General features: G+C 36.5%; 43 protein-coding genes and 1 riboswitch (1 of these 44 only partly in view). Of the genes, 8 read left to right on the forward strand and 35 right to left on the reverse strand.

Translation table 11 applies throughout. The features are described from left to right. The first annotated feature begins 117 nt into the window (after positions 1–117). Positions 118–225, forward strand: a riboswitch (SAM riboswitch). Between the two features lie 119 nt (positions 226–344). Both ssuE and LD272_RS15530 read left to right on the forward strand, forming a co-directional pair. Further along, a complete protein-coding gene (gene ssuE / locus LD272_RS15525) occupies positions 345–890 on the forward strand; it encodes an NADPH-dependent FMN reductase (RefSeq protein WP_226037539.1) in 546 nt (181 codons plus the stop codon). Between the two features lie 27 nt (positions 891–917). Continuing rightward, positions 918–2300, forward strand: a complete 1383-nt coding sequence (locus tag LD272_RS15530) for an LLM class flavin-dependent oxidoreductase (RefSeq protein WP_226037540.1) — start codon at positions 918–920, stop codon at positions 2298–2300. A gap of 312 nt (positions 2301–2612) precedes the next feature. Here the strand turns inward: LD272_RS15530 and LD272_RS15535 are convergent, their stop codons facing one another. The 3 genes from LD272_RS15535 to LD272_RS15545 form a co-directional block, all read right to left on the reverse strand. Next, positions 2613–2795 (reverse strand): hypothetical protein, encoded by a 183-nt coding sequence (locus LD272_RS15535; protein ID WP_226037541.1) that lies wholly within the window; start codon positions 2793–2795, stop codon positions 2613–2615. An 87-nt stretch (positions 2796–2882) separates the two neighbouring features. Next, entirely contained in the window at positions 2883–4838 is a 1956-nt protein-coding gene (locus LD272_RS15540) for a GTP-binding protein (protein WP_226037542.1), read from the reverse strand. A 12-nt stretch (positions 4839–4850) separates the two neighbouring features. After that, complete coding sequence (locus LD272_RS15545) at positions 4851–6197, reverse strand: ADP-ribosylglycohydrolase family protein (RefSeq protein WP_226037543.1); 1347 nt, start codon at positions 6195–6197, stop codon at positions 4851–4853. Between the two features lie 330 nt (positions 6198–6527). On the opposite strand from LD272_RS15545, the gene LD272_RS15550 reads away from it, so the two are divergent. Next, complete coding sequence (locus tag LD272_RS15550; RefSeq protein ID WP_226037544.1) at positions 6528–6674, forward strand: BH0509 family protein; 147 nt, start codon at positions 6528–6530, stop codon at positions 6672–6674. Positions 6675–6831: 157 nt separating this feature from the next. On the opposite strand, the gene LD272_RS15555 is transcribed toward LD272_RS15550, so the two are convergent. The 6 genes from LD272_RS15555 to LD272_RS15580 all read right to left on the reverse strand — a co-directional run bounded on the left by LD272_RS15555 (position 6832) and on the right by LD272_RS15580 (position 13464). After that, positions 6832–7218: a DoxX family protein gene (locus LD272_RS15555; RefSeq protein WP_226037545.1), complete on the reverse strand. Its 387-nt coding sequence runs from the start codon at positions 7216–7218 to the stop codon at positions 6832–6834. Between the two features lie 160 nt (positions 7219–7378). Continuing rightward, positions 7379–7999 carry an acetate uptake transporter gene (locus tag LD272_RS15560; protein WP_226037546.1) on the reverse strand — a complete coding sequence of 207 codons (621 nt, stop codon included), beginning with the start codon at positions 7997–7999 and terminating at the stop codon, positions 7379–7381. Between the two features lie 413 nt (positions 8000–8412). Next, the gene (locus LD272_RS15565) at positions 8413–10998 is read right to left on the reverse strand and encodes an ABC transporter permease (RefSeq protein WP_226037547.1); all 2586 of its coding nucleotides are present in this window, start codon (positions 10996–10998) and stop codon (positions 8413–8415) included. Then, the gene (locus LD272_RS15570; protein ID WP_226037548.1) at positions 10995–11678 is read right to left on the reverse strand and encodes an ABC transporter ATP-binding protein; all 684 of its coding nucleotides are present in this window, start codon (positions 11676–11678) and stop codon (positions 10995–10997) included. Before LD272_RS15570 ends, LD272_RS15565 begins: the two co-directional genes overlap by 4 nt. Before the next feature lie 96 nt (positions 11679–11774). Continuing rightward, on the reverse strand, positions 11775–12779 hold the full coding sequence (locus LD272_RS15575; RefSeq protein ID WP_226037586.1) for a sensor histidine kinase: 1005 nt from the start codon (positions 12777–12779) through the stop codon (positions 11775–11777). Between the two features lies 1 nt (position 12780). Further along, entirely contained in the window at positions 12781–13464 is a 684-nt protein-coding gene (locus LD272_RS15580) for a response regulator transcription factor (RefSeq protein WP_226037549.1), read from the reverse strand. A 301-nt stretch (positions 13465–13765) separates the two neighbouring features. On the opposite strand from LD272_RS15580, the gene LD272_RS15585 reads away from it, so the two are divergent. Beyond that, positions 13766–15166, forward strand: a complete 1401-nt coding sequence (locus LD272_RS15585; protein WP_226037550.1) for a DUF2254 domain-containing protein — start codon at positions 13766–13768, stop codon at positions 15164–15166. Positions 15167–15382: 216 nt separating this feature from the next. Here LD272_RS15585 and LD272_RS15590 read toward each other — a convergent pair whose 3' ends face one another. From LD272_RS15590 to LD272_RS15640, 11 genes are all read right to left on the reverse strand, one after another. Further along, positions 15383–17632: a sensor domain-containing protein gene (locus tag LD272_RS15590; protein ID WP_226037551.1), complete on the reverse strand. Its 2250-nt coding sequence runs from the start codon at positions 17630–17632 to the stop codon at positions 15383–15385. Positions 17633–17955: 323 nt separating this feature from the next. Continuing rightward, positions 17956–20778 (reverse strand): VWA domain-containing protein, encoded by a 2823-nt coding sequence (locus LD272_RS15595; RefSeq protein WP_226037552.1) that lies wholly within the window; start codon positions 20776–20778, stop codon positions 17956–17958. Beyond that, positions 20759–22588: a vWA domain-containing protein gene (locus LD272_RS15600; RefSeq protein WP_226037553.1), complete on the reverse strand. Its 1830-nt coding sequence runs from the start codon at positions 22586–22588 to the stop codon at positions 20759–20761. The genes LD272_RS15595 and LD272_RS15600 overlap by 20 nt, the downstream gene beginning before the upstream one ends. A gap of 4 nt (positions 22589–22592) precedes the next feature. After that, positions 22593–23468 carry a DUF58 domain-containing protein gene (locus LD272_RS15605; RefSeq protein ID WP_226037554.1) on the reverse strand — a complete coding sequence of 292 codons (876 nt, stop codon included), beginning with the start codon at positions 23466–23468 and terminating at the stop codon, positions 22593–22595. 11 nt (positions 23469–23479) lie between these two features. Beyond that, positions 23480–24478 (reverse strand): AAA family ATPase, encoded by a 999-nt coding sequence (locus LD272_RS15610; RefSeq protein ID WP_439647404.1) that lies wholly within the window; start codon positions 24476–24478, stop codon positions 23480–23482. Further along, a complete protein-coding gene (locus LD272_RS15615; RefSeq protein ID WP_226037556.1) occupies positions 24474–26108 on the reverse strand; it encodes a DUF8809 domain-containing protein in 1635 nt (544 codons plus the stop codon). The genes LD272_RS15610 and LD272_RS15615 overlap by 5 nt, the downstream gene beginning before the upstream one ends. A gap of 3 nt (positions 26109–26111) precedes the next feature. After that, positions 26112–26993 (reverse strand): ABC transporter permease, encoded by an 882-nt coding sequence (locus LD272_RS15620; protein ID WP_226037557.1) that lies wholly within the window; start codon positions 26991–26993, stop codon positions 26112–26114. Next, positions 26994–27926: an ABC transporter ATP-binding protein gene (locus LD272_RS15625; protein WP_226037558.1), complete on the reverse strand. Its 933-nt coding sequence runs from the start codon at positions 27924–27926 to the stop codon at positions 26994–26996. It abuts the gene before it with no gap. After that, positions 27923–30328: a DUF8725 domain-containing protein gene (locus LD272_RS15630; protein ID WP_226037559.1), complete on the reverse strand. Its 2406-nt coding sequence runs from the start codon at positions 30326–30328 to the stop codon at positions 27923–27925. The genes LD272_RS15625 and LD272_RS15630 overlap by 4 nt, the downstream gene beginning before the upstream one ends. A 674-nt stretch (positions 30329–31002) precedes the next feature. Beyond that, complete coding sequence (locus LD272_RS15635) at positions 31003–32199, reverse strand: class I SAM-dependent rRNA methyltransferase (protein ID WP_226037560.1); 1197 nt, start codon at positions 32197–32199, stop codon at positions 31003–31005. A 55-nt stretch (positions 32200–32254) separates the two neighbouring features. Beyond that, the gene (locus LD272_RS15640; protein ID WP_226037561.1) at positions 32255–35440 is read right to left on the reverse strand and encodes a DEAD/DEAH box helicase; all 3186 of its coding nucleotides are present in this window, start codon (positions 35438–35440) and stop codon (positions 32255–32257) included. A gap of 254 nt (positions 35441–35694) precedes the next feature. Between LD272_RS15640 and LD272_RS15645 the strand changes: the two genes are divergently transcribed. Next, positions 35695–36021, forward strand: a complete 327-nt coding sequence (locus LD272_RS15645; RefSeq protein WP_226037562.1) for an SCP2 sterol-binding domain-containing protein — start codon at positions 35695–35697, stop codon at positions 36019–36021. 77 nt (positions 36022–36098) lie between these two features. On the opposite strand, the gene htpX is transcribed toward LD272_RS15645, so the two are convergent. Further along, on the reverse strand, positions 36099–37013 hold the full coding sequence (gene htpX / locus LD272_RS15650; protein ID WP_226037563.1) for a protease HtpX: 915 nt from the start codon (positions 37011–37013) through the stop codon (positions 36099–36101). 355 nt (positions 37014–37368) lie between these two features. Here htpX and LD272_RS15655 point away from each other — a divergent pair, with 355 nt between their 5' ends. Further along, complete coding sequence (locus LD272_RS15655) at positions 37369–38352, forward strand: NAD(P)H-quinone oxidoreductase (protein ID WP_226037564.1); 984 nt, start codon at positions 37369–37371, stop codon at positions 38350–38352. A gap of 140 nt (positions 38353–38492) precedes the next feature. Here the strand turns inward: LD272_RS15655 and LD272_RS15660 are convergent, their stop codons facing one another. From LD272_RS15660 to LD272_RS15710, 11 genes are all read right to left on the reverse strand, one after another. Then, complete coding sequence (locus LD272_RS15660) at positions 38493–39254, reverse strand: IucA/IucC family C-terminal-domain containing protein (protein WP_226037565.1); 762 nt, start codon at positions 39252–39254, stop codon at positions 38493–38495. Positions 39255–39323: 69 nt separating this feature from the next. Beyond that, positions 39324–40358 carry a FecCD family ABC transporter permease gene (locus LD272_RS15665; protein WP_226037566.1) on the reverse strand — a complete coding sequence of 345 codons (1035 nt, stop codon included), beginning with the start codon at positions 40356–40358 and terminating at the stop codon, positions 39324–39326. After that, positions 40351–41367, reverse strand: coding sequence for a FecCD family ABC transporter permease (locus LD272_RS15670; RefSeq protein WP_226037567.1), 1017 nt, complete (start codon positions 41365–41367; stop codon positions 40351–40353). Before LD272_RS15670 ends, LD272_RS15665 begins: the two co-directional genes overlap by 8 nt. Positions 41368–41659: 292 nt before the next feature. Next, complete coding sequence (locus tag LD272_RS15675; RefSeq protein WP_226037568.1) at positions 41660–42679, reverse strand: ABC transporter substrate-binding protein; 1020 nt, start codon at positions 42677–42679, stop codon at positions 41660–41662. Positions 42680–42794: 115 nt separating this feature from the next. After that, positions 42795–43475, reverse strand: a complete 681-nt coding sequence (locus tag LD272_RS15680) for a class I SAM-dependent methyltransferase (RefSeq protein WP_226037569.1) — start codon at positions 43473–43475, stop codon at positions 42795–42797. A 244-nt stretch (positions 43476–43719) separates the two neighbouring features. Beyond that, positions 43720–46932, reverse strand: a complete 3213-nt coding sequence (locus LD272_RS15685; protein WP_226037570.1) for a UvrD-helicase domain-containing protein — start codon at positions 46930–46932, stop codon at positions 43720–43722. Next, positions 46925–49921, reverse strand: coding sequence for a PD-(D/E)XK nuclease family protein (locus LD272_RS21675; RefSeq protein ID WP_226037571.1), 2997 nt, complete (start codon positions 49919–49921; stop codon positions 46925–46927). The genes LD272_RS15685 and LD272_RS21675 overlap by 8 nt, the downstream gene beginning before the upstream one ends. Positions 49922–50187: 266 nt before the next feature. Beyond that, complete coding sequence (locus LD272_RS15695; RefSeq protein ID WP_226037572.1) at positions 50188–50805, reverse strand: NUDIX hydrolase; 618 nt, start codon at positions 50803–50805, stop codon at positions 50188–50190. A gap of 146 nt (positions 50806–50951) precedes the next feature. Further along, a complete protein-coding gene (locus LD272_RS15700) occupies positions 50952–51968 on the reverse strand; it encodes a DUF3231 family protein (protein ID WP_226037573.1) in 1017 nt (338 codons plus the stop codon). 187 nt (positions 51969–52155) lie between these two features. Then, positions 52156–52707 carry a hypothetical protein gene (locus LD272_RS15705; RefSeq protein ID WP_226037574.1) on the reverse strand — a complete coding sequence of 184 codons (552 nt, stop codon included), beginning with the start codon at positions 52705–52707 and terminating at the stop codon, positions 52156–52158. Positions 52708–52730: 23 nt separating this feature from the next. Further along, positions 52731–54146 carry a hypothetical protein gene (locus LD272_RS15710; protein WP_226037575.1) on the reverse strand — a complete coding sequence of 472 codons (1416 nt, stop codon included), beginning with the start codon at positions 54144–54146 and terminating at the stop codon, positions 52731–52733. Positions 54147–54286: 140 nt separating this feature from the next. On the opposite strand from LD272_RS15710, the gene LD272_RS15715 reads away from it, so the two are divergent. Next, entirely contained in the window at positions 54287–54451 is a 165-nt protein-coding gene (locus LD272_RS15715) for a hypothetical protein (protein ID WP_226037576.1), read from the forward strand. A gap of 133 nt (positions 54452–54584) precedes the next feature. Continuing rightward, the gene (locus LD272_RS15720; RefSeq protein ID WP_226037577.1) at positions 54585–54827 is read left to right on the forward strand and encodes a Parvovirus coat protein VP1-like protein; all 243 of its coding nucleotides are present in this window, start codon (positions 54585–54587) and stop codon (positions 54825–54827) included. A gap of 126 nt (positions 54828–54953) precedes the next feature. Here LD272_RS15720 and LD272_RS15725 read toward each other — a convergent pair whose 3' ends face one another. The 3 genes from LD272_RS15725 to LD272_RS15735 form a co-directional block, all read right to left on the reverse strand. Beyond that, a complete protein-coding gene (locus LD272_RS15725; RefSeq protein ID WP_226037578.1) occupies positions 54954–55910 on the reverse strand; it encodes a calcium/sodium antiporter in 957 nt (318 codons plus the stop codon). A gap of 195 nt (positions 55911–56105) precedes the next feature. Further along, positions 56106–56990, reverse strand: a complete 885-nt coding sequence (locus LD272_RS15730; protein WP_226037579.1) for an ROK family protein — start codon at positions 56988–56990, stop codon at positions 56106–56108. A gap of 103 nt (positions 56991–57093) precedes the next feature. Beyond that, positions 57094–57671: the final stretch of a glycoside hydrolase family 1 protein gene (locus LD272_RS15735; RefSeq protein ID WP_226037580.1), read on the reverse strand. It continues 862 nt past the right edge of the window; only the last 578 of its 1440 coding nucleotides appear in the window; its start codon lies off the right edge, out of view — the gene reads right to left on this strand; the stop codon is at positions 57094–57096.

The raw sequence follows: 57671 nt of genomic DNA on the forward strand, positions 1-57671 counted from the left end.
AATGCACTAAAATATGGAATAGCTATTTAATTTTATTTATTAACTTTAATCACAACTATTTTTTAAATAGGTTGACTTTTCTAAAAATTGGCATTAATATAAGAGTCAAATTTAATATTCTTATCAAGAGAAGCTGAGGGAACTGGCCCGTTGAAGCTTCAGCAACCTCTGACATAGTCAGAAAGGTGCTAACTCCAGCAAGGATTTTTTCTTGAGAGATAAGAGCGGAATTTATTAGAGCTACCCTCTTTTCTCGTGCCTTGAGAATTGGGGGTTTTTTGTATTTATACCATACCGCTTTTAACGTAGTTGTCCTAACATAAAAATTAGAAAGGGTGATCTTCATGAGTGAAATAGTTATTTTGTCCGGAAGTCCTTCTGAGTTTTCCAGATCAGATTTGGTCTTAAATTATCTTGGATCCATTTTAAAAGATGAGGGCTTTTCAGTAACGCATCTATCGATTAGAAATGTTCCACAGGAGGCATTGTTTTATGGCCAGTTTGACAATCCTGAAGTTAAGGAGATTGCTTCACTTATCCATGGCGCTAAAGGAGTTATAGTTGGATCGCCAGTATATAAGGCTGCTTATTCTGGTGTGCTAAAAGCACTTCTAGATATACTTCCACAAGATGTGTTGCAGGGCACACCGGTACTACCCTTAATGACAGGTGGAAGCCCTTCTCATTTACTGGCAATTGAATACACACTTAAACCCTTACTTGCTACGCTTAAGGGGCAAAACCTAAAGGGTGTTTACTTGCTTGATAGTCAAATAGATAAAACACAACTCGACAATCCAATTATTCATGAAGAATGTTTAGAACGATTGAAGAAGCAACTTGATTACTTTATAGAGACGGTTAATAGACAAAAGGCTACTGTTTTATAAATTTTTAAATAAAGGGAGTGAATCTTGATGACAAAGAAAAGAATTTATTTAAATGCATTTGATATGAACTGTTCCGGGCACCAGTCTCCGGGGTTGTGGACACACCCAGAAGATGAATCTCATCGCTATAAGGATAGCGAATACTGGATAGAACTTGCACAAATTTTAGAAAAAGCAAAATTCGACGCTGTCTTCATTGCGGATGTTTTAGGAACTTATGATGTTTATCAAGGGTCTCGAGATGCCGCTATTCGTCAAGGTGCACAATCACCGGTTAACGATCCATCACTTGTTGTTCCGTTAATGTCCGCAGTCACAAAACATTTAGGATTTGGCGTGACTGCTTCTGTTACACATGAACATCCATATACATTTGCTCGTCGCATGTCTACCCTAGACCATTTAACAAAAGGACGTATTGGTTGGAATATTGTTACTTCTTATTTAAAAAGTGCAGCGGTTAATATGGGCATGGAAGATCAGATTAAACATGATGAACGCTATGACATAGCGGCTGAATATTTAGAGGTTTGCTACAAATTGTGGGAAGGAAGCTGGGAGGACGATGCTGTTCTACTAGACAAAGAGAATGGTATTTATACAGACCCTAGAAAAGTTCATGATATTAATCACAAAGGAAACTATTATAAAGTACCTGGAGCCCATTTAAGTGAACCTTCACCACAGCGAACTCCAGTACTTTATCAAGCAGGAGCATCTACAAAAGGGCGTGCATTTGCTGGCAAGAATGCTGAATGTATATTTATCGGAGCACCAACGATAAACGCGGCGAAACAATCAGTCACAAAATTACGAAGAGAGGCTGAAGTGGCTGGGAGATCACCAGAACAAATTAAAATTCTTACCATGATCACACCAGTTGTTGGTAAAACGGAAGAAGAAGCATTTGAAAAATATAATGAGTACAAAAAACACATTAGCTATGAAGGTGCCCTCGCCTTATTCGGAGGCTGGACTGGTGTTGATTTATCCAGTTATGCTCCTGACGAGAATCTTCGCTATGTAGAAAACGATGCAATTCAGTCCACGCTGGAAAATTTCACAAAAATTGACCCGGATATAGAATGGACAGTTGATAAAATTAAAGAGCACGTCGGAATAGGTGGCATGGGTACAAAAATGGTCGGAAGTGCTGAACAAGTTGCAGACGAGATGGAACGTTGGGTCAACGAAGCCGGTGTTGATGGTTTTAATATTGCCTACGCAATCACTCCTGGAACGTTTAAAGATTTCGCCAAATTAGTTGTTCCTATTTTACAAGAACGAGGTCTAGTCAAAACTGAATATGATGGCGAAACATTAAGAGATAATTTGTTTGGAAAAGGTAGTCAGTTACCAGCCCACCATGTTGGGAAAAACTATTCGTTTACTAATACCATTACAAGTTAATAATTTCAAACTGAATCTTTTTAAGCTTTTGTAAGTAAGGACTGTTTAACTAATAATTAAGTTAAACAGTCCTCTCCAGCTCTAGTAAGTGGTGTTATAATGCCAATTTCGCTTATTGGCATTGGCTATTTCATCATTAGTCTCATACTGAATAATATGCTCCTTACAGTCTGTAGCCAAAGTGTGGCCTGTTGTAATACGACTTTGAGCTGTTCTTCAATTGCTACTTTTTTAACTGTATCTACAAATTATTGTTTATATGTATATTAATCACTACCATATAATAAGAAAGGATATTAGTTCTGTCTTAAACTAATCGTTTCTCTCTTGTTCAGCACTAAATGTACCATTTTCAGCTTTTTTAAGCTCTAAATCTAACCTTTTTCCTTCCAACTCTATTTTTTTCATTTTTAACTCGTAGCTTTTTTTCTTATCGTATCCATAGTAGATAAGTGACAGAGCTACAATTATGGTTATATAAAAGAATAAATCCACACCTCTCACCCCCATATATTTTTAACTCACTTAGGATTTGCAGTCATCATAGATAACCTAAAACTGTCGAAGAAGATCAATTTACTATTACAAGCGATGCATTTCTTTTTCTGCTTGATCCCAAGGCACCTTATACCCCTGACCTTTAGCGCAGAAGATTGAAGTAGAGGTGTATTTTGGATCTGCATCTTTATTATACGCAATCCGTTCCATTACCTCGTCCGGGTTATGACAGCGGTCATAGCCGGCAAACTTCAAGTTGAGTGTACCTTTCCCTTGTGTAATCGAAGCAAATTCTGTGCTGTAATTCATAAATGTCGCAACTGGTACCTTCCCAGTTATAATCGTTTTATCCTCCATCATTTCTGGTGGTGTAAATGTGCCGGATGCCTGCTGAATATCTGATAACACCCTTCCCATATAGTCTATTTCAACCTTAATTTTAAAATGATAGTATGGTTCCAGTAAAACATTCTTTGCTTTTTCTAGTCCTTGTCGCAGTGCTCGGAAGGTTGCTTCTCTAAAATCACCGCCTGAGGTATGTTCGTTGTGTGCTTTTCCTGTAAGTAATGTCACTTTTATATCCGTAACGGCAGACCCTGTCAACAGCCCATGATGGCTACGTTCAAAAAGGTGGTGGTGAATTAAATTCTGATTTCCTATTGTTAAATCGTTAGCATGGCATTCATTTAAAAACGTGATACCACTATTTTTTTCGGCAGGTTCTAACTTTAGATGTACTTCCGCATAATGCTTTAACGGTTCAAAGTGACCATAACCTACTATCTTTGTCTCGATTGTTTCTTTATATATTATTTTCGGATCACCAAAAGATACGTCAAAACCAAATCGTTCTTTTACGATCTTTTCTAAAACCTCTAGTTGGATGAGGCCCATCACATGTATATGTATCTCTTGCAACTGTTCATCCCACTTGATTTGCAAGGAAGGGTCTTCTTGATCCAAAACTTGAAAGGACTTCAAAATGTCTTTAATACGAACAGATGCAGTGTTATAGATTACTTTCGATTTTAACGTTGGCACCATATCAAAAGCGGCTTTTTCATCTAAGGAACCAACACCATCCCCGGTGGCAGCCTTAGATAATCCTGAAACGGCAAAAAGTTCTCCAGCCTCAACTTGATCAACTGTTTCAAATTTTTGCCCGTTATAAACTCTAAGTTGTGTCACCTTTTCTGAAACCTTGTTGTCTTTTTCACCATACGATATTTGATCACGAACCTTGATCGTTCCTTGTAGGGCCTTAATAAACGTAATTCGATTGCCATTTTCGTCATAACGTATTTTATAAACCCGACCAGCAAAATCTTCTTCTACTTTGTACGTCGTCTCTGTTAGTAGATCAAAAGCTTCAAAGAATTCAATAATACCTTCATCTTTTAAGGCAGACCCACTATAACAAGGAAAAATTTTGTTGTCTTTAATCATCGTTTTTAATGTATCCAACCATAACTTTTTGTCAAATCCAGCTTCCATATAATGCTCTAAAAGTGTTTCATTTCGTTCCGCGATAAATTCAACTAGGTTTTCATTCATTTCCCTTTGTTTAAAAGTCGCTGTAAAATCGCAGACATCCTCTGTTAGATTTTCGTTTAGCTCTTTGATAACACGATCTGAACTGGCACCTATCCGGTCCATTTTATTAATAAAGAAAAAGGTAGGCACACCATGTTTTTGTAGTAATCGCCAAACGGTTTCGGTATGACCTTCAATTCCTTCAACTGCACTAACAATGACAACGCAATAATCCATCACTTGAATAGCACGTTCCATTTCCAGAGAGAAGTCGACATGCCCTGGAGTATCAATTACATAATAGGTAGAATTGTTATAATTTATCCTCGCCTGATCAGCAAATACAGTTATTCCCCTATCTCTTTCTATTTGATGGCTATCCAAAAAAGCATCCTTATGATCAACTCGGCCAAGATGCCGAATACTTTTTGTATGATAAAGTAGTTGCTCGGAGAAAGTGGTCTTGCCAGCATCAACGTGTGCGAGTAATCCAATTGTTTTATACATTTATTGTCCCCTCTAACCTAAAGACTTTACTTGCTGCAGTCTTTGAAGTATTTTAAAGAATACTTTGTCCTCAACTGCAGATGCCCAGGCCCCATCACTGAAGCGTTCCTGACGAACATAACGAGTCAGGATTGCTCTTAAAAGATCAAAGTCTGCTGTAGCAATGGTGCTGTTTACTTGTTCTTTATTGGCAAACTCTAGTTTATCTGTCACGAGTGTGTACTGATGAAGTAAAAGATTAGTTTCATTAATTTGTTGGATAAATTCTTTAAAGGTCTGATCATATTCGGGGTAAGGCATTGAAAAATGTTTTTCACCCAGTTTTTCGCCACCTTTCCACTGGCAGACACTTTCTCTAGTAGCGAACTCAAAATAAGGGATATAGCTTATCAGGTTTTCAATATCCAGTTTGTAAAAGGAGAGTCCGAGTTTATTACAAAGACCTTCAATATAATCGCGCCTAACTAATGTAGCGACCCATTCTTTTGGAATGCTTTGATAGCCATAATGAAGTCCAGCAAGTCCTCCGGCAACAGCCGCGACAGTATCTGTATCCTCACCTAAATTCACGGCTTTTAAAACACAATCCTGATAGCTTCCTGTTGTCAAAAGACACCAGATTGCAGCTTCAAGAGTATCGACCACATAACCACTACTTTTTATTTGTTTTTCAAGCAGACTACCAATCTCTTTTGTGCTTAGCTTTTGAAAATGGTGTAGTTCATCAATATAATCCGGTTGGTGTTTGTAATAGTCGATTGCTTTATCAATGCCATGGTTGACAGCTTCCTCAAGATCAGAACTTCCGATAATGCTTCTGGCTATAGAAACATAAACCCCACAGGCAAGCTGACTTCGTTTATGGGCATGCGTTAATGCGGAAATGTTATGTATAATGGTAAACGCCTTCTCATCGTTCTTCTTTTCATCCCGATCGATGAACTGCAAGTAAAATGCAGCCGGAAGAATTCTCATTAAAGAGCCGTTTCCATTATCAAACTCGCTCATACCACCGCAGTTTAAAGGAGCTGTACCATCAGAAAACCTCTTCAAAGCTTTTCTAGTTGCAATTCCAATATCAAAAACTTCACCATGTGGGCTATACTCACCTTGTTCGAACCAATTGTTGAAGTTATTCATAATATCTGTATAATCTAGCCCTTCAGACAAGCTTTCTACAAGACAAAGCGTCATGCTTGTATCGTCAGACCATGTTCCTGCTGGTTGGTTGTATGTACCATGTGAGCGCATATCGATCACCGGATTACTTTTTAATGTTTGTCTGTCAACAAATTCAACTGGAACACCTAATGCATCAGCAACAGCTAGACCTATAACTCCACCCATAATATCGTCCATCAATTTAACCCCTCCTCTAATGCTTGGTTATTCCAACCCTTAGCTCTAAAAAGTAACTAATTAATCTACATTTATTATAACTGACTTAGCCTTTAATTTCTTTTAGAGTTTATAACGTAGCCCATTTTAGAGTTTTCACCTCTAGAAATAAGCGCTTGATTGCTGTTAATTCAGGATAAATAACAGATAAGGATAGCTTCATGCCAAACTCATCTCGAAATGATATTTGTTTAATCTCATAGCGAGATGTATAATGAAATTAAGCAAAAAAGAAGGCGATTACAATATATAAACACTTCTTATATGGAAGGTTTATTAGGAGGATTTATTATGAGCCAAACAGAAAGAGACTACAGAGTGGAGCACTTATTAGACAATCACAAGTTCAATGAAAAAGAAATTGTTTCTATGTCAGATGAGCAAATTGAATATTTCCACTGGCTCTATTTCGAAGAATCTGTTTACGACTTAATGTAAGTTAAATTTAAAATTATAATTCTAAAGCTCTCGTACTTAGTACAAGAGCTTTATTTGTTTCATCCAATCAGATAAAAGGCTAGGCACCGTAACAGGACGAGCGTCCTCTTGTGGTACCTAGCCTTTTTGTTTAAAAAATAGCAATTAAATAAGTTCATTAAAATCCAATACTATACGCTCCTGGTCCAATTAATGCAATACCAATCGCAATTACAATAAGCACAAATGGATATTCAAATCCACCTTTATCTGCCCAAAAGCCATTTTGTCCGTGTACTTTAAAGATAGCTACAAGCATTGTTACAGTTATTAAAATTGCCCCAAGCCATGCAAATCCAGCTGCAAATAATAGTCCGCCAATAAATTCACCTAATCCAGCAAGTGTTGCCATCAGGATTCCAGGTTTAATTCCAATCGAATCGAAAAATCCGCCTGTACCTTTAATCCCGTGTCCACCAAACCATCCGAACAGCTTTTGCGCACCATGACCTGCAAAGCTAATACCTATCACTAAACGAATAATAAGTAATCCAAAATCTAACATAAAAAAATCCCCCTGTTACTTTTTAATATTCGCTTACTTTTTGTAAGCGAATATTAAATTTAACATAGAGAGGACATGATGTCTAATAATTAAACTTCGCTAAACAATTTCGTTCAATATAAGAAAAATATCCAATTTAATAGAGCATTTCCTGAGTGATTTATTTTTTGAAAATCCCAAATGGTTTTCCAATCGGTAGCACAACATGTCCGAAGTGTGTGTTTAACACTATTGCACCTGAACCATAAAAAGATAGTAAAGCAATGCACATCTCTGCTACTCCAGCTAACATGTGGGTCAGTTCATACATAATACCAAAAGAACTTAACGATAAACCAATAAAAAGAAAATCAATAAAGACAAATATAAAAAACAATACTTTATGTGTTTCCATCGCACCAATCGTCATGAAAATACAAAAAATTAAATAACCAACAAATGCAAAACCAAGTTGCTTTTGATCCCCATTTACAGCAAGAGTTTCACCGAAAAATCCTAATTGAATTAACCATGTTGTTCCGACACCAAACCAAAATAATCCAAATGCTCCAAATGCCGTTGTTCCGAAGATATTATTGTGCTTTGCATCTAGAACCGCTGCAAATAGTTGTGCTAGGCCGCCTAAGAAAAAGGCCCATGGTAAAATATAAGAAAGTCCTTCTGTTAAGCCTAGTTTTTGTGATGATGCTACAAATGTGACCATCGCTAAACCAAACAAGCCAAGCGCGGATGGATCTGCTGTTGTTATTTTTATCTGTGTTGATGATTCTGTAGTTTCCATTATTTCCTCCCAAAATCGACATAAGTCTTGTCCTAAAATAAACATACTTGAATCAATTTCATAATTACCTTATGAAGCAATTGTCATCCGCATATAGTTTGGAACGGTCTATCCCAACTATATGCGGATGACAATTGCGAAAAATAAGTATTATGAAATTGACTAACTTATATACTTTATCGGATAAGAAAAAAGGTGTCAATATTCATTTTGATAATTACTTTTTATTTAAAATCCGTATGGCGAACATGTGTCTAAAAGGATTAAGAAAAGCGCAGGGCACCTTATTTGGCGTTGGAGCTAGGCATCAAAGCGCAAAATTTTATACTTTCTTACCTTTTAAAAAAGATGAATTACTACAAAGTCGTAGTAATTCATCTTTTAAATTGGACTTTGGAAGTCTCGTTCATCATCTATATGTTTTCCTGCTTTAGTGCATCAATAATGTTTTCCTTTTTAATCTTTTGTATTGAATATAACATTGCTGATCCCACAATGATAAAAATTGCGACAATCACGTAGATAATATTAAGCCATGGCAGCGTGAAATCATACTCAAAACTGTTCATCATCGACCTGTATATCAAATACATCACTGCTACACTAAGCGGTAGTCCGTAAAAAAGCGATTTTATCCCATAAAATGCACTTTCATAATTCATCATTTTGTTAAACCCTTTTGGGGTCATTCCAACTGATTTAAGCATCGCGAATTCACGTTTTCTAAGCGATATACTCGTTGAAATTGTATTAAATATATTTGCAATTGATATTGCTGTAATTAACACAATAAATCCGTAAGTAAAAACGGACATTAATAGAATTAGTTGTTCTTCCTGCTGTCGACGTTGAAAGACATTATACACATGTAAATTATTTCCTTGTAGACTTTCAATTTCTTGTTGTGTTGCCAGTGGATCATCACTTTTCAGATAAAGAAATGAGCTAACCTCTGAACTATAGTCATCTAGGACGAAACGATCAAGGGTTTTTTCAGAAACGATGACAGTTAAGTCACTCGGTCCGCTACCTGCGCTAATTCCCATCGGAGCAGCATCTGTAAGTGCAGCAATTGTGACTTCGTTGATATACGTTTCTTCCCCTGTTTGCCAATCCCTGCGGAACATAGTAATACTTTGACCTATTTCAGCATTGATTGATTTTGTTTCGACAAATTTCCTTGTCTCATCTTGATATGAAACTGTATCAATCATAATTGCCGATGGATTGTCTGGATCTTGTAGTTGTTCTATGTCCGTACCAATTGCTTCAGCATAAGCAGTTAACCTCTCATTATTCAATCCATATACAGTTAGATAATAAGAATATTTTCCATCTTCAAGTAGGCTTCTATCCTCTTCCACAATCTCTTGTGCTTTATCACCGATTGCTGCTTCCTCAATCCAGGTATTAAGGTTTATCTGTTTGTTAGAACTGTACTCTGTGACATTATCTAGACTAGATATTGTTTTTATCACATCTTCTTCTAGATTCTCACCCATTACTTGAATATCGTAATCTATCTTGTTTTGTGTAAGCTCTAGTGATTTTTGTAAATTGTCAGTAAAAAAGGCTACTACTAAGAAAAGAACAATGCTGATCACTAGAGAAAACACAGTCACTTGGTACCTTCGTTTATTTCTTTTCAAATTTTTCAAACCTATCTCGCCTTCAATTCCATAGACTTTGCGGATAAGCTTGGATGTTTTTACTGCTTTACCGGTTAGCTTCACATCTTCTGTTTGGCGAATAGCATCAATTGCTGAAATCCTTGATGCCTTTCTCGCTGGTACATAGGTTGAAATGAAAATGGTTATTATTGCAACACCACAAGTTAAAACGATAGAAAGCGGTGTAACAGTCAGCATTAATTTCTCACTTAGTCCTAATGCGCCTTCGAGTAATGTATTAATAAACCAGAAGGTAGTACCAATTCCAACAAGTCCAAAAATAATTCCGAGTGGGATACTGATTAATCCGATTACCATTCCCTCAAAAAACACTGAGTTCCTCTTTTGTCTTTTCGTCGCGCCTACACTTGAGAGCATACCTAAATGACGCGAACGTTCCGATACACTAATTGCGAATGCATTGTAAATTAATGAAACAGAACCAATAATAATGACCGCCATAATAATTGCCGTTAAAGAAAACAACGTAGCTTGTAATTGATCATCATCTGTAACACCATAGTATCGTAGTAAGTCATTATTAAAGGAAACTGACTTTATTTGGTTTTGTTCTTTTATTTCTTCTGCATGATCAAATAAAGAACCATTTACCTTTTCTAATACTACCGATGCATTTACTCGATTGTCTGCACCAATCATACTTTCGTCCAAATAAGAAATTGCCGTGTATCCTGGTGCCCATGTCGGTTCAAACGTTGGCCTTTCAATAAAACCAACAACCGTGTAATTAACAGTTGTTTGATTATCTAATGTTTCAATAACTTTCTCTTTTTCCATTTGTAACGAATCGTTCTGACCAAAAGGATCGGTGTTACCTTCCTTCAAGACACGTTCACCAATATCAAGAGTAAGTTGATCACCAATCTGATACTCCACATTGGCACCTGTTTCAACATGCTCAGAAACAACAATTTCTGTGTTTGATTGAGGAAGTCGCCCCTCAGTCAATTTTATTGGAAACTGTAAAAATCCTTGTACATTATACTCTTTAATAAATAAATATGGCTTATTTTCGTTTTCAGCACCTTCCAAATGAGCATAGCCACGATTTCTTGAAATAACTACACTCTCAGTTGCTTCGTCACTTTCAATTTCTTCAAGCTGCTCTTTGTTGACATCCTTGTACAGAACATGCCATTCTCCTTCATCTGCAATTGTTTGCCTTTGCAATAAATCCATAAAAGATACAGAAAGCGTTGCAACTGCTGTTAGCATAGCAACCGAAATAATGACACCAATAATTGTAACAATTGTTCGTTTTTTATTTTGTTTCAAATGCCTTATCGTAAGTTTATTTATGATATTCACGGACGGACCACCTCATCCTTAGCAATCCCTCCGTCTTCAATTGAAATAACACGATCCGCCTGCAGTGCAATTCGCTCATCATGAGTAATCACTACTAAGGTTTGATTAAACGTTTTGTTAAACATTTTTAATAAGTCCATAATTTCGTTACTGTTCTTACTATCTAAATTACCCGTTGGCTCATCCGCTAGCATAATCGCAGGATTACTAATTAATGCTCTACCAATTGAAACTCGTTGCTGTTGTCCACCAGATAATTGATTGGGAAGGTGACTTAAGCGATTTTGTAGATTTAAAGTAGTTACGATCTCATTTAACTGCTGTTTATCCACCTTGTGTTCATCAAGTAACATTGGTAGGGTGATGTTTTCTTCCACCGTTAAGATAGGAATTAGGTTATAAAATTGATAAATCAAGCCAATTTGTCTACGTCTAAAAATTGCCAACTGTGTTTCATTAAGCTTATATATGTCCGTGTTATCAACGAGAACTTTTCCACTAGATGGTTTATCAACACCACCAAGCATATGAAGAAGTGTTGATTTACCTGAACCAGATGGACCGATAATGGCGACAAACTCACCTTTTTTAACGGAAAAAGATACATCATCTAATGCTTTTACTGCTGTTTCACCTTTTCCATACACTTTAGACAGATTTTCTATTTTTAAAATATCCATGGTATAAAAACCTCCTGAATTTGATTCTGAGTTCAGTATAGCTGCCTAAAATGACTTCCTGGTGACTCTAAAATGACAATTTAGTCACTTAGAGATTTAAATAGTGTGTTTGTAGAACTTAATCCGAAATTGTGTGCCTTTACCTTCAACACTTTCTACTTGGATATCTCCATTTTGACTGGTGATAATACTATAAGCCATCGCAAGCCCAATCCCGATACTCTCCTCGCCGGCATTCTTGCCTTTATAAAAACGTTTAAATATATAAGGAATATCTTCTTTAAGGATTCCTGTTCCATCATCTTTAATGACAATTTCTGTGAATAACGTATTTTCTGAAAAAGTAAGGCTGATTACTCCGCCTTCCTGCGTGTGCTCGACGCAGTTTTTTAGAATATTAACCATTGCCTCAACAGTCCAATTGAAATCACCATAAAAAGATACCGTATCATGTCCTTTTATCTCAACTGTTTGTTGCTTTATATCAATTGGAATGGAAATAGGCTCTATCGATTTTCGGATCATGTCTTTGACAACAACTGTATCTTGTTTGAATTGGATAGTTCCAGCGTCAATTTTCGACAGTTTTAATAATGAAGAAACTAGCCAATCAATCCGTTCCAATTGAATCCTTATGTTTTTTGTGAATTCGGTTCTCTTTGTTTCATTTAGTTTGGCATCACTCAGTAAATCAGCCATCACCACCATCGAAGTGAGCGGTGTTTTAAGCTGATGAGATATATCAGAAATTGCATCAGTAAGCTGAATCTTATCTTGTTGTAAATTTACTCCTTGCTCTGACAACATTAATGTCACTTTGTAAATATCATTTTTCAAAATACTAAGCTCACCTTCGTGATTGTCACGAACATCAAGCGAAAAATCACCGCTACTAATTTTTCTCAGATAGCTCGAAAGTTTTTCAATTTCTTTGTATCTCCAGCGCGTAAATAATATGCTTGTACCTATCAACAAAACAGCAGTAATAAAAATAAATAGTGCAGACATGAATGAGAAATAAAACCATACTAATCCAATCGAAACTAGACTGATTGAGCACATCACAAGTAATAAATACTGGACTTCCCGGTTACGTAACAGATTAATCACCCACCTTATAGCCAAAACCACGAACAGTTTTGATGATCACTGGTTGTTGTGGATCATCCTCTAATTTTTCTCGTAACCTTTTTATGTAAACAGTGAGTGTATTATCATTAACGAAGTCCCCTGCCACATCCCAAATCCTCTCTAGAAGCTGGTTTCTCGTTAAAACTTGACCAATATGATTAGCAAAAATCAACAATAATCGGTACTCTAATGCAGTTAGTAATACTTCTTCACCGTATTTGTAAACTTTACCTTCTAATGTATTAACTCGAATACTTTCAATGTCAATTACAGTTTTTGTGACAGCTTGTTTATGATATCTGCGCAAGACAGATTTAATCCTTGAAAGTAGTTCGCGAATTCGAAAAGGCTTTGTTATATAATCATCAGCTCCCATGTCTAGCCCCATCACGACATTGACCTCATCATCAAATGCCGTTAAAAAAATAACAGGAATGTCGCTGCCATCTTTTACGAAACGGCACAGGTCATATCCACTTCCATCAGGCAGTGATAAATCAAATAAACAGATGTCAATTTGATCTAATTGCTCAGAAAGTACCTTTTTTGCTGATTCAACATTGTAACAGACAATCGTAGAAAATTGATCTTGCTGCAGTGAATAGTCAAGGCCTGATGCAATCGTTTTATCATCTTCCACTAGTAAAATTTTCATGCTATCCTCACTCCTAATTTAAAACAGTGTACGAAATAATTTATATCATTTTAATAAAGTGCATTGACATCTCTTATTATTTATCGAGTCGAATGTATTAAGTTAAATCTAACATTAAAACCCCATTTTTCACACTTATATTTCATTACGAAAATTTAGTAAGAATCAAATAACTCTGCACAGCTAATCACACAAGTTAGCCACAAATAACTAGTAAATACGCTATTTAGTACTAGATGTTAGATAATTTGAAAATGAGGGAATGGAAGGACACAGAAAACTTAAGATAGGATGTGATTGAATGAACACTATAAAGAGATTTCCTTCAACGATTAAAAAATTTAAGAATATGTCAAAAAGAGAAAGAACACATCTAATTTATTCAAACATTTTAGTAAGACCCACTCTTTATGCATTATCATCTTTTCTTTTATTTTTTGTAACAATATGGGCAGACTTAAAAATGGAACTTGGCAGCGAAATATTACCTGTATTCACATCAGATTACCAATTAACAAAAACCATTTTAAGTACACTTACAGGAGGACTATTGTCTTTAACTTCCTTTACCTTTTATGGAGTCTTGACAGCCTTAACTACTTTTTCGGGTCAATATTCACCAAGAATACTGAAAAATTTCATGATGACCAAGGTTACACAGCGCACATTAAGTATTTTTAATGGAAGCTTTATTTATGTACTACTATGCTTGTTATTTCTAAACAACGAAGAAACCTTATCCTATTTTTTTATTCCTACAACTGCTACTTTACTTGCAGCTTTATCGCTTGCTTCATTCGCCATATTCATCAATCATATTGTTACATGGCTTCAAGTCGCACATATGACAGGTGATATGAAATGGGAATCAATAAGAATCATCGAAAAGTCAATGCTTACTGAACTAGATCCTTACAAAGTAGAAAACGAGGAATCAGTCAAAAACCAAGTTCCAGAAAATCAGGGCCATCAAGTTATGAGTAATAATTCTGGTTATTTACAAACGATTAATTTTGATAAATTGATGGAAGAGGCATTAGAAGATGATCTCATTATTAAATTAGAGTACAAGGTCGGAAATTTTGTTTTTGGCTCAACACCTCTAATAACTTACTGGAAAAATAATAACATTGCGATTGATGAAAATAAATATAAAGATATGCTTCACATTGGAAAAAGTCAAACAGAAATTCAAGACATTGAATTTAGTATAAATAAATTCGTTGAGATTACCATTCGATCATTGGGAAATCATGATCCTAAAACTGCTTCTGGGACACTTTATGAAATTGGTGACTTACTTATAAATATATCTAAAAAGGTAAAATTCACACCATATTTAACAGATGAAAGTTATAATCTACGACTTATTATACAAAACTATACGTTTGAAGATTATTTGTATATTGGATTTGCTTCTATTCGGCACTATGCAAGAGATAATGTAATCGTTACTGTTGAACTCTTAAAAGTTCTGGATGCGATAGCACAAGGAATACATAGCCGGGATCACCAGCCAGTTTGGGACTTTGTAGAATATGTGGCCAGTGGATTCGAATATGAATATATGCATGATTTGGATAGAAAAAGATATTATAAAGCACTTAATAATATCGCCGAAACTACCGGAAATAATCAAGCCTATCACAAACTAATAAAACGGTATCATAATGAGCTGAATAATAATTCAGTACTAAAATAAGATATTTAGCCAAGTCTAAATTCAACATTTCTATTTCAACTTACCTTGACTTCATAATTACCTTGTCCAAAAAAATTGTCATCCACATATAGTTCGGGAACCATGTACCCAACTATATGTGAATGATAACTTTCAAAAATTAGTAATATGAAATTGACTTACCTTACTTAAACATAACGACTGCCACTTCAAGGCAATCGTTGGTAGAAACTATTTTTATAACCGATTATTGTTTACTAACTTTTCTAATTCATTTGGCGGAAGGGGTGGACTATAATAATATCCCTGGCCAAACTGACAACCAATGTTAATTAAAAAATCAGCTTGTTGCTTTTCCTCTATTCCTTCGGCAATCAATTCAAATCGAAGGCTTTCACCCATCTCGAGCATTGTTTTAACCAAAGATGCAGTATTTGCATTGCTAATAATGTCATTGACAAAGGATTTATCAATTTTGACAAAATCAATAGGGAGCTTGCTTAAAACACTTAATGATGAATAACCGATACCAAAGTCATCAATTGATATCTTTACTCCTAGTAGATTCAACTCATCAATGATAACAGAGGATTGGTTGATGTTTTGCATAACACTTTCTGTTATTTCTAGTCCTAGATATTCAGGTGATAATTGATATTTAGATAGGGCTTGATTTACAATTTGAACAAAGTCTCTATCTTCAAATTGTATAGCAGAGATATTGACGGCTACTTTTATTTGAATGCCTGATTCCTGCCATCGTTTATTTTGTTTACATGCTTCATTAAGGATCCATTTCCCTAAAGAAACAATTAGACCACTTTCTTCCACAATCGGTATAAATTCAGTAGGAGAGATTATTCCCAGTTCAGGATGTTTCCAACGTACTAAAGCTTCCACCGCATAAATTCTCTCTGTTTTCAATTCTAGTTTTGGCTGGTACTCAAGGTAAAACTGATTATTTTTTATTCCGTGTAGTATATCATGCTCCAATTTAATTTTCCGATCAAGTATATCTCCTTCGTGACTGAAAAATTGGTAGTTGTTCTTCCCTCGTTTTTTAGCTAAATACATAGCCATGTCGGCTTTTGAGTTCATCGTCTCTATGTCTTGTCCATCGATTGGGAATAAGCTAATTCCTATACTAGGAGAGGTATGAAATTCCTTATTTTCTATCAGAAATGATGTTGAGAAAGTCTCAATAATTCGATCTGAAATTTCACGAACAATTAATTCGTCAATATCTTCCAATAAAACAGCAAATTCATCACCGCCTTGACGTGATACCAAATCTCCTTTTCGAACACTTGCAAGTAGTCTAGCTGCTACTTGTTTTAGTAAGTCATCACCAGCTGCATGCCCCATCAAATCATTAATGAATTTAAATCGATCTAAGTCAATCAACATAACCGCTAATTGTTGATTATTCTTGCTGCTACGTGCCATAGCCCTTTTCAAGTTCTCATTATACATATGACGATTGGGTAAACCTGTAAGTGCGTCATGATAAGCCATATAGTTAATCTTCTTTTGATATTCTTTCTTGGCAGTTACATCGCTAGCTACGACTAGAATCGCTGGTTCACCATCATGAATTATTTTTCTACCTGTCATTTCTAGATAAATAGATTCACCATCAGGTCTAACAATCTTATACGCTGTATCTCCGGTATATTCTGTATCTTCGGTTGCATTTTCATTTTCATAAATTTCTCGATTGCGACGAATTACCTTTTCTAAAGATGAAGAATGAATAAATTCAAATGCTGATTTACCCATTAACTCCGAAACATTTAAACCCAAAAGTTTTGTTGTGGCAGGGTTTACATAGACAAATTCATCATGCTGATAAATAAAGATCATATTCGGTGATACTTCCACTACATTACGATAACGGCTTTCACTTTCTTGTAACATGAGTTCTGCCTTTTTCCTTTTAGAAATATCTACAACAACACCGTTTAATTTAACAACTTCTTTATAATCTTTACCGAATATAGGGTTTCCTGACATCTGGACCCAAAATAACTCGCCCTTTTTATTAACAAAACGTAATTCAACGCTATCAGAATCGCCCGATAAAATGCGCTTATAAAAATCATTTCCTTTTTGAGTATCATCTGGATGGATAATTTTCAGCCAAAGTGAATAATCATCGAAAAATTGTTCAACAGCATATCCAACCATTTTTTCAATACCCTTTGAAACGTATATTTTTTGATTTATTAAATCGTTTGACCAAATGGTAGCATCGACGCTATCAAAGATTTGCTGTAGATCTTCTTTATTATTTAAGGATTGTTTATAATAAAACTTAGCCTTATCATATTGACCTCCAAACGTCCAAGAAATACCGATTGCAACGATAGCAATAAAAAGACCAGTATAAAAGTATGTTAAACTGGCTTCAGTATAAGCTAACTCTAAAAGCCATATCGATATTATTAAAGTCGATACTGTTGTACTTATCCTTCCGACATAATTCATAAATACCCCTTTTTATCTATTAACTATTCTACACAGATACTGTACATGATTTTGTATAGTAACTTTGAATAAAACTTGTTAATTAAATTCTACAATTTACAGCAATTCTTTACTAATTCTATCATAAAGTAATATACCATTCAGTAGGATTTCAATCAAAAATACTCGATAGAAACTAAAGTCTATCAAATGTTAACATTCGATAAACTTTAGTAATCAGGAAACTATAAAGTGTTGTCATTTGTATAACTATTGATAGGATTGTGCCACGTCAGCTCTGGCAACTTTCGCTTATGTTCTGGTAATTGAGATACCAAATCAGATTATGATTTTGGTCCTCGTTTTTTCGCATTCAGTAAGCGCGCTATTCGTTCTTCTCTAGTCTCAGTCCTATTAGTCTGACTAGGCCTGTCGCTTCTAACCGTTTTATTTTTCTGTAACAACGGAGTCTCCTCTTTGTTTGGTTGTTTTTTAATAGCAGGTTTCGTCTCTTTTGTTTGCACACTAGGTTTTTTCGTCGCTGTCTGCTTCAATTGTTTAATTTGTCTGGACCTTTTTTCAGTAGCTTCACTTACTTTTGCCTGACTACTTTTAAAACTCGAGCTTACTTTATTAACAAAAGCAAAACTAATTCGGAACCTTCTCACCGCAACATCGATTAGAAATAAAAGCAGTGCCAATGATAATAGTAGATAAAACAAATCTTTTATATCATACCGTGGTGGCATTGCCTCCGTATTGAACACTTCATCCAAGTTGTCAATTACCTCTCCACCACCAGCTGTTGCTATCTCTTCAATCAGTTGATGATTAGCAGGTACAAATGCAAATTCCTGTGAATATGGAACAACGATTCCTGTCTTGAATGAGCTGATTACTTCTTCATTTTGTTGTTCTGTAATTTGCAAAAAGTAAACACCGGGTTCATTTGCTTCAAACGAACCTTGATACTCACCTGGAGCTTTTGGTTGTAAATGGAGATTGACTTCTTCCCCTTTTTCACTTACAAGACTTGCGTTTAAACTCGATGATTGATAATCTGCTGCAGTTACGTCAAGTGTGACGTTGTTTCCCTCTATTTGCTTAGCTATTTCATACGTTTTCTTTTGATACTGTGGAAAAGTCCAGGTGACAATGTCATTCCACAGTGGTGACCAATTTGTCCACTTCGGAAAGTTACCAGACCATTCACCAGACAAATCAGATGTCCATGCAACTGTTTTTCCTAGACCATATTGCCAACGAGCAAGTACGGGATCATCTTTTTCACTTGTTAATACTTGTTGTGCCCGCCCTTTAGGATTTGTTGCAATATATGCATTCATCTCTGGAACACCACTGTCAAAATGGCTTCCCCACTGATCACTAACAATGTTTGGAAAAAACGAATCATCCTCAATATACGTTCTAGTTATTAATGCCGTTTCTCTAGATAAAATCGTTGGGATAGTGGAGTCGTTTTGCACTTGGTAGAAACGGCCACCACCTAACTCAGCCATTTCTTCTAACAGTGGACCATCAGATTCAATTCCAATCGCTACTGTTGATAAAGTTATCCCATTCTCTCGCGCTTCTTCAATCATTTGTCGATAATTGATTGTTGTCGCTGACTGACCATCTGTTAACAAAATGATATGCTTACGCTTTAACTCTAACGGCTCCATTTGGGCATAAGCATTTCTTGTTGGTGTAAATATATCCGTTCCGCCACTAGCTGTTATCGAACGAATTTTAGATAATACTGCTTCCTTGTCATTAATTGGGCCGAGTTCAACCACCTGCCAAGGAGTAGAATCAAAGGCAATTACCCCAAGGTTATCTTTTTCTCTAAGTAGCTCAATTGATCTCGCTGCCGCCTCACGGGCAAGTTCAATTTTACTTCCCATCATGCTACCCGATTTATCAAGAACGATCGATAACCCGAGTGAAGGCAGTTCCTTTTTACCTTTTATATCCATATCAACTGGTAACAACTGTTCTATTGGTGTTTTAAAATAACCACCAACACCAAACGATTGATCTCCACCTGTCATGATAAAACCAACACCAAAATCCTTTACCGCTTTTTCTATTAATTCCATTTGCTGTCCTGTCAACATATGTGCCGACACGTTACTAAAAACAATCGAATCATACTTTAAGTAACTGCTTAATTGCCCAGGCAATAATTGAGGTGCTATCGTATTTATCTGAACCAAAGAAGCATTTAGTGATTCTTCTAAGTTGGCTGCTTCACCATTTTCTCCTTCAACAATTAAAACGTGTGGTAGACCTTTCGTCTCAGCAAATGCAGATAACTGATTATTTTCAATCACTTGGTCTTGTTCGCTAACGATTTCTGCCTTAAACGTATGAAATCCATCAGTAGAAACTAAATGGTTAAAAGCAAATAGATTCGACCCTTTATTAATAGCAATCGTTTGATCGATAATCGTTTCTCCATCCTGCATAATTCGAACCTGGCTGGTTGTATCGATACTACTGTCTACTGTCATCGAAAGGTTTGCTTGTTCACCTAAATAAATAGTTTCTGGTACATCAAAAGTGGAGAGTGCAACATCATCCTTGTACACCGGTGAAAATGGAGCAACATCAACCAGATAGCCTTGTCTTTTTAAATAACTAGCTTGCCTGATGGCATCACCAATGTTTTCATTGCCATCTGTCATTAACACCACTCGGCCTTTGTCATCTGCTGAAAATAATCCTCCAGCCAGCTGTAGCCCAGAAGCAAGGTTCGTATAGGAATGGTTTACTTCGGTTTGAAACGACTGAATACCATCGTTTTGATCAGATAATGGACTTTCGACTACTGCTTCTTGTCCTGTAGACACAACACCTGCTTGGTCTTTTGGTCCTTTATCATTGATCGCAACATTTATTTGTTCGAGTGCGGTTTGTTCATGTTCAACCATGCTATGGGAGCGGTCAACAACAAAAGTAGTAGCCATATCTTTGATTGGCCAAAGTATTTGCACACCTGCCAAAGCTACAATGATCAAAGTGAAAATAATTGTCCGAATAAAAATCAGCACTATTTTTCTGCCACCAGCTAACAAGGTATTAGCTCTCCAGTATAAAAAAAGAACGACAACCATTGGAATTAACGCAACTAGCCATAAGGGATTATCGACTTGAAATGCCACGTCGATACACCTCCCATTCAAGAAACAATAGTAATAATGCTAGACTTGCAAAGATACGCCATACTTCTTTTTTAGCTAGTTGTGTACCACTCTCTTCTTGTCCTTCTACATCCACTGAAAAAGAATTGATAGATGTAGCTGTTCGTTCCACGTTATCTAACTGAACAACTAGATAGCGAAACGACGATCCATTCGCTGATTTCTCATGTAGTTGATAGATTCCTGGGTGCCTTGGTACAGTTAAATCTGATTCACTTAAATGAATATCTTTTAGATCATCACCGTTTAACTCTTCTATAACCGCTCCCTCTGTCATTGTTGATAATTGAATTGTTGCCGTTTCAAGTGGGTGATAATATCCCAGTGACTCCCCGTCTCCAGCTAAATCTGCAATACTATTGACTAGTAATATTGGAAATCCTGGTTGAAGTGGCCAGTCTGAATCAAATAGATCAAAAGCAAGCAGAATCATTGGATCATTTTCGAACATCCCTTTTGCAATAATAATCTGGTCCTCACTCTTTACAAGTGGCTGTAGTCCTTGCCAATTATCAACTTGATAGGCCTGTTCTAAATAAACATTCTCAAAATCCGAAAACGCTAAAACCGGATGATCACTCGCCTCTTTTAATGGATAGTTTAATTGGACTTTCTCCCCGACTTGAAAGGGGCCTCCGCTAGAGGGGGAGATAATTAGTTTAGCGCCGGGTGGCCAATGCTTGTTTTCAACGCCTGATAATAGATAGACTGCTTCTTCCTCCTCAGGAAAAGAATAGTTTCCACTATCATCTGTTGGAACAGTTGTCACCTTTATGCCAGCTGACAAAATTGCCTTTTCGATAAAGGGATTTACATCACCTGCTAAATAAATAGACGGTGCCTCTTGTTTTGGCAACAAGGCATGCATGACATTATCTAAATTATAGGCATCGTCACCTACTAGCTTCACCTGATAATAATCATGGATAGGTAAATTTTTAACATTAATCGTTTTTTGTTCGTTGGCCGCTACACCTTCTGTTACCTGCTCCAGTTCATTTTCATCATTACTTATCGATAACACAATATCGATAGCATCAGATGATTCATTTTTCACTGTTACAATCGCTTGTACTAGGTTTTCAGACCTTTTAACACCAAACGTTTGGATAGATATATTTTCTTTTGATGCTGACATGTTTCGGACAACGACCGGAATTGAAATATTCAGTGCTGTTACACTTTCTTCATCTAAATCATCTGTAAAAATATGAATCTCACCTTGTTCGTGTTGAATCAAGGATTGTGCCAATCTGATACTATCGGTTACATTTTGATGCTGATAAGAGATTTGCAATTCTTTTATCTGTTCTATAACTTCACTATGATTTGTCTGATTGGTAGCTAGTAACACAGGGGCCTCTTGTGCATGGATAACACTAACCTTATGCCCATTACCTAATTGATCAATTAATTGGACTGCTTGTTGTTTCGCTTTAGTGAATCTTGTCGTTCCGTTTTCTTCTGCAGTCATTGTCGCCGATGAGTCGATAACAATGACCAAATGATCTCCATTTACCTCTTCACCGACAAAGAATGGCCTAGCTAATGCGAGAATTAGCAACAATAAGATTAGTAATTGGAGAAGTAATAGTAAATTTCTTTGTAATTTATGCCACCAACGGTCTGACTCCCATTCCCTTAGGGTACCTTCCCATAGATAAATAGAGGAAATTGTTTGTCTATCATATTGTTTCTTGAAAAAATAGAATAATAATAGAATTGGTATGGCGCCAAAAAACAAAAAAGAAATAGGTGCTAGAAACCCCATACCTTCACCTCCCAATCCATCCCTTACGTATGATCAAAGAAAATATTGTTTCTTCCAAACTATTAGAAGTAGGACAAATGATCATGTCCATTCCTCGCTTCCTGCAAAACGACTTCATCTTAGTTGTATGATTTTCAAATAAATGCTTGTAGTTTTCGATCACTTTTTTTGACATCGATACCTCGCGAAATTTAGCCGATTCAATATCAACAAGCTGTAAATCACCTAAATAGTCGGGATCAACTTCCTCTGGTAAAACGACTTGAATAAGCAATACTTGCTGATGTTTCGCCTGCATTTTTTTAATCGCCATAAACAAATCCTCTGGATCATCCAAAAAATCGCTAATTAATATATTAAGACTTCCTTGCCTACCTTGGTTTGCAACCTTAATTAATTGCTGACCGAATCGTTCTTTTCCATTTGTTAAGGAAGCTTGTTCAATAAAATCCATAACTTTATTCGTCATTGCCATCCCCTTTGTATATGGATAAGAACGAGAAGAAGACGCAACTGGTATAAAGCTCAATCGGTCCGAATTAGCTAATGCTAGAAAGCTAAAGGCTCCAGCTAGTTGCTTCGCTCGATTCCACTTAACACTCGTCACTCCCATTGACTTGGTACTGTCCAAATAGACCGAAACAGAAAGTTCCTGTTCATCTAAAAAACGTTTAATATAATACTTCTTTGTTCTTGCATATGTATTCCAGTCAATTTGTCTAAGGTCGTCACCTGGGCTATACAAACGGTAATCAGAAAACTCTAATGACGAGCCAAGTCTTTGTGATCGCCTTTCGCCCTTATGACCACCTCTAACAATTCTTTTTGAAACAAGTTTGAAATTAGTGAGTCGCTTAGATAGAACTGGTGATAGCAGCATAATTAATTAGCTCACGACCTTTCTTCTACTGACACAAGCAATTTTTTAATTAGTTGATCCTTCGAGATCTCTGCTGCTTCCCCTTCGAAATTTAAGAAAAGACGATGCCGAAGCACCGAATAGGATACCTTTTTAATATCACCGATTGACACATTATAACGTCCATCAAATAATGCGCGAACCTTAGCAATTGAAATTAAACTCTGCAGCCCTCTTGGTCCAGAACCATAGTGGACATAATTCTTTACATCATCTGTCGCATTTTCATCAGTTGGATGTGTTGCCATCGTGACATTTACTGCAAAGTCTAAGACTTTATCTGCCACTAGCAGGTGCTTAGCAATTTGTTGAACATGAACTACGAAGGAAGCATCAACAATATTTTTTAAGTCTTGAATATGTGAGCCTGTGGTCCTGATTGCGATTTCCTTTAATTCCTCACGCGTTGGGTAGGAGACATCAATCTTCATGATAAATCGGTCCATCTGCGCTTCTGGCAATGGATAAGTCCCCTCGAGTTCAATTGGGTTTTGGGTTGCAAGAACAAAAAATGGTTTCGGCAAGGTACGCCTCTCTCCCATCACTGTAACTTGTCGTTCCCCCATTGCCTCAAGCAACGCACTTTGGGTCTTCGGTGTAGCACGATTAATTTCATCCGCTAGGACAATATTTGAAAAAAGAGGGCCTTGATGAAACACAAATGATTGCCCTCCTTGTTCATTTGGTTGAATCATATTTGTTCCGGTAATATCTGTTGGCATTAAATCTGGTGTAAATTGTACGCGTGAGAACTGCAAGTCCATCACTTCAGAAATTTTTCGAACCAGCATTGTTTTACCCAGACCAGGAAGACCTTCTAATAAAACGTGTCCGCCCGCGAATATCCCCCACAATAGCTGCTCAATTACATCATTTTGCCCAACGATGAAGCGACTAATCTCTGTTTTGACAAGCTCGATTCGTTCCTTGATTTCTATCAATTCCTGTTCATTTAATGCTTCCAAGCTAATTCGCCTCCTCGTTTGGATTTATATTAGAAAAGTAACCCTTTATAATTTCTTGCAAGTGATCAGGATAATTGTTGCGTTCGATTGCCTGCCGATAACTTTTTTCATATTGTTGATAAACTTCATCGTAAGAACGAACTTCCCCTGGAAGAATCGGTGCATTCGGATCCATTTGTTGCTCGCTTGGACCCGTTCCTAATTCTCCTTTATCTATTTCTTGATTATCTGGACCGTTTAGCTTTTTAGGAACTGTGAGATTATGATTACCAGCACCGAGACTAGCTCCATTGCCACCGCTACCTGAACCAGTTCCTGTTCCAGACCCTCCACTGCCAGATCCAGACCCGGAGCCACTACCGGAGCCAGAACCGCTCCCAGTACCTGAGCCGCTTCCGGTACCAGAGCCACTTCCTGTACCTGACTTAGAACCCGCTCCCGACTGGCCTTGTTGGCCACTTTCACCTGATTGCTCACCATTTGTCGCCGTTCCCTCTGATGGTGTTGTTTCACCAGCAAATGCGAGAGAACTTGGTGCGCCGAGTCCAGCAGTCGTCATTTGCTGATTCAGACCCTGAGCTAGCTGCTGTAAATCATTCTGCGCGCCCGCGAGCTCTGAACCATTCTTAGCAGACTCCGCCAGGTCATTAATCTGATTTTCCATCTGAGACAATAATTGTTCGAGTTGTTCCTTTGATAATTCTCCTTCTGCTAAAGTTTTACTATCCAACCCCATCTGATTTGCTGCAGATTGCAATTGTTCCTGTAATGATTGTAATTGCTCTTCGGTTAGATTATCTAATTTTTCTTTAAGCGCATTCATTTTACTTTCTATTTGCAGTGGATCCCTTTGCTCGACTGCCTCAGCTAAACTGTTCAAACCTTTTTCCTGCATTTTTTTTGCTAAATCATTTAATTGATTTTGGCTATCTTCAGCTTGTTCTTTAAGTTCGTTTAATTGCTTTTCTGCTCGCATTAGGTCTTCTTTCATTTCTTCTGCCTTTTTTTCTTTGTTAACCTCTTCAAGTAGCTGTTCTAGTTTTTCATCTGCTTCTGTGCCTACTTTTTCTTTATGCTTTTCGGTAAGTTGTTCAATAAGCTCTTTGTTTTCTTTTACAATTTTTTGCTCTATTTCTTTTTCCTTGGCTAACTCAACCAGATCATTTGGAAAAATTACACTGAGGGAAGAAAGTAGTATCAGACCAATTGAAATAGCCAGCTTCTTCCACTGGAACCAACCAGATTTTTCTTGCTTAACCTGAGGTAAAACTTGCTTCATTTTAGTGAGTGTATCTTTTCGTTGCAGATTGGCAATATCCGACGTCTCATTTTTAAAATGAATAGCAGTCATGACCCGGTCATCTAACCCCTGTTGATCAAATTTTTGTGCAGCAGTTATATGGTTTGGTTTTTTGATAATAAAGTAACTAACAAAACCAACAATCACAAGTCCAACCGTTAACACGATTTTCGTGTCTAAATAAAGAATGACTACTAATCGACTAACACCAATCCAAGCAAGAGTGATCGTCACACAAGTCAAAAGAGCACGATAGAATAGGCGACATGCTTCTTGTAACCACAGTTTTCTTTTCACTTCATTTAATAATCGAAAAAACTGATCGAGTTGTTCCATCTGTTAACCCTTCTTCTTTATCTTTGTCTTAGCACGCATTCTAGGTCTTAGTCGGTTTATTGCTATTAATAAACTAAACATAGTAATCGCAATGTAACCTAATGTGAACCCCTTCCAAAGAGGCCAATCAATTCCAAGTTGTTGAAATTCGTACATGAACATGTTCGAATCAAATGACGCGAACATTGCAACTGCCGGATTGAGTATCAGAATTAAATATGGGAAAATATTAGATGATTGACTTACTCCCGTTGACCCTTGTTGGAATCCAATAATTAATCGAACCGTGATAAAAAATAAAATAACTGTGCCGACAACTAGAAATAACATCATGCCATAAGTGGTAATGGTAGATACCATTGTTTTCCTACTAATTGTAGAAAACATTACTCCTAAACTTCCGATTGTTAGCATCGTTAACAATTGGTAACCAAACGTAACAAATACCATTTGGGGTGAAACACCACCATATAAGAAAACAATACTGTATAACGGTAAAGATGCAATTAACATTAAAATCAAAAACAGTACCGATGAAAATAGTTTACTTAAGATAATCGATGTTGATGACTGTTGTGTCGTAAGCATGATATTTAAGGTCTGTTTTTCCCTTTCACCACTAATTGTACCTGCTGTAAGTCCAGGGGTGATAAATACAATTAAGCCAAGTTGACCCATCGATAGAAGCATGAATAAATTTTTACTATCCGACGATGTGAAACCGTCATGAGTAAATTGTGTTTCAATGTAAATAAAAGCCAGACAAACTGCTCCACAAACAGCTAAGAATAAGAAGATTCCTAAGAAGTTCTTGAATGACCGAAACCTTAATTTAATTTCTTTATTTAAGACAGGGTTAATGAATAATGCTTGTAACCGGTCCATTTACTCGTCCCCCTTAGTAATTTCCATAAAGATATCTTCCAAATTGGTTTGTTTTTGTCCAAGTGTTAAAATAGGTATTCCTACCCCAATTGCTTTTTTCAATAATTCTACTTGCTGATCATCGGATCCTTGATAAGATAACTTTAAAAGTTGTTGATTTTGCTGATCTTGATCAATCTCAAGCACGTTTGAATCGTCTTCGAAGAATGCTATTGCTTGTTCTATATTTTCTTTTACTGTTACCATTAATATTTTTTGTGCTTGTAGCTGGTGTTCAATTTGATTAACATTGCCATTTGCAATCAACTTTCCGTTTTCAATAACTCCAAGTTCATCACAGATTTCCGATAGCTCTGGGAGAATATGTGATGAGATAATGATTGTCTTATCCATATTTTTAAGCTCGCGCAAGATCCCTCTCATTTCAACTCTTGCACGAGGATCGAGTCCTGATGCAGGTTCATCTAATATTAATACCTCTGGATCATGGATTAAAGCCCTTGCTAGACAGAGTCGCTGTTTCATCCCTCTTGATAATAAATCTACGTAGGCATCTGTTTTTTCAGTTAAATTTACAAGCTCCAATAATTGCGGAATAATTGTTTTTCTTTCGCTAGTTGGAATCGAATAACTGGCCCCATAAAAATCCAAATATTCATGTACCTTAAATTGATCATAGACACCAAAAAAGTCAGGTACATATCCAATATGCTTACGAACTTGTTTTGGATTTTTGGTCACATCAAAGCCATTTACATATGCCGTTCCTTTAGTTGGAGCTAAAAGCGTTGCTAAAATGGAAAATGTCGTTGATTTACCAGCTCCATTAGGACCAACAAATCCAAACACAGTACCTTTATCAATCGTTAAATTAAGATTTTCAAGTGCGGTAAATGAACCATACCGCTTCGTTAAGTTTATTATCTCAATCATGGGTTTGTCACTCCTTCAACGGTAACAGTTGGAGCATTAATCATGCCTTCTGAACTTGTGCTAACACGGATTTGGATCGTGTTATCTTTTAGATAGTTACTATCAACATCTTCATCATAGACAGCATGATTTTGTTCAATTGATTCATACGTATCTGTTTGACTATTATAAAGAGAATAAGTCGTACCACCGATACGTTCTTGGATTCTTATACCTAATTGCTCAAGCTGAAAGGATTTTTCACTGAAAGACTTAGGTAGAGCATATGTCAATAAGTAGGAACCAGGTCCTGCGTCAAAGAATGATTCCCCCTGTCCAATCGCATTGTGATAAATCTGACCTTCAATAATCGACAGTTCAGGCCTATTTATCTCTGATGAAAGAGGTACACTCTCTCCTTCGGGTAATTGAACTGAAATCGGCTGAGTAAACAATTGAAGATTATCTTCAACGGTTTCATCCCCATTTACAGTTACCGGATATAGAGATTCATCGGTAAAACCGATTAATATAGGTGTATCAACTTTATTTTCCATCTGGGTTCTAATCGCCACAGAGAGTAATTCAGCCTTTACTTGTTGATCGCTTCGTTGCCCCATTGGACCTTGCTGACCAAATAATTGATAGGCTACTTGCTCTGTTGGTTGTTGAAAAAAGGATTGATTAGTAACATCAAAACTAACTTGTTTAGACTGTCCAGCAGCTAATTCTCCAATTGCTTTAGAAGTTTGTCCGCTAATCAGATAGACATCGGCTAAATCATAAGGAAAACTGTTGATAATTTGACCTGTAATCGTATCGTTTGCTAGCACTAAATCTGATTGAAACTGACCATAATCCCCTGTTGGGTAATCAATTGACACACTCCGTGGAGACCAAAATTCCACATTTTGAAAATGTACATTTGCCTTGTCACCTTCAAAATCCACGACTGGTAAAGTAGAAAAAGATTGAGCTCCACCTCGATATTGTTCAACGGCCGGAAATGGACTGAGCTCACTATCTGTAGATAACGTATATGTTCCAGATCCTTTCGATAACAGTGAAATCGCTCCATCGCCACTACCGACACCCTGTTCATTAACTGAAATGACAGATACTGTATTCGTTTTCAAATTACCAATTCGATCTTTCGCTCCTACGGTATATAATCCAATACTTGATACAATTGCGAGTGCGGGAATGATTATCCATGCCCACTCTCGTTTATCTATTCTTTTTAAAACAATGTAAAGAATCGGCAGAATTAACAGTAGATACACTACAAATAATAAGGAAAGTGTTGAAATCTTGAAACTTGCTAAGGTTTCAAAAGCCCTTGAGCTGTTTGCAAGTCCAGGCCCCACACGGGTATTAAAATTATTCATTTTTGGATTAATATTTCCTACGTCGCTACCAAGGCTTTGCCATAAAGGTTCATTACCCTGCCAATCTGCAAGCGTCGGAAAACCTAAATCATATGTAAATTGGGTAACGAGACCATTACCAAACTCTTTTTCAACAACTAAAGGGGTCTTATCTTCTTGATACAAGATAGCTCCCGTTTGATCAGTTTCGCCAGTAAAAAGTTCCAAATTACTTGCCTTTAGTGGTTCCTGATATAGTGTGTTAAAACCTTGAATTTCTTGGACAGTTTCTTTGCCCGTAATCGTTAATGGTAACATGTCGGAAAGACTACCAAACTGTTGCTTGAGACCCGGCTCACTCCCTGTAACAAGCGATCCACCTTCACTCACCCAGTTTTTAATTGTCATTTGTTTTTTTTCCGGTAATTCAGCAATCGAAAAATCATTGATAACTAGTAAATCAAGAGATTCAAGCCCTTCCGTCTCATCTGGTAAATCATCGCCATCTAACGCAAGGACTTCTGGGCTATTTCCCATAAATGACGTCAATTTCAAATAATTCAAACTATCCGGTCGGTCAGTTAGTACACCCATTACCAACTTATTATCCTGGATATATGTTGGTGTTAATTCCAAGCTTGAGTCAATCGATAGCTCCTTGCTCTTTTCCCAACTACCTTCATATAGATGAAACTGTTGAACCGTTTGATTAGGTCCTTGCCTAAGTACATCCAAACCTTCCATAGCTGGTACTGAAAAAGAAATTGTTTTCGTTGTCCCAGTTGCAATATCAATCGGTATTACTTTATTTCCAATCGATTCGTAATCACGTGGTATCGTAATAACTAGATCACCAGTAAAATCCTCTTTATTATTTGTGATCGTTAAGGTAACAGGATATCCATGCTGCCGCTTCGCTTTTCCATCTAATCCAGCATCTACTTTTATCTCTAGTCTGTCAGCTTGTTCAGCGTTTGCTATGTAAGTAAAACTAATATTAGAAATAGTAAAAATAAGCAGAACAAATATTCCGATAATTGCAAGTTGTCTTTTCATGTTTTTCCCCCCACAGCTTTATAATAAATAGACGATTTAACTGAGTAAAAAGTTTCCTTATATTAGCCAATTTTATATACTGATTTTTTGCAATTGTCATCCACATATAGTTGTGATAAATTGTTCCCAAACTATATGTGGATGACAATTACTGCATAAGGTAATTATGAAATTGATACTATATGTAATCCTGAATTCAAATTCACAAACCTATTAAAATTGTACCATAAGCTATAGGAAAATTAAGATATTACTTCAATAAAATGGAAATTTTCCATAACTTTCTTACCCTAGAACAAAAGCGCAGGCGCCTAGCTCACCACCGACAAGCTTAAGACAAGCCTCGGCGTGGTGTTTTTTGCCACAGAGAGGATTGACTTAAGACCTCGAGGTGGTAGGTGCCGGAGCTGGACGTGGCTAAGCTTATGAATTAATTATCCACAGCAGTCCATTTTATAATTTCCTAGACCATAACAAAAATCGTTTGCTATCAGCAAACGATTTTTGTATATGGAGATAAAAGATAAGCTTTCAGGTACTGTTAAAATAACTTCTATTGACGGGATTATTGATATAAATTTGTTGTTTAATCAATTCCATAATACCTTTTTACCGCCATCAGGATACAACGATGTGGCTTGATTTTATAATTGTGAAATGGACTCAGTTAACAATTATTTTATCTTCCTAATAAAAACTACCTTAAGATAATCCCCTTCCTTATACTGTTTAATCGTTTTGAAATCGTCGGGTAATGTAAATGTTTCAATTATCTTGTACTTTTTATTTGTCGCTTTAAAGGCTTTGTCAATAAAACCTTTAAACTTATCCATACCAAAGCTACTGGCATTTGTCGAAGCAACGATTAAGCCTTGATCGTCTGTAATAGCAATTGTCTCTTTAAGTAAACTTACGTAATCTTTAGCCGCACTAAATGTATGTTTTTTTGATCTCGCAAAGCTTGGTGGATCAAGGATAACCATGTCAAAGGAAAGCTTATTTTTAACCGCATATTTAAAGTAATTAAAGACATCCATCACTCTTATTTCCTGCTGTTTATCATCAATATTATTGACTTGAAATTGCTCAATTGTTTTTGGTAAGCTTCGGTTAGCTAAATCGACGCTCGTTGTCTTCTTTGCGCCGCCTAGAGCCGCAAACACTGAAAATGCGCCAGTATATGAGAAAGTGTTCAGCACTGTTTTCCCTTGTGAATACTTATCACGAATTATCTTCCTTACTTGTCTTTGATCCAAAAATATTCCCGTCATCGGACCTTCATTCAAATAGACAGCGACGTTGACACCATTTTCTTTAACAGTAATCGGAAATTCCCCTCGTTCTCCAGCTACAAAATCATCGTCTTCAATGTATTTACCACCGGTATCGAAACGTTTTTTCTGATAAATACCCTTGAACTCAATTAAATTCTTCAGTGCTTGGATAACAAATTCCTTAAACTGATAAATTCCCTGACTATACCAGTTGAGCACATAATAACCATCATAATATTCAATCGTCAACCCACCAATACCGTCTCCTTCACCGTTAAAGACACGAAAAGCTGTAGTAGACTTGTCTTGGTAAAATAACCCTCGCTGATCTAGCGCAGTACTCAGTTTATTATCAAAAAACTGTTGATCAAATGATTGATGTTCCTTTTGGGTTAAAACCCAGCCGAAGCCTTTATTTTGCCTGCCATAATATCCTCTACCAAGAAAATTATTTTTCTCGTCAACTAAGTCGACAATTGTTCCTTCTTCCGTTAATGCTTCACTATTCAAAATTGCTTCTTTAAATATGTGTGGAAAGCCAGATTTAAATTTATTTGCGAACTTATCTTTTATTTTTAAACGAACCACATTCTGCATCTTGTTCATCCTATCTATTGGTTAATGAGTCTAGCCATATACACCCGTTTTACACCTATAACATCAGTATTTCCCTAATGTCTTCTTCGGTAAGCACAGATACTGACTTCTTCTCTTTTGAATCAATAATCTCTTCAATTAAATGCCTCTTTTTGTCTTGCAGTTCGTTCATCTTTTCCTCGATTGTACCACGGGCAACAAGCTTGATAACCTTTACCTTATTTGTCTGACCAATCCGGTAAGCACGGTCGGCTGCTTGTTCCTCGACAGCTGGATTCCACCAAGTATCGTACATAATAACGGTGTCAGCTCCAGTCAGGTTAAGGCCTGTACCTCCAGCCTTCATCGATATCAGAAACAAATCACGTTCCCCAACATTAAACCTGTTGCATGTTGCTACTCTTTCTTCTGGTGGCGTTTGTCCATCAAGGTAGAAAAATGGAATGCCTTTAACCGCTAATTCTCTTCCGATTAGGTCGAGCATTTTCGTAAACTGGGAGAAAATCAATACTCTTCTTCCGGAAAGCTTTGATTCCTCTATTATCTGTAGTAGTTGTTCAAATTTGGCTGAGCTTCCTTTATAACCATCAACGAATAAGCTCGGATGACAGCAAATTTGCCGTAATCTGGTCAATCCTGCTAAGATTCTAATTCGGTTTTTTCCGAGGGTTTCCTTATCAAGGTGCTTCCATGTGTCATGCCGAAGCTTAGCTAAATAGGCTGCGTACAGATTTTTTTGTTCTGGAAGTAATTCCGTTGATTGTTGTGATTCCGTTTTCCTCGGAAGCTCTAATAGTACGTCTCGCTTTAAGCGACGAAGCAAAAATGGACGAACCCTTCTAGCAATTGTTTTTTTAGGTAGGTTACTGTAATCCTTCAAACCTTGGAACAATTCAGGAAACACAACATGAAAAATTGACCACAGCTCTTCAAGTGAATTCTCGACTGGTGTACCTGTCAGCGCAAAGCGGTGATCTGATTGAATTCTCTTTACTGCTCTTGCCGTTTGTGTGATTGGATTTTTAAATGCCTGTGCCTCGTCAAAAAATACGGTATGGAATGTTTGTTTTTCGTACCAATTAATATCACTACGTAGTAACGGATAAGAGGTAATCACTATGTCAATGTCAGTTACATCCTTCTGCAAACTTGACCTTTGTATTTGATTACCGTCAAGAACGATAGCTTGCAAAACAGGAGCGAACTTCGAGATTTCACTAAGCCAGTTGTAGGTAACAGAGGATGGGCAAACAATCAAGACCGGGAGTTTTTTCTTCCTGATATCTGGAAGTTCTGACAAAATAAACGTGATGCTTTGCAGCGTTTTTCCAAGTCCCATATCATCAGCTAGAATACCTCCAAAGCTGAAGCTTGCTAGTGTTTTCATCCAATAATAGCCTTGTTTTTGATAGTCTCGTAAAATTGATGCAACTTCTGTTGGCACCTCAAATTCCTTGCTACCTGGATTCTGGATATTTTCCAAGAACTGACGGAACGATTTCTCCACCATCAATGTACCAGTATCTTCAATCGAATCAAGAAGCTGTAAACTTTGGGCCATTGGTAAGTCAAGACCATTTTCCAGACCCTTATTCTGGACTGGAAGTGCATGGAGGAATTGATTAACTTCTTCAAACTCACTGGTTTCTAGCGACAATAACGCTCCATTTCGCAACCGATAATACTTCCTTTTTTCCTCTAATGCTTCAAGTAGATCACGGATTTGATCCTCTGGAATCCCAGCTACTTCAAATTTAAATTCAAGCCAATTGGTTCGTTCCTTTTGGACTCTCACTCTAATTTTTGGACGTGCATTTTCTTTTACAATTCGGTTTCTTATTGCCGTTGTTGTATAAATTTGAACAAGCTTGTTGAGCTTCGGAACGACATGGTACAAAAATTGATACTCCAGTTCTTCATTATGTAAAAAATAGCCACTTTCAGTCTTAGCAAACAAGCTATCCTCCATCAACTTTAATATCTCTTCCTCTTTGTCAACATCTCTTAAGATTAAAGAATCTAACTTGACTTCCCGATTTTCTAGTGGATTAATTACAATATGTTGATAGTGAAACTCCAATCCCGCAAGCAAACGATTATTGACTCGATCCAAGTATAGCTTTGCAACTAATGGTGTCTTGGCATACCGTTTGTTCAGGCCACGAGCTATTTTGACGTCACCTAGTTGTTTTAATCCTGGAACAACTTTTTCAAGATATAAATCGACTTGTTCCGGAGCTATCGGGATTAGATTTGTTGCCTGACCAGCTAGCATTCGTTTTAATTCGGCCAGTCGTTTACTGTTGTGAGCCTGCATTCGAACTATTTTTCCATCATATAAAACAGACTGATAGTCACCAAGTACAACCATCCGATCCAATCCATCAATTTTCAATTGATATCCATGACTTTTTGTTTCCAAAAAATGAAACTGCAAAGGAAGACCTTCCTCCGTTAACTCAAGACTGTCAAAGGTTTGTCCATCATGCTCCAACCTCACCACTTTCGCACTTTTTAGTAAAGGGACAAGCATTTTCCATGAAGACGGTGGAATCAATAATATTCGGTCACTAATTGTAGCTCGTGATTCGGTTACTTTGTCCATATTTGTCTTTTCATCGTAATTCACTTGGATAAGCTGCTGAATCACTGCATCCGATTCAGTTACAAAGCAATGAGTATTTAGGTCATAGGTGAAGGAAGAAGAAAGAATAGATGGCATACCTTCCTTCAATCGCTCTAGAAATTGGCGGATATTTGGTACTTCGGCAGGTCCAATCTTAACTTCTATTCCTAACAAATTGTGTCCGTTCCCGATCTGGACAAGTTTACACGTAAACACAGCATCAATTACCTGCCTGTTTTCTAAATGGAGTTGATGGCCACTTGACCGCGTTGACGGTTGATTGAAAAGTGTCAATAAACCATCAGATAACCCCTGATTATTGGTGGCACCAAGTTGATATTCACCCGAAATAGCAGAATTTTTTTTAGACATATCGTAGTGGTAAATTGCCAGTAACACAGCTGCAATATGCTGACAATCTTTTTGAAAGCTAGCTAACGAAGGACAGCTACACTTGCTACTGAAACCTCCGTTTGATTTCTGTTCAATTGTGACTTGAAAATCTTCCGTACCTGTAACTTTGGCCGCGCATAGATCCTGACTGTAGTGATCAATGGTTACTTTATTTGCACGAAAAAATGACTCACCTTTTTTAAAAGAGACTGTACCGCACATTTGTTTTATGATTTTTGGGTTTAATTTTATATTCAGGATGCCTTACCCCTCCTTAAGGCTCTTCTAAAAATCAAGGGCTTTTTTGTGTAATTTTATTGATTACATGAAGTGTACTTATGCAATTTTTTCGCTAAATCCAATAGTACGATTGTATCACAACAATCGGATTTTACTATTTATTGCAGGACTTCGTAGCAATAATAGGGAAATATATATAGATAGCTATTAGCTTGTAAGACGTGGAGGTTAAAACAATGACAGTAAAAGCAGAATTAATGACATTAGTTGAGAAGATGAATGCCAATCCAGAATTCATCAAGGATGAGAAAAACCGAGTATTTCAAGTGAATTTAGCAGAGTCTGGCCCCTTGCAAATCATAATAATTGATGGCCAAGTAAATGTATTGGAAGGTAGTTCAGACCAGGCAGAAGTAATCTTGAATCTTTCTGATGAGAATTTTTCTAAACTTATAAACGATAACCTCAATACAACAATGGCTTTTATGAAGGGACAATTAAAAGTTGATGGAAAAGTAGGTTTAGCACTGAAGCTACAGGAGATTGTAACAAAATATCAATAACCACCTTATTCCTATTATTAAAGAACAAAAGCAGCTAACCCTATTTTATAGAGAAGCTGCTTTTTTATTTCTTTCATTTACCTTTGTTCTAAACGTGCAATTCTATCGTCTAAATCAGGGTGAGATGAAAAGAGTTTCATTGTTCCTCTACCACTTATTTTCATTGTTTGAATAGCAGAATCATCTGTACCGTCATTGACTTTTGCTCTCTCTACATGGTTTTTCAAAGAACGAAGGGCATGAGCCATTTTATCACGTCCAGCTAAATCACCGCCTCCGCGGTCTGCGTGATATTCTCTGTGACGGGAGTATGCACTAACGACAATACTTCCCAGAATTGAAAACAAAATTTGGAAAATAATAATCGCTGCAAAACGGACAATCCATTGTATTTCAGAGCGAACAAAACGCGAAACGATAATTGCAGCAATTCTTGAGAAAAAGACAACAAACGTGTTGACGATACCTTGTAATAACGTCATCGTTACCATATCACCATTTGCTACGTGTGCTACTTCATGGGCAATAACGCCTTCAACAGCATCGTCGTCCAGGTTATTTAATAAACCTGCAGAAACAGCAACAAGCGATCGTTTTTTTGAAGGGCCTGTTGCAAATGCATTAACCTCACCAGATTGGTAAATACCAACCTCTGGCATATGCATTAAACCAGCTGTACGTGAAAAGCGATGAACTTTCTCAACCACTGCACGTTCATATGGTGATAATTGACCATCCGGATCTAACACCTTAACCTTCATCATTTTCTTAGCAACCCAACGTGATATTGCTAGTGAGAAGAATGATCCTATGAAACCTACGAGAATACTGAATACCATCAGCGACCCGTAATTAATTCCTAAATAAGTAGAACCATTATTTTCAAACGTTCCACTGACATTCGTATAAGTTGTTATTAGCGTCCAAGCGATAACAATTGTTGTCATAACAAGGATGTTTGTTAATATAAAAAGAAATACTCGTTTGCCCATTTCTCTGCCTCCATTATTAAGATATACTTGTTTATTTTAACACGACTTTAGTGATATAGCATAGAAGTAAAACTTATTACTAGTTTCTCCAGTCCAATTACTAATTGAAAAAGCACATTTTTTGTATTGCTTCCTCAGTCCAGTATTTTCTTCAAGCATACATCAAATCAACCCACGCACATATTTTCTCTATTTAGATACTATAAAGTTATTTCACAACCAAGTTCCATTGACTTCCATTTTTCTTTTAACTATGATTCAATTATGACAAAATTATCTTGTTATTCTATAAGGCATCTCTATAGGATAACTTTATTCATTCGATGATAAAAATTGTAAGGGAGCGAGGGTGAATATGAAGGCTATAACTGTAAAAGAACCAGGTGGAGTAGAACAGTTACAAATGAGTGAGCAACCAGATCCTAAAATAAAATCAGGAGAATTACTGATTAAAGTAAAGGCTGCTGCGATTAACAGAACAGATATTATTAGTCGCATGGGACAATCTGGATATCTTAACAATCCCATTCTAGGCATTGAAGTTGCTGGGATCGTAGAAGAGTCAGGTTCAGGTACAACGATTGAAGCCGGCACACGTGTGACGGGCCTAGTAAATGGCGGGGGCTACGCTGAGTATGCGGTAATGCCTGCTGATCGAGCAATGTTAATTCCTGACAACCTGTCATTTCAAGAGGCTGCAGCCATTCCAGAAGTATTTTTAACTGCTTTTCAGACATTGTTTTGGCTTGGTGAGTTACAAAAAGATGAAACCGTACTAATTCACGCCGGTGGAAGTGGCGTTGGAACTGCCGCTATTCAATTAGCTAAGCAGTTAGTAGACGCAAAAGTAATCACAACAGCAGGATCGAAGAAGAAGCTTGATTTTTGTCAATCACTCGGCGCTGATTTGGGCATTAACTATAAGAAACAATCTTTTGAAGAGGAAGTTTTACAAGCTACCGATAACCAAGGAGTCGAGTTGATTCTTGATTTTATCGGCGCCTCCTATTATAAGAAAAATCTGGCTAGCTTAAAAATAGATGGTCGCTGGATTTTAATCGGACTGCTCGGTGGATCACAGCTAGAAAAGTTCAATTTAATGGAACTAATGGCTAAGAGAGTTCAGTTAAAGGGTACATTACTCACGCCAAGAACTGATCAATATAAAGCTGATCTTACAAGAGATTTCGCCCAAAGAGCCCTTCCTCTATTTGAACAAAATAAGTTAAAGCCAGTAATTGACCAAGTGTATTTACTTCAGGATATTCAAAAAGCTCACACTCGTATGGAAAGCAACCAAAATATTGGAAAAATAATTTTGAAGGTAGATGAAATATAAACTTTGGTCATAGACTATGAAATTAGATAGCAAAAAACTAGTATAGTGTTAAGCACTATACTAGTTTTTAAACTTACATATTAATCCTTGATAGAATATCGATGTTAATTTAAAACTCTAAAGTAGCTCCTGTTTAACGCTTAAAAAATCGGGGATTTTTTTAGTTCTTGTTTACTCTTCGGGCATGTGGAACAACATGTACCATCCACATGTAATGCATAATAAAAACAACAAGTACGACGGACTCTTATTTCTTCGTCTTCTTTTTTTGGTCTGTAAAACATTTGAAGTGGATTTCTAGATTCATCGAAAAGATGACCTGGAGCATCCTGAATTAGATAATGAAAATCGCTCTCTAGATTACTTTGATTTTCCGTTTCTTCGTTAATTTTAGTCTCATAAAGCCAGTACACATAAATAGCTACGTTCTCCCAAAGAATAGGCCTTGGTACTTTCGATACAGCTGATAGACATGTAATTAATTGTGATAGATTTTTAAATAGTTCTTCGACAGTTCTCTGTCTCCATATCAATCTATCATGATCACTTTGCTCTTCTACTGATAAGTCGTTAATAAATAAGTGAGGGACCCATATTCCGTCCTTATACTTCGTAACTAATGACAAGTTAGCTAAACTCATATTAACTTTTTTATTGTAGATTGTCATAGTATAGAGTGCCGGTATTGTCATTACAAAACCGATCCGCTTCATCAATTGAGATGCCGCAACAAAATTATAGTCTGTATTTAAAATATTTTTCATCTCAATCAGATACTGTTCGACGAAACTAGCATCTACTAGTTTTTCTAAAGGCACTAATTCTTCAGTTGAAACATTATCTAGAATACGGAAATTATCAGTTAAGTAATTTTTTTCATTAGTAGTTAATTGATTAGACATTTACTAGTACACCCTTTAATTGTTTCGCTATGATCCAGCAAAATTAATTAATTTTACGCCCTATCTCTTTTACATATTTCTATTTTTATAAAGTAAATAGATGAAAAATGGCGCGCCAATTCCGGATGTGAATACACCGGCAGGAATATCAAGTGGTAAAAATGCAGTTCTTGCAACTAAATCAGCTAAAACAACAATGATCCCACCGATTAATGCTGTAATCGGTACTAGGACTGCAAACGACCTATTGGCAATCATTCTAGCTATGTGTGGAGCGATTAGACCAACGAAACCGATTCCACCAGCATATGCAACAGCTGAGCCTGCCAATGCTACACTAATAAAGAGCAACAGCATTCGATATAATTGTACCCGCACCCCAAGCGCTGTAGCAATGTCATCACCTAATTGCTTAACATTAACAATTCTTGAAAATAAAAGTGTTAATGGGATAAAGATAACAATCCATGGTAACATCGAGTTGACATCTTGCCATTTCGCAGCATATAAACTCCCTGTTAACCAAAGATAAGCTGTGCTTGTTGAATAGGTATCACTAAGCACAATCATCATGGTTGTTAGAGCGTTCATTGCTGCTGCAACCCCAATTCCAATCAGTACTAAACGAATTGGGGTTACCCCATCCTTCCAAGACATTGCATAGGTGAAAACAGCTACAATTGCCGCACCTAACAAGGCTGCTAAAGGTAACCACTGCACACTGACTGTTCCCATAAAACTAACAATAAATATAATCGCACCCACTGATGCACCACCAGTTATCCCAATAATATCTGGTGAGGCAAGGGGATTACGAATAATTCCTTGCAATATTAAACCCGACACCCCAAGTGCCGCACCAACCATGAAGCCTAGTGAGACTCTTGGTAGTCTTAGTGTATTAATTACAAAATCATATTCCCCGGTTCCACTTCCTATCAAATGGTTAATTACGTTAAATGGATGTATAAAGCTACTACCTACCGATAAACACAATAAGATTAAAAGTAATGAAAACAAAAATAAAATAAGGAAGGTGACCAATGATTTTTTATTCAATTGATTTGATTTTGATTTGTTTTTAATGGAACTTAACTTAGTCATTGATTTTTAACCCCCTACGGGCAATATAAATGAAAAATGGTGTCCCGAGTAGAGCTGTCATTACACCAATCGGCATTTCTTGAGGCATAATAACAAACCTTGCCGCAACATCAGCTAATAACAATAAACTAGCTCCAAATAATGCACTAAAGGGAATTATCCATCTATAATCAGAACCAAACAATCCACGAACCATATGAGGTACGATCAAACCGATAAAGCCAATCGATCCGGCAACTGCAACGGAACCACCAGCAAGAAAAATAATGATTATACCCATAACAGCCTTAATTAAACCTGTTTTTTGCCCTAAGCTTTTAGCGACATCCTCACCAGACATCAGGATATTAATTGATCCTCCCAAAAATAACGCAACGATGCCCGCACTAATTATGAAAGGTAGAACGGGTAGAAGCATATCAATCGATCGTCCCGCTACAGATCCTGCTAACCAAAATAAAACGCTCTGTAAACCTTGCTCATCGATAACAAGTAACCCCTGGGTAAACGAAACAAACAGAGCAGTTATAGCTGCACCAGCTAATACAATTTTAACTGGTGATAACCCGTCTTTTCCTAGTGATCCAAGTAAATAAACCAATCCACCTGATATCCCTGCGCCTAAAAATGCAATCCACATATAATGTACCAGTGAACTAACAGAAAAGAACGTTACAGAAACAACAATAAAAAACAATGCTCCAGCATTAATCCCAAAAATATCAGGAGCTGCTAACGGATTCTTTGTTAATGCTTGCATCAATGCTCCTGCAATAGCAAGGCTAGAACCAATCACAGCAGCAATAAGTGCTCTAGAAAGTCGTGAAGTAGTAATAATAATGTGTTCAGTTATTGACCCATCATAGTTAAAGATAGCATCAAATACAGTATCTAATGGAATTGGTGTTTGACCAAGTGTAATACTTAATAGAAAGGTAAAGACAAATAAAAAGAAACTAAAAATAATACTTATAATTTTATATGATTTCCGGGAAAGTAGACTTTTCATATATTTCCTCTTTCATAACTTGGGTTTCACGGCTTAGTATTAAAATACCCGAGCAAACGTGTTTTTGTGGGACTATTAAAGGATTCCGGCTAATATTATAACAGAGGCAACACAAATATCGAATTAGAAATTCATATAGGTTTGGATATCCTAATCTTATGTTTCACAAGATATCTACTCCTGTATTAATAGGTTTCAAAATCGTATTTCACTAGAATTGCAGTATCAAAAATGTATTTTTAAAAAAGAAAGGGGTAAGAATAAATTCTCCCCCCTCTCCTGTTTGTAACTATTACTCCAATTCGAACCTATCATAAATATCATCTAGCATTAGGTTGGCAGCCTTTATTCCCCCACCCATGTTCCAGATAATCTCATCAACCATATATACTTGATCATTTTTCACAGCATCGAGATTGTCCCAAAGTGGATGATTTTTCCATTCTTCGAAAGTTTGCTCAACAGCCGGGTCTTCCTCATTGAAAATGTAGAATACATCAGCATTCATTTCGGGGATACTTTCTTTATCAGTTAATTGAATACCCCATTCATCGCTTTGTTGATTTTCAGGTCTTGTAAATCCAAGTTCTGCTAAAATTGAACCTGCAAAACCTGTAAAATAAATACGTGCATGGTCCGCTCTAAAGTTTAGAATAGATACATTTTTAGGCCATTCATCACCTAACTTTTCTGTAACCTTGCCTTGAAAATCTTTTACACGGTCATCCCAAGCAGTCAGAAGTTCATTTGCTTTTTCTTCTTGATTGATAGCTTCACCCATTAATTCGACTGTGCCTTTGAAATCAAACACTGTTTCATGAGCTACTGTTGGTGCAATTTCAGTTAGTTGATCATAGATTTCTTCGTGACGTAGGGCAGAAGCTATAATCAAATCAGGGTTCAATTTAGCAATTTCTTCTAAATTTGGTTGAGTTTCAGTTCCAACAATTTCAACACCCTCTAAATCTTCGCTAAGGTACTCATATGTAGGTTGTTGTAACCACGATTCTACAGCTCCGACAGGTTTAACATCAAACGCAACAATAGTATCTGTCGCACCTTGATAAAGAGTAACAATTCTTTTAGGAGTTCCTTCTATTGTAGTATCACCCATTGCGTGACTAATTTCCCTAACGTCTTCTGATTCCGTTGCTGATTGATCTTCACTTTCTGCTTGTCCTTGCTCTTTATCCTCATTATTAGATTCAGTTCCGTCGTCCCCACAAGCAGTTAAAAAAACTATTGAAGCTAACAAAATTGCAAGTAAACAGATTAGTTTACTCTTCGATAATGAATATGTAAATACACCCATTGATTTTCCCTCCATCTAATTGATAATGATTATCATTATTGTAGTTGTTATTCTATTATGTTTTTTAAAGAAAATCAATAGGTTTTTTAAGAGGTAATATCGTTGATCTCTTTTTTTATCGTTTCCGCAACATAAATAGCCACATAAACGTGAGTGCCTGCTTATGCTCTGTTGATAAATGAGTCACTGTTTCTTCATTAATTCCTTGTTTGTAAACACCTCGGCCATCAATGGTTTCCCAACCGTTTTCTTCTGCCAATCGTTCAAATTCCCATGGCATCATGGTATTACATATAACTGATGAACCATAAAGTCGTTGAAAACTATTTTTTCTTGGTGCTGCCGTCGGCCCGAGTATACCTAAACATAGTAAATGATCCTTTTTTAATACTCTCCTCATCTCATTCAATGCTTTTAGTGGATGTTCAGTCCACTCTATTGAGTTGATTGCCATTAAACCGGAGAAAGTTTGATCTTGAAACGGTAATTCCGTTAAATCACCCTGCAAAAATTCTGTTCGTTCATTTTTTCTTTTACTTTTTGCTATTTCAATCATTTCATTAGATAAGTCTAAACCTACAACACGAAAGCCTTCTTGGTATAGTTTAAATGAACCATAACCATCGCCACATCCTAAATCGGCAACATAACTTCCTTTTGGCATATGGTTTGTAATAAACGGAATGATTGGTTTTCGACTGCCATTTTCCCACATTGCTTCACTGCTTTGATTCCAAAAATTCACTTTTTCATTCCATTGTTCCTTCGCTTCCTTATGCCAATCAAACGAATTCATCTCTACACCCCTTTAGATTAGAAATCACTAGATGTTTTCCTTTAACATGAAATAGGTCTGGTAGTGCTTTTGCGATTTGCAAATAATATTGAGCCCGGAAATCCAGATCAATATATAATACTAAAGCTTGTTCCTTTGCCCATCTCTATTCACTTTTTCCACATTTAATTTTTTAAAACAAAAAAAGCGAAATAATCACGTCTTGATTTCCCTAGGGCAATAAAACAAGAAGTGTTCTTAGCTGTCAATTAAATCGTTTTTCATCTGACTGCTCAGAAAAGAAAAACAACTTCACATCTTTAACTTTCTCCTCAGTCATAAGCTCCCACGCATGTTTATAAAAGGTAACTTGGTCCCGGTAATAATCTTTTAACTGACTAAGATCTTCCTGTTTTTTTACACGATCTGTTTTATAATCTATTATTGTCCATTCATCGTTTATTAAATAGATTAAATCTATTACACCTTTTACGTAGATTACGCGTTGGTCATCATCTCTATTAAGTAAAGGATAAAGTTCATCTCCAGGAGAAACCATTAAGCTAAAAGTCACTTCAGTAAGGACTTCATCTGCACTTTTCATTTCCGAGCAAATATCTGATTCCTTAAATAAACGAATGTACTCTAATACTTCCGGTTCTCTGTCAGAGTTTATATTATGGCTAGTAAGTGTATTCGTAATAAAGTTTGTTACATCTTCTCCTTGCACCACTTTTTCTAGTACATCATGAATGACTGTACCCCATTCTTTTCCGCCCCCAGACTCCCTACGAATAGTTAACACTTCTTCGTATTCCTTGTCATCAGTTGGACTCCACAAATGATACGTATCGTATTTCCTTTTTTCTAACCACGACAGACGATTTTCAGTTTGTGAACGGTATTCGTCAAGACTAATCACTTCATCATCTGTTTGTGGGAGATTCACCATTTCTTGCTCAGGTAGTTCAATCTGGTCAATCATTTCAATATCTAGTAACTTAGCCCATGGATTTTTGTTATCATTTTTGGCACTCGAGCTAATGATAAGTGCCTTTTCTGCTCTTGTCGCTGCAACATAAAGAATCCGTATTTCTTCTTCGGTTAAGTAGCGTAGCTCTTCCTTTTTCAGTGATTCCCATTCCAGAGGAAGGGCGATTGTTTTTTGCTGAAAGCTTTGTTTAATAGAAAAAGCGAAGTGTCCTTCTGAATGATTATCAGAGCGTTTAATATGTTTTGATAAAAAAGAATCTGGTTTGACTAGCTTGATTGGGTGAGCAAGAAATACAATTGGTGCCTCTAATCCTTTTGCTTTATGAACATTCATTACCCTAACTGCATCAACCTCCTCTTCTAAGTTAGTTACTACAGTCTTCTCCATTACCATTTCTTTGAGTATGTCATAGATAGCTTTAAATGTTGTGATACCACTCGATTCAGCTTTTCTAATACCTTCTAATATTTGCAATAAGCTTTTGTGAGCTCTTTTTCCATGTTTATTGGTTAAGAGCAATGGATAAAAACCAACATCCTCTATAATAGTTTCAACTGCAGCTGTTGGAGGAAGATTTCGAACCCATTTTTGATATCTTGCAAGTTTCCTCAGTGCAAGTTCAAACTTATCTTTTGTCGGACCTGTAAGCGTAGTTGGGATAGTACTGTAGACAGAAAAGCTTCCGCCCGCTTGTTTCCAATGATAGAGATCATCATCGCTAATTCCAAAAAATCCACCACGCAAAGTTGCGACAAAACTCAGTTGATCGGTTGGATCGATAAACGTATTTAAAAGCCGTAATAAATCTTGAAATTCCACTGTTTCTCCAATAACAATTTCCCCACTTACACTGACAGGAATCAAGTAATCTTCAATCGTCTTTGCGTAGGTAGCAATCCCATCGTTATAACGAGTCAGGACCATGAAATCTTTTGGATTATGCCCTTTATCCACAAAATTACGTATTTCCCGGGCAATGTTTTTTGCATCGTTCTTAATTATATCGTCTTTTCTACTAAACTCATCTGATACTGTTAATTTTTTCAATCCGGATAAAGTACTTTGTTCGTCAGCATGATACGCATTTAATGGACTAAATGCCGCCTGATAAATCGTTTCTTGTTCAGGTAAAAACTGCCTGAAAACAGTGTTTAGATTTTCAGTAATCGTATCAATTGTCCTGAAATTCATCGTTAATTGTAGAACTTCACCATCATGCTGTCCAATTAACTGTTTAACTCTATTGTAAGTATCAATATCAGCCCGGCGAAATCGATAAATCGCCTGCTTGGGATCTCCTACAACAAACAAGGAGCCTGGTTTTGGTTTGCATTTTGTCCATACCTTCTGATGATGGTCCTCGCCGGTTAAGAAAAACATAATTTCAGCCTGAACCGGATCAGTATCCTGAAACTCATCTACAAGTAAACACGTATATTTCTGTTGAAAATAATCTCTTATTTCGGCATTGTCTTTTAATAATAGATTCGTTTTTAATAGTAAGTCTTGATAATTTAATAATGATCGCTCTTTCTTTAGTTGCTCGTAGAGATTAATAGCTCCTGATAAAAAACGAACTACCTTCGGATGGCAATATTCTAGCCAGGCTTGAAGAAGTGGTTTAATCGACTTGTCAAAAAAAGCACCCATTTTCTCGTAATAGTAAATAGCATCTTCTTTCAGGTCCCAACGATTATAAGTTGGTTTAAGATTTTTGTTAAATAAATTAAATACTTCAATCAAATTCTTATCTTGAGTTTGATCGATATGGCGCATTTTCATTACTGCACCGATAATTGCTTTTTGCAGGTTATCATACTTTTTCTTTGGTTCCTGTTCTGGTAAAGCTCGTTTAGCTTCTTCAATTAATGATGCAAACGACTTGAAGGTTGTAGATAGCTCCGGTTTTTCAATTGGTGTTGTCACCCATTCAACATCTGTATATTCCTTCATATCTTTCAGACAGTCAAACAATTCATCGATACTAATACCTAAATTGTTCATTTCGTTTAGACGATCAAGTTGATTTTCTTGCAGTCTGTGTAAATAGATTTGCCATGCTTCTTCTAACAGGTCGTTGTCCTCGCTTTGCTCTAACTCCTGGAAGGTTAAATCAAGTCTAGCTTCAATCGGTCTTTCTCTTAGCAACTTAGCGCAGAAGGAATGAACCGTTCCAATAAAGACTTGTTCGATATTTTGCAATCCATCTGAAAGTAACCGTTTCGTTGTGTCATTTGTTTCTTGTTTCCACTTCTTTTCTAGTTCTGATTGAAAACGTAGCTTTAGCTCATCGGCAGCTTTTCTAGTAAAGGTAATTGCAACCATCTTACTTACTTCACATGTTCCTGTATAAATCAAGTTAACCATTCGATCAACTAAGCTCGTCGTTTTTCCTGAGCCAGCTCCAGCCTCGATTAGAAAATTTGTTGATAACTCGTTTCTTATTTTATCTCGTGCAGTTTGGTCAACAATTTTTCTACTCATAAGCTCGTACCCCCATAAATTTTCGAACTCCCTCTTTTTCATGGTCTACCTGCTTAGAACTTAATGTTTCGGGTTGATAAAATTCTCTTCTACAAACCGATTTAAAATCACAAAACGTACAATCATTCACATCGTCTGTCATCGTGAAATGTCCATGCTTAACTACATCTACCAATTTTTCCAGAATGTCTAATCCATTTGCCCGCAAAGACTCATCTTGTTTCCGTACGTAGCGACCTCCTAATCCTTTTGAGCTTGGGAAAAAGTAAGAGCTCGCTGCGACAGAACCTGATTCAAGCTTTAAATGTTCCTCAATCGCTAATGCATAAATAAAGTGCTGTAGTTGACGCCCTCCTTTAAACTTTTCACTTTCATGATAGTTATAGGTACTGCCGGTTTTATAATCAATGATATGAAAGTGACCTTTAGATGATTGGTCAACACGGTCTATTTTACCTGCTACATTAATTTTTTGATTTGATGGAAGGGTAACAACCGCAGGTGCGATATCATTTATCCCAAATGCATATTCAAAGTGCTGGGCTTGATAGTTTTTTGCATATTCTTCCTCTTCCTTTAAGAAGATGTGACAACATTGATAAATGTCGTCGACTTCTCGTTCAAATACACGCTGACTAGGTGGCATCTCAACTGCTTTTTGTTGGTCTAATTTTTCCTTTGCGATTTCGATCATTTTACTTTTGTGCAACGAATAGGACGGCTTTTCACTAGCGTTGACCAATCCTTTATAAAACTCCTCAAAAATGCTATGAAGCAAGCTACCCCTTGTAGCCGCGTCTAGCCAGGCATAGGGATCATACGTCGTCTCTTCAACAGGCTTAAGCTTTAAAATATCCTGCAAGAAGAAAGCATAAGGACACGAAGCTAGCCTTTCCAACTTCCCTGCAGTCATCAATCTATCTTTATTTTGACGAGGATCATAAATAGACGCATCAATCGTCACTTGACCATCATAGGCTGTGAAATGATCTTCTAGTCTTGCTTTTTTTGCACGTTGTCCATGGATAAGGTTTTGATATTTGTGTAAAATCCCTGTATCAAGTTGATGTTTACTTCCTTTTTCAAGAATGCTATTCCAGTAATCCTTTTCCTCGAAAATGTCGACTGGAGTAAGTGGAGCGGGTAAAGTCTTTAACTCCTTAAATTCTGCATTAGGTTGGTCCTTTTCAGTCCGGTAACCCTGCAAAAACAAATGCGAAGCGCTTACAGACCGGTTATCGCTAATGTTAAAGCTGCAATAACTGAATGAGACAGGAAGATTGTTATTCGCTAGTAGTTGGAGCATCGTGTACAGGTTTTCTTTACCTGTTTCCTGTAAAAGAGGTAAATAGCTACTTAACTTCCTTCTTTCCTCATCAAGTAAAAGAGGGTCTTCGCTCGGTGTACCTGGAAAAGAACGATTATCTAGTCCGACAATAGCTACATGTGCCCTGTTATTATATAATCCTTTTTGATACGACGTTACATGCAAATGACCAGGTATCGGTCCTGATTTATTAACACGAATCGATAAAATCAGATCATTCACTTTTTCAAAAGCATCATATATATATAATCTTTCATCAGCAAAAGGAAGGATTAAATTAATTCTATTGATCATTTCTGCTCTAGCTAATCGGTCTAATACTGAGTTTGTCTTACAATGGTTTTCAAGTACGTTAACTATACTTTTTAATAGGACGCGGTAATTGATTTCCCTTTCTGCGACGGGTAGCTTTTTAAATAATTTTGAAAACCATTCGTATAGCCAAGTTACGTCATTGACTTGTTTTTGATAGTAGTTTCTTTGATCATCAGTATTTGCTTCAGTTACATTTCGTTTGTACTTTTCGATTGCTATTTTTAATTGAGAAGAGTAGCGTGACTGGTCCCAACCTACTTTTGCATCACGAAGCAGCTTTGTTATCCTAGTCTTCGCTGGGGCTCCCTCTTGAAGGTCAATCAGTTCCTCATTCATCATTGCTATAAAAGTTACCACACTATATTGGTCTTTCATCCACTTGATTAAGCCAGAAACAAGTTTGCCTGGACGACTAAAGGAAATCGAGATTCCATCTCCATATGTAATAGGGATTTGATACTTTTCAGCTAGTTGAAATGTTGTAGTTACATACGGTTCTGATTTCGTATAATAGATTACATTTTGATCTAGGTATGCCTCAGACTGTTTGATTTGTTCAAAAATATGTTTTAGTTCTACTTCTTCCGTTTTTGCTGTATATAAGGAAATAGCTGGCTGATTTGAGCAATCATCTGGTTGGTATAAATAGCTGAACGGGGTTGGCTCACTCCATTTTATCGAGCGAAGGTCATCGTGAGCAGGTGTTGGAATACCTAATATTCTTGGCAAGGAAAGCTTGAAGGAATTAGTAGGAACTATTCTATCTAACAACTGATGGTCTAATTGTGTCAGGGACAGATTCGACTGCAAAATATAGATTGTGTCACTTTTTTTATGTGTGAAACTGATTGCTTTTTCTAAAATCATAGCTTCATCATTAAACAAGTTCGCTTTTAGAACAGCATCGTATTCAGACATAATTTGGACTAAGTCGTTGGCTTTTTCAGAAGAGATAAATGCTTGGTGTGCGAGGGTATTACTAGCATATCCAGCTAGACGCATGTGTGAAATCGTTTGATGTATGCTGGCGCTAAAAGAAGGGGTTACTTCAATACCGTTAAAATAGGTTAACTTATCTCCTTTATTTAATTGGTTGAGGATGTTGTAGATAAAGTGGACTCCAACTGCATGATCCACAAGTTGATGGTTATCATCACAGTTTAGTTCAACGATTTCATTTGCTAGGTCACGTACTGTTTTGATTTTTAAATTAATCGCATGAAAGCCTTCACTTACATACGCTTGTGTAATTTGATGACCGATAGGATAGGAATCAACAAGTAACACTTTTTCATTGTATTTGTATTCTTGATTAATTTCTCTCAACTGCTCTACTAAAGCTTTCACATAAATCACTCCTTCTCCTTCTATTATGCTATTTATTTCCAATTCCTTCAACTAGATTCTACATGTTTTTCAGGAATTCTGATAGTAACTATTGATGGCTGTCATCAACCTCGAATAATTACTTCATTTGTTAGAAAAATCCACTAAACCTATTTCATGTTAAATTAAATTTCAAATTAAAAACCTTATCAAACAGACCTGAATTCAGGTAGGGTTTGATGAGGTTTTTAATTAATCTTGGATGAACAGAACATAGATGAGGTCGGTTAATTTTTAATTATTTCTACAAAATGAGAAATAATTCTTGCAGTTAACCCCCATATCACTTTGTTGTTATATGTATAGAAATATTCATCCATCTTGAATGTTCGCCAATTATAATTTTCGCCACCGACGATCTGATCGAACGGGAAGTTATCCTCTGGTTGTACATCCAAATTCACTTGATAAATCTGTGGTTTGGTTTCTAGAAAATAACTAAGTGGTACCGTAAATACCTCTCCAACTTCGGCAGGATTTGGTGTTAGTTCTTCAGCACTACTGAGAAAACCTACATGTGGATATACAATCATACCAAATGGCGAAACCATGTAATCTAACGGGTGAACGTCAGAAATATCATCATTTTTAATCCCTAATTCTTCCGTTGTTTCTCTGATGGCAGCAGCTTTTTCCGTCTCATCTTGTTTATCAATTTTCCCTCCTGGAAAACAGATTTCACCTGGTTGTCTTCTTAATGATTGTGAACGGACTTCAAATAAAATAGTAATCTCGTTATCTACTTTCACAAGTGGTATGAGAACAGAAAATTTTGAAAAACTTTCACTTCCAAGTATAGTGGGTATATGACTTTTCACCTTATTTAAAATTGATTTCGAATCCATTTTCTCACCTCAGGAACGTATCGTTTCAATCAATTGTAACATTTAAACGATGTGACTACTGATAAACAAGTTCCATTAAAAGTTTGAAATGTACAAAAAAGCCACTACAGGTGACTTTTTATAAAAAAACGGGTTTAAATTGGCGTCTAATTCTCTTTTGATAATGCGTCACGGTCATCTACCATTGGTGGTTTCTCCATCCAACCGTTTTTTATTAACAGGTTAGCTCCATCTTCCGCATATAAGCCTATTTCTCCGATTAGCTTTGTGTACTTAAACATGATATCTCTTCTTTGACCTGCTGATAATGCAGCACCATAATAGCCGACTGCAACAGCAACTAACCCTACAACATGAAACAACATTAGTTTATCCGAAAAAGGAGCCTCTGTTGAATTTGTTACATCTGATTGCCAGCTCTTCGGTGCTGGGAGGTGATCATCCGCCAAAAGTGTTGTCAATTCTTTTAGTTGTTTCTCACAAATGTTCGATCCTCTTCGGAAGTAATTCCTAACTTCTTTTGACTTAGCAACTTGACCGAATGCAATCTCTAAGACAACCTTAACCATTGTTTTTAGCATATTATAATGAATACCACTTATCTCTACAGCATTTAAAGGTCTCTTTTTTCCAAACCATCCGGCTAAATAATTCTGATTATCAATAAATTCAACCTGTTTTGGATTTGGTGGATTGAGGATAGGTGGAATACTTAGAATTCCTTTAGCTAGCATTAGGCTTAAAATCCTATCATAGAGTTGTGAAGTCTCGGAGATACATTTGGCATAGTAGCTTCTTTGATCAGCACGAATCGAGGTAGTTGTACACAAGGAATAGCTATTCATCCCGTGAAGTGTCATCACTTGCATGTACACTAAAATAAGATTATCTGAGAACAACCGAGGCGCATCTAAGTTAACATCCTCTTCATTAAAACCTTGTGGAATTGGATAGCTTTCTTCTGTTAGAAAATCTGCTATTTTTCGGATGTGATTTTTCGATAAATCGATCGATACCCTCAAAATAGACCGTGTTTCTTCATCTTCGCACTTCTCTAACAAAAAGCGAATGACGCAAAGGCTCATCGTATCATTCATGTATTGAGTCCAGAGATTAGCAAGTTCCGGAGCAGTTAGTCGTTCTTTGGAATCCTTTTTAAACATAGCGAGTTCCACTCCTGCATTTATAGTATGAAGCTTAGTTTAACTAATTGTAAAATTTTTATCCTTTAGAGCTCACATCTCTAAAGAATTGTTTTTGAAAAACTGTCTACGAAATATTCTATATTTACATACATGAAAACCCCACACCTGAATAAGTGTGAGGTCTGATGTTCTCATAATACTACTTTCAGGAGTTCTTCCAAACAGCTGCGTATTTCTTTCGATATTTCACTTCTTCTTCGGTTTCGATTAACTCTAAAGCTTTATTCTTAATGGAATGGTCTTTTTGGTTGTCATATAGTTTCCTAAGTCCTTGAATGATGTCAAAGCGAATTAGTGTTGAGTTTTTTTCATTTACACACTGGTGAAATCGATTTTCTAAACCACTAACGACCAATTCTTTTTGCTTGTCACCAGCAATGCCTATTTTCCATAAAGACTGCAGGCAATGTCTTGCCGTTACAAATCGTTCATCTTTTGTTCGTGCTAATAATTCAGAGAAATCTGTTAGCATCCTTTCCTCTGGATCACTCTTAGCCAAATTAGCTAAAAGTTGGGCAGCGATTGCCCTGCGATGGTTATTTGTATGCACTAAATCATCTTTCAGTTTATCCCATACTTCATAAGCCCATTCCACTTTTTCCTCTGTAACAGTTAGAAGCTGAATAAAAGCTTGATAGCGTATGTCTTTATCTTGGGATTGAAGATTTTCAAAGTAAGATTTGATTGTATTGTCCATGTACATTTCCTCCCATTTTCTATTTAATAAAAAACGTACCAAACAAATTGAATATAAGTCTGGACTATAAAATAAAAAGCAATCGTGTACCAAAGGTTAAAGCTAAAACCGTTCTTTAAGATACTAAGTCCGTTGGAGGCGCTTAATACAATAACCGGCAAAATTACAGGTGATAAAAGAACAGAGATTACACTTCCAGATGTCATTGACAATACGACTAGTTCCGGTGGATATGGCATACTTACATTTTGCAAGATACCAGCCACTAGCACAATAACCATTAAAGGGCCTAGTCCCATAAAACCCAAAATAATGACAGTAAACGGTAGGATGACAAGAAAATTCAAAAAGGGAACTACTTCTTCGATATAGAAGAGTCCGTCTACAAGATAACTTCCGATTCCTGATTGATTGACAGAATAAATAAGAGTACCTGCTGCCAATAACATACTAAATTGTTGCGATTTATATTTTATTTCCTTACTAAAATAGTCTTTTGCTTGTGCCACCAATTGTTTCAACCTTTTTTTCAACACAAAGTAAGCACACGTCCAAATCATGATTATTGGTGGAATAATTACTAATAATCCCCATCCTAGAGTTATATGCAATATAAAAATTGTACTAAATAATGAAATAAACAAGAAAGCAAATTCAATCACTAGTCGATTCCATTTTCCAGTATGCTGCGATTGTTGAATTAGTTTTTCAATTTCTTCCTCTATCCCTGCTGTGATATTGACACCGGATTGTCTCTCCCTAGAAGAAGCAAACCATACCGAAAGAAAAATACCTACTAACGAGATAAAAAAGCCTTGTGCAATTGTCCAGCCAAGCGATGCATTTAAGTGGTCAACAGCAAATGCGAAACTCGGGATGCTTATTACCCAAAGTGTAGTCAAAGAAAAAGAACGCAGTAGTGCTGTTCCCTTAAAATATTCCCACTCCTCGCTGTTTTTGTCTCGTAAAAAATCATTAATAAATTGGTACATCATCGGTATCGCACCAAATAGTAAAAAATAAGCAATAATTTGATTTACTACCATGATGCCGAAATAGAATTTTTTACTAGTATTAAGAAAGTTATGCGCGACACTCATAATTTCACTTATGTAAGGCTCCTCTTGGAATATCCAACCGATAATTGGGACAACCAACAGTAATGCAATTAAACTGCGCATCTCGATGATGCCTTCCATGAAAAATTGAACAATGGACCCACCTGTGACTAGTTGTATGATCGTTGCAGTTGCAAGTAAAAATATCGGTATTGAAAAGGGTCTAATCGGCAGATAGATGCCAGCAAAAATAATAGCTGTAACCCCTGAAATTGAAAGGATAAACAAGCCTGAGTCTGTTGGCAAAAGATTAGTCATAAAGTGCATAAAAACATAGATAGATAGCGAAATCGTAAAACCAATAGCAGACAATTGTTTCATGTTAAAACTCCTTGATACTTTTGATGTACCCTTTATTTTACACGACTTACAGAACAATTGGATAAATCATTCAGAATTAAAATGAAGGAATAGAATAAATGTTTTTTACAGAAAATAAAAATAAAATTGGAGGTGATAGAATGAAAGAGAAAAACCGAATATTTAATACTGGTCAGGGTGTACCAGAATCAGGAGAATATTTATGCCAGTCTGGAGAAAGAGCTAAATTTAATAAAAACGAAGAATTTCCAGCATGTCCAATTAGTGGAAAAGAAACTACCTGGCACTGGCAAGATCGTTCTTGATTCTAAAAAGAAATTTACTTTTCACTATTCGTTAAGCCTGTTCTATTTAAATTATTTCCGCAGGATTCCTAGACACCTTCCCACGCAAGACTCTCCTTTTGTACATAAACTATAGATGGAGGGAGGGATCCATATGCCTTGTCTTTCTGGTTATCGATACTGTGGACCTGATTGTTCCGGACCAGGTCCACCCACAAACAAACTGGACTCTATCTGTATGGAACATGATGCCTGTTACCGCAAGTATGGCTCAACTAACACAATTTGTGACCAAGTATTTTTGAATCGACTTAGCCCATATTTAAATCTACAAAATGAACTGGGACGAGATGCTAGATTAATGTTCAGAGCAATCAGGTTAAAACGACTATTTTAAGAGTACAAGTGTAGTGTGAGAAGTCACGATACGATTCATGATTGTGATTAACATTTATCTAAACAGTAAAGCTGTTCTTCCATGTAATTCCTTGAAGAACAGCCTTCTTCAAGGAATCACCTACAACTAATTTCTTAGGATAATATAAACCATATACAAGATATAGGCACTCGCTAAGATAATTCCCTCGAACTTCCCAATCTTAAAGTTTGTTCTTGAAAAAATAAGCAAAATTCCTGTCAGAATAATCATGAGTAGAACATCAATAAATAAATTACTGTCTACAGCAAGTGGTGAAATAACCGATGCCGACCCAAGCACAAATAATATGTTAAAGATATTACTGCCAACTATATTTCCAAGTGCAATTTCACTCTGTTTCTTGACTGCTGCTGTAATTGATGTAATTAGTTCAGGTAAAGATGTACCGATTGCTACAATTGTCAATCCAACCAACGTTTCACTCATTCCAAACGAAAATGCAATTTCTGTTGCATTTCTTACAACAATATCTCCACCAAAAATAATTGCTGCCAAGCCACTAATCGTTAATAATATATTTTTCCCCGATGAAGTAGTCACTGGCTCAGCATCTTCTGTCTTTACTTTATCCCGACTCTTCCTTGCAACTTCAAATATATAATATAAAAAGATAGCGAAAAATAATAAGAAAATTAACCCATCACTTCTAGTGATTGCATTGTTACTAAGGGACTGCAAACTTACATCACTAATTAAGATAAGTAGAGCAGTACTCGCTAACAGTGTAAAAGGAATCTCCTTTCTAATTGTTTCACTTTCTACTTTTAACGGATTTAGCATCGCAGTTATCCCAACAACCAAGGTAATATTAAAGATATTACTACCAATAACATTACCAATCGCTACTCCAGCATTGTCCTCTAAAGCCGATACGATACTGACGGTTGCTTCCGGCGAACTTGTACCAAAAGCTACGATTGTTAAGCCTATTAACAGCGGAGAAACCTGTAGAGACCTCGCAATATTTGAAGCACCTTCAACAAAAAAGTCAGCCCCTTTAATTAATAAAAGAAAACCCACAATTAACAATATATACGTCATTTATTCACCTCTGACTATGTAAAAATTATTCATTACTATAGTTAGTCTACACTAAAGAATATGCTTCACTCAATCTTTATTGAACAATCGTTTTATATACATTTTACTATCTTTATCAATCAATTCATAAAAAATAACCCAAACAAAGATTCCTTTAGGATCATCATTCGGGTTCTGCTTTATTTGTTACAATCGTCAACCATATTCTTTGATAAAACCATAGACTGCACCTAATAGGTTAGCATCTTGACGGAATTTACACGTGTCTATATTAGGTTTTACCTTGGCAAGATCAATAATAGATAGAATGATGTCAAGTTTTTCATTGATCTTTTCAATCAAATCATCCCTAGCACTGATACCGCCCCCAATTAATATCACTTCTGGATCATAGATGTATTGCAAGTTATAAATTCCAACAGCTAATAATCGATAAAAACGATCTAACGCATCGATGCAAATTTGATCACCTGCTTCTGCTGATTTGAAGATTTGCTCACCAGAAATAGTTTCATAATTTACTTGCTTTTTTTTTGCTACATATTTGACTAACGCCTTAGTCGATGCAATTCTACTCCATACAGCATCGCTACTTTCGAAGTCTGTGCTTAGCAACATGTAACCGAACTCACCTCCATGTAAGTTATCACCTCTATGTAATATCCCATCTTTAATGACAGCTCCACCGATTCCAGTACCAATAACCATCACAAGCACATCCAGTTTGCCTTTAGCAGATCCATTCCATACTTCAGCATAACCAGCACAATTAGCATCATTCTCTAGATAAACATTTTTCCCTGTACGCTCTTGAAGGATTTTTTTTATATTTGGACCATGTATAAAGGGAATTGCACTCGACCCATAAATGACTCCTTGACTTGAGACTGCACCTGGAGCGCTTACTGCAATACCTTCTACGTATCCGTGATCCTTTGTAATTGACTGCAAAACGTTTAAGAGTTCTTCTAATGATTTCGGTGTTGCTATTTTACTATTTATAGTTATTACAGCATTCTCTTTGACAACACCATATTTAACGAAGGTTCCACCAATATCGAATGCTAAATACGTTTTCATGACATCACCCCCGGCATCTACTAATTACATTTTAAAAAGGTGCTTCACTACCATTGAAGCAGTGAAACACCAAAACCAACTAGTACAACAATTGTCAAAACGACTATTTATTTATTGCATCATTGATCGCTTCGAACTCTCTTGTTTCGATCACCTGTTTATACCAATAAGCTGATTTTTTCAAGCTTCTGTTTCGATTATCCTCTAAATCTATTTCCACTAGTCCATATCTATTTTTGAATGCGTTCATTGGGGAAACGCAATCAGAAAATGCCCAAAGCATGTAACCTTTACAATTAACGCCTTCTTCAACTGCTTTTAGAAGCCACTTTAAATGTTCACTAATAAATTCAATTCGATAGTCATCTTGAATTATATTTTCTTCATTCTTAAATCTTTGCTCGTTTTCTACACCCATTCCGTTTTCTGCAATAAACCATTCAATATTTCCATACTCTTCTTTCATGCGAATTGCCATGTCGTACATAATTTCCGGATAAATCTCCCAACCACGATAAGGATTCATCTTTTTACCTGGTAGCTCAAACTTTTCATAATAGTAGGCCGGATGGAAAGGAATCTTCTCATTCCAAGCAGACGTACGTGCCTGTACACGATGAGGGAAATATAGATTTAATCCCACATAATCTACAGTATTCTCTTTGATAATTTGCAGTTCTT

Source organism: Aquibacillus saliphilus (assembly GCF_020404745.1).
In the GTDB taxonomy this organism is placed as follows: domain Bacteria; phylum Bacillota; class Bacilli; order Bacillales; family Amphibacillaceae; genus Aquibacillus; species Aquibacillus saliphilus.

Excerpts from the sequence above, each read along its gene's own strand:
- ssuE (WP_226037539.1), top strand. The coding sequence starts at position 345 with ATGAGTGAAATAGTTATTTTGTCCGGAAGTCCTTCTGAGTTTTCCAGA.
- LD272_RS15530 (WP_226037540.1), top strand. The coding sequence starts at position 918 with ATGACAAAGAAAAGAATTTATTTAAATGCATTTGATATGAACTGTTCC.
- LD272_RS15540 (WP_226037542.1), bottom strand. The coding sequence starts at position 4,838 with ATGTATAAAACAATTGGATTACTCGCACACGTTGATGCTGGCAAGACC.
- LD272_RS15545 (WP_226037543.1), bottom strand. The coding sequence starts at position 6,197 with ATGGACGATATTATGGGTGGAGTTATAGGTCTAGCTGTTGCTGATGCA.
- LD272_RS15550 (WP_226037544.1), top strand. The coding sequence starts at position 6,528 with ATGAGCCAAACAGAAAGAGACTACAGAGTGGAGCACTTATTAGACAAT.
- LD272_RS15555 (WP_226037545.1), bottom strand. The coding sequence starts at position 7,218 with ATGTTAGATTTTGGATTACTTATTATTCGTTTAGTGATAGGTATTAGC.
- LD272_RS15560 (WP_226037546.1), bottom strand. The coding sequence starts at position 7,999 with ATGGAAACTACAGAATCATCAACACAGATAAAAATAACAACAGCAGAT.
- LD272_RS15570 (WP_226037548.1), bottom strand. The coding sequence starts at position 11,678 with ATGGATATTTTAAAAATAGAAAATCTGTCTAAAGTGTATGGAAAAGGT.
- LD272_RS15580 (WP_226037549.1), bottom strand. The coding sequence starts at position 13,464 with ATGAAAATTTTACTAGTGGAAGATGATAAAACGATTGCATCAGGCCTT.
- LD272_RS15585 (WP_226037550.1), top strand. The coding sequence starts at position 13,766 with ATGAACACTATAAAGAGATTTCCTTCAACGATTAAAAAATTTAAGAAT.
- LD272_RS15590 (WP_226037551.1), bottom strand. The coding sequence starts at position 17,632 with ATGAATTATGTCGGAAGGATAAGTACAACAGTATCGACTTTAATAATA.
- LD272_RS15600 (WP_226037553.1), bottom strand. The coding sequence starts at position 22,588 with ATGGGGTTTCTAGCACCTATTTCTTTTTTGTTTTTTGGCGCCATACCA.
- LD272_RS15605 (WP_226037554.1), bottom strand. The coding sequence starts at position 23,468 with ATGCTGCTATCACCAGTTCTATCTAAGCGACTCACTAATTTCAAACTT.
- LD272_RS15615 (WP_226037556.1), bottom strand. The coding sequence starts at position 26,108 with ATGGAACAACTCGATCAGTTTTTTCGATTATTAAATGAAGTGAAAAGA.
- LD272_RS15620 (WP_226037557.1), bottom strand. The coding sequence starts at position 26,993 with ATGGACCGGTTACAAGCATTATTCATTAACCCTGTCTTAAATAAAGAA.
- LD272_RS15625 (WP_226037558.1), bottom strand. The coding sequence starts at position 27,926 with ATGATTGAGATAATAAACTTAACGAAGCGGTATGGTTCATTTACCGCA.
- LD272_RS15630 (WP_226037559.1), bottom strand. The coding sequence starts at position 30,328 with ATGAAAAGACAACTTGCAATTATCGGAATATTTGTTCTGCTTATTTTT.
- LD272_RS15635 (WP_226037560.1), bottom strand. The coding sequence starts at position 32,199 with ATGCAGAATGTGGTTCGTTTAAAAATAAAAGATAAGTTCGCAAATAAA.
- LD272_RS15640 (WP_226037561.1), bottom strand. The coding sequence starts at position 35,440 with ATGTGCGGTACAGTCTCTTTTAAAAAAGGTGAGTCATTTTTTCGTGCA.
- LD272_RS15645 (WP_226037562.1), top strand. The coding sequence starts at position 35,695 with ATGACAGTAAAAGCAGAATTAATGACATTAGTTGAGAAGATGAATGCC.
- htpX (WP_226037563.1), bottom strand. The coding sequence starts at position 37,013 with ATGGGCAAACGAGTATTTCTTTTTATATTAACAAACATCCTTGTTATG.
- LD272_RS15655 (WP_226037564.1), top strand. The coding sequence starts at position 37,369 with ATGAAGGCTATAACTGTAAAAGAACCAGGTGGAGTAGAACAGTTACAA.
- LD272_RS15660 (WP_226037565.1), bottom strand. The coding sequence starts at position 39,254 with ATGTCTAATCAATTAACTACTAATGAAAAAAATTACTTAACTGATAAT.
- LD272_RS15665 (WP_226037566.1), bottom strand. The coding sequence starts at position 40,358 with ATGACTAAGTTAAGTTCCATTAAAAACAAATCAAAATCAAATCAATTG.
- LD272_RS15670 (WP_226037567.1), bottom strand. The coding sequence starts at position 41,367 with ATGAAAAGTCTACTTTCCCGGAAATCATATAAAATTATAAGTATTATT.
- LD272_RS15675 (WP_226037568.1), bottom strand. The coding sequence starts at position 42,679 with ATGGGTGTATTTACATATTCATTATCGAAGAGTAAACTAATCTGTTTA.
- LD272_RS15680 (WP_226037569.1), bottom strand. The coding sequence starts at position 43,475 with ATGAATTCGTTTGATTGGCATAAGGAAGCGAAGGAACAATGGAATGAA.
- LD272_RS15685 (WP_226037570.1), bottom strand. The coding sequence starts at position 46,932 with ATGAGTAGAAAAATTGTTGACCAAACTGCACGAGATAAAATAAGAAAC.
- LD272_RS15695 (WP_226037572.1), bottom strand. The coding sequence starts at position 50,805 with ATGGATTCGAAATCAATTTTAAATAAGGTGAAAAGTCATATACCCACT.
- LD272_RS15700 (WP_226037573.1), bottom strand. The coding sequence starts at position 51,968 with ATGTTTAAAAAGGATTCCAAAGAACGACTAACTGCTCCGGAACTTGCT.
- LD272_RS15705 (WP_226037574.1), bottom strand. The coding sequence starts at position 52,707 with ATGGACAATACAATCAAATCTTACTTTGAAAATCTTCAATCCCAAGAT.
- LD272_RS15710 (WP_226037575.1), bottom strand. The coding sequence starts at position 54,146 with ATGAAACAATTGTCTGCTATTGGTTTTACGATTTCGCTATCTATCTAT.
- LD272_RS15715 (WP_226037576.1), top strand. The coding sequence starts at position 54,287 with ATGAAAGAGAAAAACCGAATATTTAATACTGGTCAGGGTGTACCAGAA.
- LD272_RS15720 (WP_226037577.1), top strand. The coding sequence starts at position 54,585 with ATGCCTTGTCTTTCTGGTTATCGATACTGTGGACCTGATTGTTCCGGA.
- LD272_RS15725 (WP_226037578.1), bottom strand. The coding sequence starts at position 55,910 with ATGACGTATATATTGTTAATTGTGGGTTTTCTTTTATTAATTAAAGGG.
- LD272_RS15730 (WP_226037579.1), bottom strand. The coding sequence starts at position 56,990 with ATGAAAACGTATTTAGCATTCGATATTGGTGGAACCTTCGTTAAATAT.